Origin of the sequence: Alterotamlana spongicola (assembly GCF_035818475.1) — a bacterium.
GTDB lineage: Bacteria > Bacteroidota > Bacteroidia > Flavobacteriales > Flavobacteriaceae > Cognatitamlana.
Window position 1 is genome coordinate 133826 of record NZ_JAYMGV010000001.1, and the last position, 57671, is coordinate 191496.

Genomic DNA, 57671 nt, shown 5'->3' on the forward strand with positions numbered 1-57671 from the left:
TCTTAGTCTTAGTCTTAGTCTTAGTCTTAGTCTTAGTCTTAGTCTTAGTCTTAGTCTTATTTATTTAGCTATTCTTTTTTTCTAGGCATCATTGCCTTTTCTGAACGATTAAGCGGATTATTTTCGTGTGCGCACACACAAATGTAACAAAAAAAATGTGCACGAACACATAATCGGATTTTTTTTTACTAAATTGCTAAAATAAAGCACCTGTTTTAACACAAAAATGATATATTAATACTTACACATTTTTTACTTTTCATAATGGCAACGATAAAAGATATTGCTAAAATAGCTGGAGTTTCAGAAGGAACAATTGACAGAGTAATACACAACAGAGGCGGTGTTTCTGCTAAAACCGAAATCAAAATAAAGAAAATTTTAGAAGAGCATAATTTTACGCTTAACCCCATTGCCAGTGCTTTAGCTTCAAATAAAAAATACAAGGTTTCATGCCTTATTCCTCAGTATGACGAGCAAAATACGTTTTGGAAATCCCCTCTCTTGGGAATTTTAAAAGCCTACGATGAGTTTAAAACCTTTGGAGTTCAAATTAAAAACTATACATTCAATCAATTTGATAGTTCTTCTTATCTCAAGCAATTTGCTGATCTTTTAAATGAAAAACCGCATGCTGTGGTTTTGGCTCCTATATTTGAGCTCGAAACCAAGCAAATTGTTGAGCAGCTGGATACTCTAAATATACCTTATCTGTTCTTAAATATTGATATAGATGGATTAAATAATATCACATTTATAGGGCAAGATTCTTATAAAGGTGGCTATGTGTCCGGAAAACTAATGCATCTTAGTCTGGAAGAACATGACGCTTGTGCTATTGTACAAACCCGGCTAAATATTACCAACTATCTGGCCATTTCAAAAAGAATTAAAGGATTTAAAGGTTACTTGAAGGACCATAATATAAAACTTAATGTTTTAAATCTGAGCATTGATCTTTTAAATCCAATATTAGCAAAAGAAGCCTTAAATACATTTTTAGAAAATCATAGCCATATTAAAGGCCTCTTTGTTCCTACCAGTCGGTCATCTGTAATTACTGACTTTATAAATGAAGACAAGCTTAAACCTTTACACATTATAGGATTTGACACGACCAAGAACAACCTAAAATCCCTACAAGAGGGTAAGCTCAAATTCTTAATTTCTCAAAGGGCATTCAATCAGGGGTATGATGCTATAAAGACTATGTCTGATTTTTTAATCTATAAAAAGGTACCTTCTAAAAAAATATACTCGCCTATTCAAATCATTATTAAAGAAAATATCGAGTTTGCCATAGAAGAGAGTAACAAGGATTTAGAAAGCGCTCATTCATATTAACTCTTATTAGCTCTTAAATTTTTAATATTCCTCCTGTTCTTTAAGATTGGTTGCACCTGTTAAATAACTGAAGCATTTAAAAGCTAACCTATCTTAACACCTTTTAACTTTGTTTACTTCTAAAATCAATTAGAAAACTTAACTAACTAATAAGGGGATATTATATAATACCCCCTCTTTAACTTAAACTAAATAATTATATGAACTTTAATATCCTGGATTTTGCTCTAAAATCCCTGGTATTAACTGAGCTCCTGGCTTGGGTAGTAATCTATTATTTTCAGTTACTCCAGAATGCACATCTTCATTTACTTCTACCACCATTTTCTTTCTCACCAGATCAAACCAACGGTTCATTTCAAAAGCAAGTTCCCAATTACGCTCAGCAATAACAGCATCATCAAAATCCGATTGTGATAAACCTGCGGTCAAATCTGCCAAACCTGCTCGTTGCCTCACCGCATTTATAGCATTATAAGCATCTGATGACGGACCACCTTCTGCCATGTTTGCTGCCTCAGCATACATAAGTAATACGTCAGCATAACGTAACAAAACATTAAAGCCTTCACCTGCCAGGCCACCTCTTACAGTTCCACCGGCATCTCTATACTTGGCAATATAAGGTTCTACACCAGCCTCTTCAAAAGTCATTCCATCAGCAAAAACCGATGTAAATGAGGCATCTTTTCTGAGTCCATCAGGAAAAACATCAAAGAAACGGGTTTCGCTATGGAAATCTCCCCAACCATTTTCGCCATTGCCCCAATGCCTTGAAGCGGTATGCATATGACTTGAAACCGCTCCATCATTCTCAATAGAACCATAGAACCCAAATATAAACTCAGTATTTGTTAACCTGTTAACTTGCTTCCATAAATCTTCAAAGTTAGCTTCTAAACTATACATACCTGCATCTATAAGCTCTTTCGCCTTGTCCCTAGCCAAGTCATAATTGGATGTATCTTCTATAGGCCAACCAGCCATAGTCAAATATACTTTTGCCAGTAATGCTTTAGCAGCACCTTGTGTAGGACGCCCTCTTTCCGGGAAACTTACCGGAAGCTTAGCCTCTGCATCTTTTAAGTTTTCAATAATAGACGCATAAACATCTGCTACCGGAGACTGCCTTAGGTTTTCAATATCCCCCTGATTTTCAAAAGTGGTCAGTTGTATCTCTCCAAACCAACGTACCATATAAAAATAACAAAAGGCTCTTATAAATTTTGCCTGCCCTTCAATAGCATTTAATTTATCTTCAGGAATGCCCTGTGCATTCTTTAAATTCCCTATAATTACATTAGCATTACCAATAGTTTGATACATTCTTTGCCAAACAGCTACAATAGATTGATCATTGTCATTTGCACTTAAACTGTTCAAATTCCTGAATATTCCGGCATCAGACCTCACGTCTTCTGCTCCCGAAGTCATAATTAAAGGGTATGCATAATCAAACCCGCCCCAGCTTGAATACAACGGTAAAAATGTACCGGCCAAAGCTGCTTGAAATTCACTTTCTGTGGTAAAGAAAGATTCCGGGCTTAATAAAGACGGTGGTGTTTCATCCAGCTCAACATCTGCACAACTACCCAACGCAAACAAGGCTATAAATAATAATATGGTATTATATTTTAAGTTTTTCATAGTTATATTTTTAAAATTGAATATCTATTCCTAAAGTATATTGTTTTTGCGATGGATACGATGCTAAATCAATCCCGGCAAATGTATCTGACCCTTCAGAATTATTAGACTCAGGATCAAACCCAGAATAATTTGTAAACGTAAAGAGGTTAGTTCCCGTAGCATAAATTCTGCATGAATTTATGCCCAGCCTTTCCGTTAAATTGTTAGTCAATGAATACCCAAATGTTATGTTCTTTATTCTGATATAAGATCCGTCTTCTATCCATCGGCTTGAATTTCTAAAACCACCTAATGCATCATGCCCCGGTATGTTGGTATCCTGATTGTCCGGTGTCCATACATTTAAATTAGCTACGCTTAATCCGTCACCCCCTTCAATTAAAGAACGCCCTACATTATATATTTGGTTACCTTCTACTCCTGTTATAAAAACATTTAGGCTTAAATTCTTGTATGTAAAGGTGTTGTTCCAGCTATATGTAAAATCGGGTAAGGCATTACCTATGTTGGTAGCATCAGCAATGCTATATACGCCATCATTATTTTGGTCTATATACTTTTCAGATCCGGGAGCTACTCCATAGGCCTCAGCTAAAATAGCTTCATCTGTACTCCAAATGCCATCAAACTGTAAGCCTCGAATCAGTCCTATAGGCTGTCCTACTTCTAACCAAACGGCATCTGAATGCCCGGGTAAGCCTGCCCCCCCTAAACGTAATTCAGTTTCTCCGCTATTAAGGGCTATGACTTTATTAGTATTTTTTGTAAAGACCATATCTGAAGCCCATCTAAAATTATCAGTTCTTACCGGATTTAGTGACAATGCTAACTCAATCCCTTTATTTTCTACTTCACCCGCATTAACCAACTGTGTTTGAAAAGCCGAGGCTTGTGGCAGGGCTCGTTCCAGTAGAAGATCTGAGGTTGTCTTGTTATAATAATCGGCTGTTAAACTTAAATCTCCATTAAACATAGACAAATCAATTCCTATGTTATAACTTTCAGTAGTTTCCCATTTAAGATTAGGATTTGGTGCCTGGGTAGATAATGCAATTCCTGTATTTAGGTTTGTTCCACTAAATGAAAAATCATATCCAGTATCTAATCTGGCCAAAGACTGGTACGGACGTATGGCCGCATTACCAACTTCTCCGTAACTTCCTCTGAGTTTTAAGTTATTGATAATGTTTGAATCTTTTAGAAAGTTTTCATTGGATATAGTCCATGCTAAACCAGCAGAACCAAAAAAGGCTCGCTTGTTATTTTCTGAGAAAACCGACGCCTCATCTGATCTCCCGGTAAGGGTTATGGAGTACTTTTCATCAAAGGCATAATTTACTCTTCCCATGAACGATTGTAAAGACGATTTGTCCTTCCATGACGTAGGTTTAGAAGGAAACTCGCCCAAGCCCAAATTGTTATAAGTAACAGCATTAGTCAAAAACCCTCTGGCACCGGTCCAGTTTTCGTTAAACTTTTGGGTTTGTTGTTCAAAAACACCTGTTATTTGTAGATTGTGCTTTTCATTAAATTCTTTTTCATAAGTCAATCTATTGGTATTTTGGTAGCTTACCCATTTACTGTCATATATTGACGCACGTCTGTCGTCTTCGGTTCCGTTAACTATCCGCTCATTAAGATAAAGATTATTTTCCCTGTCTATCAATTGATAAGATCCCATAACATTTAGTTTTAGCCCGTTAACAATTTCATATTCAATACTTGGATTGATAATCATACCGTTAGAATAATTATCCCGAATAGGTTCATTAGCCAACGCCACAGGATTATATTCAGTTACCGGGCCATGTCCGCCTCCAGGCTGAGAGTAGGTTCCGTCTTCTTCAAACACTGGTCTGGTAGGTGCAAATAATAACGACGCATAAACAGGACTACCTTCAGCGTCACGTGCATTTAATACCGTAGGATTATCTTTGGAGAAATTTATAAATGCATTCAAGCCCACTTTCATTTTATCACTAAGATTTGCAGATATGTTGGAACGCATTGCAAACTTTTTAAACAGTGAGTTTATTACAATCCCCTTATTTTCAAAATAATCACCTGATACACTGTAATTCATATTTTCTGTACCTCCACTAACATTTACACGATGATTCTGAGACACTCCTGTTCTATAAATCTCATCTTGCCAATCTGTACCTCCATTAAGTGCAAAATCCTGTAATTCTTGCTGAGTAAACACTGGCGGTAGTTCTCTTGCCTCACGATTGAGGTTGACCTGTGTTGCATACTGAAATGCATCCAAAAAATCATATTTCTTATCAATTTGATGTATGGTGGTATAGCTATTAAACGTTATGGTTGGTTTTTGGAGTCTTCCTTTTTTAGTTGTAATTAAAATCACCCCCGAGGCTCCACGAGACCCATAAATAGCTGTAGCCGAAGCATCTTTTAATACTTCCATACTTTTAATATCATTGGGGTGTACATCTCCTAAAGTTGCCCCCTGGGCTCCATCTATAATAATCAAAGGGTCACTACCTCCATTTATGGAACTAACCCCTCTAATACGAATAGAAACACTTCCATTTGCTGATGCGTCATTATTATTAATTTGAACCCCGGCAACACGTCCTTGTAACACCTGGTCTGCCCTAGCCACAGGAACATCTTGGAGTTCTCTTACTTTTACCGAAGTTACTGCCCCGGTTATATCACTTTTCTTCTGTGTTCCATACCCCACTACAACAACTTCATCTAATTGCGATACATCTTCTTGTAAAATAATGTTAATTGTGGTTTGATTATCAATAACCGCTTCTTGAGTTATAAAACCTATATAGCTAAAAAGCAAAGTTCCGTCGGAAGGGACTTCAATGGTATACTTACCGTCAAAATCAGTTGATGTTCCGGTAGTGGTCCCTTTTAAAAGGACTGTTACTCCAGGCAAAGGCTGACTATCTTCTGAAGTTACTACACCTGTAATTGTTTGTTGTGCAAACGATACCGATACTATTAGTAATAATAGATATAATATCTTTGATCTATATTTCATGTTCTATGTGGTTTTATTTATTGAATATTTACCTTAAAATCTTTAGTGGTTTGATTGGCAACTTCTCCGCAAAGCCCATGACCACCCCATGCGTCTAACGTTAATATACGCATCCTTACGGTTTCAACAGCAGCATCAGCAGGAACATTTACTGTTTGCGAAAATGGCCCGTCATTTAGTTGATTATCCGCTCCAAATTCTATAACTAGTTCTCCTGTATCTTCAAAATCGCCATTGGCATTCCAATCAATAAATACTTTAGATTTTGACCAATTATTTGATTGTATAAGAGATAAATCAAAGCTAGCTCCTCTTGTAACCGTTAAGGTTTCACTAGCATAATACTTATAATTACCTGATGGCTGCCCGTCTGCATGGTCTAAATTCATATCTGCACCTGTTGTGGTTATAGTTTCTGCATTATAAGAGCCTGTTCCTGAAATAGTACAATATGCTATTCCTCCTATTGTAACCGGAAAATCTTTTACAGTCTGATTAGGAACTACACCGCAAAGTCCTGGTGTCACCCATGCATCAGAGGTAATAATCCTCATTATTGTATTGCCTACCTTTGCTTCAGCTGGTATATTAACATCCTGCGAGAATGGCCCATTATTTAACTGATCGTCCAAACCAAACTCAATGACCAGCTCTCCTGCATCTTCAAAATCTTTATCACCATTCCAATCGATATATACCTTTGATTTAGACCAGTTATTTGATTGTGTCAATGCTAAAGTAAATGATCCTTCGGCAGCTATTTCCAATATTTCATTCTCATAAAAACCATAATTATTGGCTGGCTGACTGGCGGCATGGTCTATATTTAAATTAGCTCCGGAAGTTGTTACAGTGTCTGTATTATATGATCCCGTACCTTCTACCGAACAATACTGTAAGCCCAATATTGGAGGATTACCACTGGCAACCAATTCTACCGATGCTATTTTCCCGCCTTGCATAGATGTTACCGTTATTATAGCAACACCGGGAGATACCGCCGTAACATTTCCGTTTTGATCCACTGAAATTATACCCGGATCACTGGATGCCCATGTAACCTCTGTTATGGTAGCATCTTCTGGTGTAAACAATACATTGTATTTTGTTGTTGACGGATCTACATTAGGCTCTTCTTCTAATTCAATGGTTTCAATTTTAATAATAACGTTAACCTCAATGGTTTCTGTTATGGAGCCATTCTGGTTCTTAACTGTTAAAATAGCACTACCAAGACTAATTCCTTTTACCCCAGCAACCAAGCCATTTTCAGTAAACTGAATTTTGGCAACCTGCTCATCACTTGATGTCCACATAAGGTTTTCAGAAGCATTGTCAGGCGAGGGGCTTACAACAATTTTTTGAACCTCGTCTACATTTAATTGAATAACGCTATCAGTTAGTTCTATTTCATCCAGATCCACCAATATCCTATCATCATCTTCACAGGATGAAAAAATCATCATTCCCAAAAAAAGTAATGATATAAAAGTTTTTAGTTTGTTTTTTTTCATAATCTAGTTTTTAGTTCATTGAGTTATGCAGTATGGTAGTTGTCATAACACATAAATTTTGTTTTAGATTTTAAAATTATATATGATGTGAAAAAAAGACGTGCTAGGAATTCATAAATTGAGGTTGGTGTTTTCGTAAATTACACCAACTTATGCCGTAAATCATATAATATATAGGGTTTTAAGAAAAAAGACGGGTGTTTTTAAAACCGTAACGTATAATCTTTGAACCTTTTACTATGCCAGATTTTCTTTGGCATATGCCGAAGGAGTAATGCCAAATTTTTTTTTGAATTCCTGACTAAAATGACGTCTATCAGTATAGCCTACTTTAAAACAAACATCAATTATTGCAATCTTGTCTTTCTTTAAAAACTGGGCTGCCCTGTTTAGGCGAAAATCTCTAATAAAAGCTACTGTAGTCATTCCTGTTAAAGCTTTTATTTTTTTATATAGATTAGAATGGCTCATGGCCATTTCAACAGATAGGTCTTCCACATTAAATTCAGAAACATCGATGTGCTGTTCAATAATTTCATTGAGTTTAACCAGAAACTCCTGATCCGGTGAAGCAAATGCTATTTCTTTTGGGCTTAATAACGCTTCATTTATATATTTTGCTCTTAATTGTTTTCTTATATGCAGAAGATTATTAATCCTAACTTTTAACACTTCTTCATTGAACGGTTTAACCAAATAATCATCCGCTCCCATTTCAAAGCCTTCCATAATATCTTCAACCATAGTTCTGGCTGTTAAAAGTATCACCGGTATATGACTTGTTAAAAGATTGGATTTAATGTTAGAGCATAAGGTTATCCCGTCCATAACTGGCATCATAACATCACTAATAATAATATCCGGTACTTTTTCTTTGGCTAACTCTAAACCAATTTCTCCATTTAACGCCTTTATTACATTAAAATCTTCTGATAATAAATCTGATAAATATTCTAACAAATGGACATTATCTTCTACAATTAAAACATTGGCATTAACAAATTCATCATCTATAGCATTTTTCTCTAAAGCTGATGATGCATTATAATTAGATATTTGATCTTCCTGACTGGTATTTAAAATGATTTGTTCTTCTTTAAAATGTGATTTCCCTAATGGTAAAGTAATGATAAATTCACTACCTAATCCTTCAGTGCTTTTTACAGAAATTGTTCCGGAATGTAGTTCAATGATATTTTTAACAATAGATAAGCCTATACCAAAGCCTAAACTTTCTGATATAGTATCTTCATTTTGATAAAACCTTTCAAAAATTTGATCCTGTTTATTCTCCGGTATACCCTGTCCTGAATCTCTAACTAATATGTGTATATCGTCTTCTTTTTGAAAAACGCTTACCTCTATTTTATCTCCACTTGATGTAAACTTAAAAGCATTGGTTAACAAATTATAAATAGTCTTTTCTAATTGTATCTTATCAAACCATACATGTATAGCATATTCCGGTTTAACAAACTTATAATGTATATTATTAGCAATGGCGTGTTGCGAAAAAGCCAGGAAAATTTCATGGATAAAAAGTGTTATGTCATTTTCACTTACATCTAGTTTTATATTACCTGTTTCTAACTTTCTAATATTTAACAGTTCACTCACTAAATTCATTAAGCGTCCTGTACTTCGTTTCAGGTTAGTTAGCTGCTTTTGATCTTTTGTATTAAAATTGCTTTTCATCAAGCTGTTAATCGTACCAATAATAAGTGTTAAAGGTGTTCGTATTTCATGTGAAATATTTGTAAAAAAGCGTTGTTTTAATTCATGAATCTTATCCTCCTGCTCTCTTTTAAGTTTTTCAAGTTTGAGGTTATTATTTATTTCTGCCCAAACTAAGGTATAATGTCTAATGATCCATAAAAGCACCATAAATAAAAACGAATAGATTACATAGGCCCACCATGTTCTCCATAAAGGGGGCAAAATTTCTATTTGCACTTTAGCTATATTTTCATTATCCCAGGATCCGTCTCTATTTTGTGCCTTGACATTGAATCTATAATCTCCAGGTGACAAATTGGTATAGGTTGCAGTTTTTTGAGTTCCTATATTTCTCCACTGGTCTTCAAAGCCATCCATTTTTACAGCGTACATTTTTTTGTTAAAAGGGTATTCTAAAGCTCCAAACTCAAATGAAATAACCGATTCATTGTATTTTAAAACAACTAGCTTTTCAAATGAAATATGAGTTTTTAATACTTGATCTTCGCCAACAGCAACGCTTTTTCCAAACAACTTAAAATCTGTAAAAAACACCCTTGGATTTGTGGTATTACCAACCATTTTATCAGGATTGAAAGCTGTTACTCCATCTGCACCTCCAAAAAACAAAATACCCTGATTATCCTTATAAACAGAGTTAACATGAAATTCACTTGAACTTCCCTCGAGCTCTTCAATTTTATTTGATTTTATGTTATACTTAAAAATGCCTTCTTTGGTTCCCATCCATATATTCCTATGCTCATCATCTATCAAGGACACTATGGTATTGGCGCCCGTTGTATTTCCTACTTCAAATTTTTCAAAAGTCTGGTGCTCCTTATCAAACTTATTTAAGCCTTCTTTTGTAGCAATCCAAAGGTTTTCCTGATTATCTTTTAACAGATCAAAAATATAATCACTTCCTATTGATTTTGTGTGCTCTTCTGAAGCTTTATAGTGGATGAACTTGTTGGTATTTGTATCAAAAAGGTTTAATCCACCTCCAAACGTACCAACCCAAATAAGACCTTTGTCATATACCAGTGAAGTGATATTATCACTACTTAAAGCATCTAAATCACCTTTATAAAACCTATAATTATTAAAAGTTTGCGTTTTAGAATCTAAAAAACTCAGTCCACCTCCCCAGGTAGCTATCCACAAATCTCCGGAAGGTTGTTCAATAATATCTCTAACATCATTATAAGGAAGCGAAGTATTATTATTTAAATTATTTCTTTTAAACTGTTTTACTTTTCCTTTTATGGGATCAAACAAAACCAGACCGTTTGCAAAAGTACCAATCCAATACTGTCCGTTGTCACGTTTTTTTATAAACTGGATATAGTCTCCTCCGGGTGAAAGCCCATCTTCTGAGTTATACTTTATGAGATTACCGGTTTCTAAATCATAATTATTTAATCCGTTACCATCTGTTCCAATCCAAAGTTTGCTTCCCTCTTTGAATACAGATAACACCGGAGCGGCATTATAACCAAATCCATCGCTAAAAAAGAATGAAATATTATCACCCCATCTTTTAATAACATTTATACCCTTCCAGGCTGTACCAATCCATATATTGGATTGCGTATCTTCAAAAATATCATTTACGGTATTGTTTGACAGTGAAGTTCTTAAACGATTATCGTAGGTATACTGATCTAATTTTATACCGGAAAGGTTTTCCCTGGTTATTTTGTAGATACCATCACCGTCTGTTCCAACCCAAATATTAGCATTACTATCTTCTTTTAGTGTCAATACAATTGGAGCTTCAATTTTTATATTGGCATCTATTACATTAGAAGTCTCATTTGTAACCAGATTGTATTTAAGAAGTCCATTCCCGTTGGTTCCAATCAATAACTCCTTAGCGTTTAAATATAGCAAAGTGTTTATAAAATCAAAATTAGGATTTTGAGCTCCTGTTTTCTTTGGAACTATAGAAATAAACACCTCTGTTTCGGTATCAAACCTTAACAAACCATTTCCATAAGTTCCTAAAAAAAGGCTACCATCTGTAGCTTCAAGTATAGCCCAAACACTTATATAATTTTGTGAATTCTCATTTCCCTGATACTGATACGTTTTAAAGCGATCTGATCCTTCTTCATAAAAATCTATTCCCTTATCCGTACCAAGCCAAATTCTACCTTTTTTATCCTCAATTATAGTATGAATATCGTTTGATGAAATGACTTTAGCCCGGGCTTGTGTATTCTTATACACTTTAAACTCATCCTTTAAAGGGTTATAAATATTTATACCTCCTCCAACTGTTCCTATCCAAATTCTACCTTTTTTATCTTTATGAAGAACAGAAATATCATTTGAACTTATTTTGCTATTCCTTTGATTATATTCTTTAAAGTTGGCTCCATCATATTTATTAAGACCATTCTTGGTTCCAATCCATATGAACCCTAAACTATCCTGAACGACACCTGTTATCCTGTTATTTGATAAACCTTGTTCTATTGAAATTTGCCTGAATATGGCCTGACTTTGCCCAAAAAAAAATTGCAAACAACAAAAGAGACCAACACCAAAGGCTATATATGTTTTTTTTAGTTTCATTATTTTAAATAAGATTAGAACAAATAATGCAATACTAAATATACTAAGAAGCTTTTAATTAACCAGTCCTCAAATAAGTCACGTGTTACAATCCGGCAATTTCTTTTATTTCCAACAAGATACGTTTGGCCAAATCATCTGCTTTTCCCTGTGTGGTACTTTCTGTATAAATTCTGACAATAGGCTCTGTATTTGATTTTCTTAAATGCACCCACTCAGATTTAAAATCAACCTTAACACCATCCACCCTATTTAATTCTTCATGTTGATATTTATGTGCCATTTTTTTCAAAATAGCATCGACATCAATTTCAGGAGTCAATTGAATTTTATTTTTACTCATAAAATAACTAGGATATGATGCCCTTAGCTCTTTACAGGATATTTTCTTATGCGCCAAATGGGATAAAAACAAAGCTATTCCTACCAAGGAATCTCTGCCATAGTGTGATGCGGGATAAATGACCCCACCATTTCCTTCTCCTCCAATAGAGGCATTAGCCCTTTTCATTTCTATAACTACATTTACCTCACCAACAGCGCTGGCAGAATAGGTGCCACCATGAGACTCTGCTACATCTTTTAATGCCCTCGAAGATGATAGGTTTGATACGGTATGCCCACCTTTCATCTTACCCAGTACATAATCAGCACAAGCCACTAAAGTATAATCTTCTCCAAATAATGTTCCATCCTCGCATACAAAGGCCAACCTGTCAACATCCGGATCTACAACTATTCCTAAATCTGCTTTCGTCTTTACAACAAGCTCAGACAGGTCTGATAAGTGTTCTTTTAAAGGTTCCGGATTGTGTGGAAAGTGACCATTAGGTTCGCAATATAATTTTACGCACTCAACACCCAATTTTTCCAATAATGCCGGAACAGCTATACCCCCGGTTGAATTCACAGCATCAACCACTATTTTAAACCCAGCATTTTGTATCGCTTCCACATCTACTAATTCCAGCTTTAAAACTTCATCTATATGTTGATCTATATAGCCTTCAACTTCCTTATAATGCCCTAAAAAATCTACTCCTGAAAAATCATAATTATTGGATTCTGCTATACTTAAAACCTCAAGACCGTCATTGCCATCTATAAACTCTCCCTTATTGTTTAAAAGCTTTAAAGCATTCCACTGTTTAGGATTATGACTCGCTGTAATAATGATACCACCATCAGCCGATTCCATTGGCACCGATACTTCAACTGTTGGTGTAGTGGACAGTCCAATATTTTTTACATGTATTCCCAGCCCTATAAGTGTATTGCATACCAAACCACTTACCATATCACCGGAAATTCTGGCATCCCTTCCTACTATTACGGTCAATGGTTTATTTAAATTCTGACGCTTTAGCCAGGCGCCATAGGCTGCTGTAAATTTCACAACATCAACAGGTGTCAGGTTATCATTTATGCTCCCCCCAATTGTGCCTCTTATTCCCGATATCGATTTTATTAATGTCATCAGCTTTTTTTTAAAGTGATATACATTGCCTTGTTTCACTTTGAAGAAAATAACTCACGTGGGCATAAATTTTCTCTAATTGATTCATAACTTGCCAACACGCTTTCCTAGATTTACCACTTATATTTATTTCAATTTTAGTAGTACCCTGATCATCTAAAGTTAGTATGGTGAACCTTCCACCCGGGAAGTAAACTTTTAGTTCTTTTGACTCATCATTTTTAAGATATAGATCAAACTCTCCAATAACCCAGTTCTTAAACTTGTCATAAACATCAACATTGTTAACGTGTTCAAATTTTCTGAAATGATGTATTTGCTCTAACGTTTTAAAATCCAGGTTGTCCATAAGTCATATTTATTTAAAGAAAATTACCATACTTTAACTTCTTAATATTTCCATCTTACAAAAGCTTCCATTGCTGCATAATGCGACAGGCCTAGTTCATCATAAAGATTTGCTGTTTCACTATTTCTATCTTCAGCACGTTGCCAAAACTCCCTACTATCTGTACCCTGGAATACTACACCATCTTTTTGTGACTGGTGCTTAAAAATACCTTTTCGTTTTTCCAACACCTGGTCAGGACCCATTGGTACTGCCATTTCTATTTCATCAATACCCCATTCCTGCCATGCTCCTCTATACAACCATACCCAGCAGTCTTTCATGAATTTTTTTGGCTTTAGCTCTTTAACGGCTGCAAAAACAGAATCCAGACATACTTTATGTGTTCCATGTGGGTCTGCTAAATCTCCCGCGGCATAGATTTGATGTGGTTTTATTTTCTCTATTAAGTCGGCAGTAATTTTAATATCTTCATCACCAATAGGATTTTTTTCTACCGTTCCTGTTTCATAAAACGGTAATTCCATAAAATGGATCTGTTCATCCGGAATACCCACAAAATGACATGTAGCTCTGGCTTCTCCTTTTCTTATTAATCCTTTTATATACCTGACCTCCTTAGTATCTATCTCACTGGACTTTTTGTTCTTTAAAAATTTTATTGCCCGCTTATAAATATCTCCTGCTTCAATACTTTCAATGCCAAACTTTTCATTGTAATCACATACAAAACTTGCAAAGCGTAGAGCTTCATCATCTGCTACGGCTATATTCCCTGAAGTTTGGTATCCTACATGCACTTCGTGACCTTGCTCTACTAATCTTTTGAAAGTGCCTCCCATTGAGATAATGTCATCATCCGGATGGGGGCTGAAAATAAGCACACGCTTTTTGTGAGGCTCTGCACGTTCCGGTCTCTTGCTATCATCAGCATTTGGTTTTCCTCCAGGCCAACCTGTAATAGTGTTTTGTAGTGAATTGAATATTTTGATGTTAATATCATAAGCTGGTCCTGCGTCTGCTAATAAATCACTCATCCCGTTTTCAATGTAATCGGCATCAGTAAGCATTAAAACGGGTTTCTTTAAATGAATGGCTAAGCTTAATACCGCTTTTCTGATCAGCCTATCTGTCCACTCAATTTTTTCAACCAGCCAGGGTGTATTAATCCGGGTTAATTTTGAGGCCGCAGCGTTATCCAGCACAAAAGTAGCATTGTTGTGTTCCTGTAAATATGAGGCCGGCACACGACTGGTTACCTCATCTTCAACTGAGGCTTTAATAATATTAGACTTACCCTCGCCCCAGGCTAATAATATTACTCTTTTAGCTTCCATTATCTTTTTAACCCCTAAAGTAATAGCTGTTCTTGGAGTGTTTTCTAAACCTGAAAAATCACCGCTGGCAGCTACTCGGGTTATATGATCCAGTGCTACTAATCGGGTTTTTGAATTTTGAAGTGCCCCTGATTCGTTAAATCCGATATGTCCGTTACCTCCTATACCTAAAATCTGCAAATCCATACCTCCCATCGCTTCAATTCTTGCTTCGTATTGATCGCAATAATCGGAGATCTCTTCTTTAGACAACATCCCATCTGGTATATGATAGTTTTCTGGTAATATATCTACATGATTGAATAGTTGTTCTTCCATAAATCGAACATAACTATGTATAGAATCGGGCTCCATAGGATAGTACTCATCCAGATTAAAGGACACTACATTTTTAAAGCTTAGCCCCTCTTCCTTGTGTAAACGCACCAGTTCTGCATATAGACCTTTTGGAGAAGATCCTGTTGCCAGACCTAATACACAAGGTTGTTTTTGAGACTGTTTCACCCTAATAAGATTTGCTATTTCCTCAGCTACGGCCTTGGAAGCTTCAGTTGAATTGTCAAAAACTACTGTGCCTACATTTTCAAATCGCTTTTCAAATCCTGTGGCTTTGTCTATACTACTCTTTATCATTTTATTCTAATTTGTCTTATGTTCTCAATACTTATTTTTTCCCAATTTTATAGCCCCATAAAGCAAAAAACAGGATGAAGGCATAACAGGGTATTAATATCCAATAACTTCCGTTTGCCGCACTTACTGTAGCTTGTACCTGATCCATACCACCAAGAACAAGCTCTTCTTTCTTAAAATCTACCAGCCTTCCATAGAGTGGCGGAATAATGGCTCCTCCGGAGATGGCCATAATCAATAAGGCTGAAGCCGTTTTTGTGAATTTACCCAAACCTTCTAAGGTCAACGGCCAAATTGCAGGCCATACTAAAGCATTTGCTATCCCTAAAGCTGCTACAAATAGAACGGATGTAAACCCAGTAGTGTATAGAATGCAGAAACTAAAAAGAATCCCCAGAAGCGCACTTACTTTTAGGGCGGTACTTTGTTTAATATATTTTGGGATTAAAAACACACCCAAAGCATAAGTAGCTACCATGGCCATCAAGGTGTATGTGGTAAAGAATTTTGCTTCTTCTCCTGTAAAACCTAATGAAATACCATAAGCTATAATAGTATCTCCGGCTATCACTTCTGCCCCAACATATACAAATAAAGCTATGACACCTAACCATAAATGTGGAAATTGAAAGATATTAGATTTTGTACTTGTTCCTTCAATCGTATCTTCTGTTTCTTCTGCTTCAACATGAGGCAAAGGTGCTTTTCTAATCAGGATACCCAAAGCAAAAAGTACAATGGCCATGACCACATAAGGCACAAAAACACTATCAGCCATAGTATCTAAAAGCACTTGCTTTTCTTCTAGGGTTGCACTACCCAATTTTGCTTTTACTTCATCAATTCCAGAAAGTAATATAGCCCCAAAAATCAAAGAGCCTAAGGCCCCGGCAGTTTTATTAGCTATACCCATAATGGCTATACGCTTAGCTCCGCTTTCAATTGGCCCCAATATGGTAATATATGGATTAGCAGCTGTTTGTAACAAGGTCATACCTATACCCTGAATAAATATCCCCGTTAAAAACACCCAATAGGTTCTGGCTTCAGCCGCTGGGATAAATACTAAAGCACCTACCGCCATAATCATTAAACCCAAAGACATGCCTTTTCGGTATCCTATCCGAGTTAAAATCTTAGATGCCGGTAAGGCCATAACCACAAAGGAAATGTAAGATGCTGAAGCTACCAGGTAAGACTGGGCATCTGTTAATTCGTTTATGGTTTTCATAAACGGAATCAAGGCTCCGTTGATCCAGGTGACAAATCCGAAAATGAAAAATAAGCCTGCTATTATGGCAATGGGTACTAGATTGTTTTTGTTAGATGATTGCATATTTTACTTTTTAAATTTATAACTTATTAATTTGTTTGTTCAAACTTTCCAAAAGCTTAAACTGGTTTTTTGCCCTATCTAAATTATGCTCCGGGTATTTTATTTTATAATACACATCTCCATTTAAATAATCTGTCAGAAATCTAAGTGCCATTATAAATATCATAGTCTTTGCTCCTAGTGGCAAGTACTTTAATTCCAATGGCGTTATTGAGGATTTCATATGTTTTAAAAAACCTTTTTTATAAGCCTTGTAATAACTAACATTAAACTCCACCAAATCTAAATTGGTCTCGTCTTCGGCGGCTGTATTGCATATGGTCCTAATGGCATCTCCAAAATCATAATGAATAATCCCCGGCATTACGGTATCGGTATCTATTACACATATCCCTTTGTCCTTTTTATTAAAAAGCACATTGGAAATCTTGGTATCATTATGTGTAACCCTTAGTTTAATCTCTCCTGCCTCTTTTAATCTTTGAAGAATGTGCATTTCTTTCCTGGAATCTTCAATAAATTTTATATGATCTTTGGCGATTATCAACCTTTCATTTAAAGCTACATTTAGAGCCTCTTCAAATTGTGCATACCGAAAAGACATATCATGAAAGTTTGGAATAACCTCTATGAGTTTTGAGCTGTCAAAATCATCTGTAAGGGTTAAAAACTTCCCCATTAGCTTTCCTCCTTCATAGGCTATCTCCTCGCTACTAACCGTTTCATGAGTAACGCTTTTGTCTATAAAATACATTAAATTCCAGTAATTACCTTCATCTCCCCGAAAATAAGACGTTCCATCTTTAGTTTTAGCAAAGGCCAACACACCACGCTCTTGCTTTTTTCTGGATTTGTTCTCCAGTTTTTTTTGAATATGATGGCTCACGGCTACTTTATTTTCAATAAGCCCTGGTACGTCCTTAAAAACACCGTGATTGATACGCTGTAATACAAAATAGGGCTTTTCGGCAGTCTTTATTAAATATGTATCATTGATGTGTCCTGAAGCCAATTCTTTATAGGATTCATATGTAGCTTGATGATTAAATTGACTAAAAACATATTTTAATTGTGCTTCCAACATATTACCAAAGGTTTTTAGGGTATATTTTACGTTCTTTAAGTTGCCCGATGGCGCTCTGAACAATACTTTTGTCTTCTTTATAGGTCACTCCAAACCATTTGGCATCTGATTTTAAAACTTCTACAGTTGCCTTACCTGACCTTAAAATTTCATTGACTATAGAAGGTAAATAAAACTCTGCCTTTATATTGGCTTTATTCGCTTCCAAAAATTGGAGAAATAATTCCCCACCAAACTCAAAACATTTAGGTGTAAAGCCCCAAAAGTTCATAGAAACTACAGTATTTTCGTGTATCGGAACAAATGCGCCGTCCTCATTTTTCCGCATTAGCTTCCCCGCTATCTTTTCTATATGTGTTCTCTCTGTAACATCAACCAAATACCCCTTTTCATCTACCTGACATTCTCCTCGAGACACAAAACCATGATCTGAAACCGTATTTTTCAACAAATAGGCCATGGTACTAAACTGATAAGCATTCTTATCCGTCTTCATTAACCATTTTGCCATAACATGAAACGCTTCTTTTCCATAAAAATCATCGGCATTAATAATAGCAAAGTTCTCCTTTACCACATCTTTAGCCATTAAAAGCGCATGACCTGTTCCCCATGGTTTTGTTCTTTCCGGATTAAAATAGGCTTCCGGCACATTTTCCAGTTCCTGGTATACATAATCCACCTCTGCTTTACCTTCCAGTTTTTTATTAAAAATAGCTTTAAACTCCTTTTCAAAACTTTTGCGAATGATAAAAACAAATTTTCCAAATCCTGCCTGTAAGGCATCATAAATGGAAAAATCAATTATCGTATCGCCTTCCGGAGTGAAGGCATCTATCTGTTTTAAACCGCCATAACGGCTCCCCATACCTGCTGCTAATACTACTAATGTTGGTTTCAGATTACTCATTTCATGTCAATTATGGTACAAATATAAGCTTTTTTTTTAAAATGTGCTCGAACACACAATAAAATGTTATCGAGCACACGAAATAATGTGCTCGATAACATTTATATGGTATTCTATTTGTATTTAGTTATATTTGCCTTTATGATAAAAAAGTATACCATTAAGGATATTGCTGAAATGGCCGGGGTATCAAAAGGCACTGTTGACAGGGTTCTGCATAAAAGGGGAAAGGTCTCGGATACGGCATTAAAAAAAGTAACTGAAATACTTAAGGATATTGATTATAAGCCTAACCCCATTGCCAAAAATTTAAAGACTAATAAAATTTATCGTTTATGTATTCTTTTTCCGGTCTCTCATAAAGATTCGTATTGGGCTCCTTGTTTGGATGCCGTAAAGGAGTTTGAAGACCATTATCAGGCTTTAGGTATTAAAACTGAAGAATACAGGTATGACCCGTCTTCACCTAAATCTTTTACTGAAAAAGCTTTAGAGTTAATTGAAACCGGCCCGGATGCTATTTTAATGGCCCCCCTGTTTTTTAACGAAGCACAGGAAATTTCTAAAATGTGCCATGAACAGAATATTATAATTTCTACTTTTAATAACATTATAAAAAAAGAAGGGTTTTCCAATTATATAGGACAGGATCTTTTTAAAAGCGGACGAACAGCTGCAAAACTTCTGGACACATTACTCGGAAAAGGCCATATTGCCATTGTGCATATTGATGAAATGGTGCATAATGCCACACATATGCAACAAAAAGAAAGAGGGTTTAAAAGCTATTTCAGTGATCGTAGTACTACTAATTATAAAATATCTACCATTAGTATTGACAAATACTTAAAGTTTGATGGTAACGAATCTTTAGAGACTTATTTTAATAAGCACCCTGATATTAAAGGCGTCTTTGTAACTACATCTAAAACCTATGCTATTGCTGAATTTAAAAAGGCCCACAACAAACATTTAAAGATTGTAGGATATGATTTAGTTGATAAAAATATTGGTTTTTTAAAAGCAGGACACATTGATTTTCTGATCAACCAAAACCCTAAAAAACAAGCCTTTACTGGCCTAAGTACTTTGGCCGAACATTTATTGTTTGATAAGGAAATCTCCAAACGGATTTTACTTCCTATTGATATTATAAACTCCGAAAATTACGAACAGTATTTAGAATAAATTTTTCAATTAAACAGGCTTGTTTTCTGATATCATTGGTATTACTATCGTAATTTTTATTTGTGCTTTCCCTAATTTATTTAACTGAATGACTTTTTAACTACTTATACCTTATCAGCATTAATTATAACTCTTCTTAAAATTAGCTTATAATAAGTTTATGAATATAGCTTCTATTTCTTGTACATAGCTTTAGAAAGTACAATCCATTTTTTAATCCATTGGGTAAAATGATTTCTTCAGGTGATTGAAATAAGCTTAAATTCTTTTGATAGATTATTTGTCCTGTAGTATTTGTTATGGAGCTTTTTACATTAAGGTTATTCAACTGCCCTGCATTAAGATATAACCTAGTCTTTACCGGATTAGGATATACAAGTATATCTTCATCTTCAATGGTTTCTAAGCCTAAACTGGGTAATATTTCAATGCTAAAGTCTTTTATTGATGCATTTTCAAATGTACCGTGAGGGGTTAGAATACCACATGGAGTATCCGGAATTGCTAAATCTTCGTAGGTCCAGGCATCTCCTGTTACAATTCTCATCTTATGGATTCCTAGAGTTGCATCATCTGGAACTGTAACGCTTAATGTATATGTTGGTGTTGTACCTTCAACAACTTTTTCAGGACTGAGTGGTGTTAAGCGTTCTCCAAGGTCATCAAAATCATCATCTCCATTCCAATCTATCCAAACTATAGATCGTGACCAGCCATTTGAATTGGTTACCGACAAGTCAAATGTACCTGACTGTGATATAGCAATTTTTTCCTCGCTTAAAGAATAATTATCAACACCGTTTACACCTGAATAATGGATATTTATATGCCCGTTTGTTGTTATCACCGTATTTGCATTATAATCTCCACTGCCTGTTATGCTGCAATACGAGTCTAAGATTTCAATGTCAAAATCTATCGTACTGGTTTTATTATTTGTACCACAGGTCACAGGTTCAGGTTCTAAAGCATCCCTTACCTGGATTCTCATCCTCTTAACGTCTTGGGAAATATTTGAAGGAACGGTAACCGGGATACTATATGATATGGCATTGTTACATGATCCCGCAACACCTCCACTAAATACCATTTCGCCGGTATCCTGAAAATCTTCGTCATTATTCCAATCTATCCATACTTTAACCCGAGCACAATTTGATAAGGCTGAATTCTCCAGATTCAGAGTAAAAGTTTCACCAGGAAGTATACTTACCTTAGAGCTAGTATGGTAGTCATATCCGGTATCAGGATATTGACCTGCATTAAAATTAATGTTTTGCACACCACCGGCAGAGGTCAAAGATTTTATATAACAACCCTTATCTACCCCTCCGTTCACTTTGCAGTATCCAAACGTTCCCAAAGCTATATTCTTCAAGGCCTGTTGCCCTCTTATTACCAGCTGTTCAGCTCTTAAACCACTTGTTTTGCCAAAATCACCAATAATGGCATTTAGTTTGTTTAATTGATCCCTCTCATATGGATGAGATGCTCCCTCCAGTGAAGCCCTGACAATTTTAAGCTTTTCATAATCTTGAATCCCGTTCCTTAGCATTTCAAAACGAATACTTGAAAGTATTTCTGAGGGATTAAGATTTGAAGCTCTGTATATCATTGAAAAATCACCAGCCGTGTGGGGCCCATCTCTGGCATCAAACGGATCGGTCAAACTCCAATAATCAAAAGCCCATCTTAAATAACCATCATAATCTTCTTTAAAAGCATGCCAGCCCATCCAGGTCATTTCCGCCGGACTATTTTCCGGCGTCACATAATTATTAGGGTTTGTCTGCGTACAACTGGTATAAAATGTTGAAATCTTATCGGTGCTAATACCAGTATTGGAAGCATCTTCTAATATCCCGGACAAATCATAAAAATTAGCTTTGGAAGCATTGGATAAGCTATGAGAATAAGCTATTCCCAATTTCCAATTTGAATTATGTCCATGAACAGCTGAAACCACATTGAGTAGTTTTGATTCTTCAACCTCATCTAAATACAAAACGGTTTTATCAAACCAGTCTTTAGCATCCAAAAAGGCTTTAAAGGCGGTTAAAAAATGATCCCACCTTGTTTGATATTCTAAGGATCCTAATGAAGCGCTTAAGTTCTTCATTGCCCCCGAGACTTCATCAAAATATGGAATTATAGTTTCATTCCAACCAACGGGAGAAAAACAATCTATTTGTTTAGTAATACCCCATGACATTAGGGTACTCACATACTTATCAAAGGCCGTAAAATCATATACCCAGGTACCATCAGTCTTCTTAGTCCATTTTATCATGGATTCTCCTCCAAGAGCACCATCTTTTATGTAAGCCGTTATGGCCTTTTGCCCGGTATTGGCAAGAAGTTTATATCCTGGTTCCAAAAGAGCTAAATGCTCATCGGACCACATAGCAACCGGATTGTCTGAATGTGCAGCATTATAAATGTTCAGAATGTTGACCGGAAATTGCCATATGTCCAAATGAAAGCTCCAATCCTCAACATCTGGTAAGGTGTAATTTACAACCTGTAAACTTATATTAAACACTAAAGGGCTGGAAGCACCGGTTACAGTGATTGTCCCTGTATATGTTCCAGGCACAGTAACTTTGGGGACATCAATGGTTAGCCAAATTTTTAATGGGTCTGTTGAGTCTATTGATCTTACAACATCTTCAGAAAGCGCATCGGCAATTTCAACAAATGATGGATGTGTAGGATATTCAGAACAGCTTTTGGCCTTAGGGTCACCCTTTATATAGGTACCAAACCTCAATGATATATTTGACTGGTCAACCTGATATCCTCCATTAACTAAGTTACTAATATTATACCCCAACCCATTAATGGTTTCATTTGTCCATAGCACCATCTGCTTATGAATACGCTCTCCTTTCCATGCCACAACATCCCAGGTTTGATTTATATTCCCTGTAAAAGTTTCACTTTTTTGGTAGCGTTTAAATTTAGATTCAAATGATCCTTGTAATGTTTGAGAAAAAGAAATAAATTTTAGTAATAAGAAAGCCAGTAAAAATAAATATTTCATTTCTTTAAGTTTTATATTCATAGCACATATGATTTATACTAAGAGTCTATTATTTATGTGTAAAACCAATTGATCTGAATAAAACCATAGTTATTTCAATCTCTGATCTAAAGGAGGTATTTTCGTAATGAAAAGTACCATCTAAAACTTAGGAAGATTAATAATCTACTATCAACATATCACGAGACAATAATAAATCTTCAGCGTTTTTAAATCTACCATCCTGATACCTGGTAGCAAGCTCAATAGCTTTTTGGAGAGAATCTTTAGGCACACTCCCTTTTTCTTTCATACTCCTAAACAATTCATAATCTTCAATCCCTTCTTTTAATAATTCCCATCTAATACTTGAAACGGGGCCATTTTTACCCGGATAAATTTGATAATCATCTCCTTGTGTATGTATAAATACCGGTGTTTTAAAAGGAGCTTTGGTCCAGTTATTAAATGCCCACCGTAAATAACCATCGGTATGGTATTTTAATGCCAACCATGGAATCATTTGCCCTTCTATTGCCGGAGAGTATGTTAAGGTATTAGGGTGGGCCGGTTCGGCGCATAAATAAAAGGTTGTTGTTTTGCCTTGCTCCTTTCTTTTTTGAATGGTTGGTAAAACATCCACTACAGCTCTTTTTTCTAAAGGTTGCCCCGGAAAAAACATATAAGATATTGAAAAGTTGTTTGAATGTTCTCCAACTTCAGGGTGCCCGGATATCACTGTTTTACTCAAAAACTCCGGAGTTGCATTTGCTATAATATCATGTATGATTTTCATTTGCTCTTCCGGCTTCTCATCAAAAGCCAGGTATGTTCTTTCAAAAATGCCTTTTCCCTTAAGGTGTTTAGAAAAAGACTTAAGAAATGCAGACCATACTTTTCTATAAGCCTTGTCTTCAATATTTAAAGTTAAAACTTTGTTTTGCTGATCTGTCTCATCAAAATAATGTATTTTTTGCCCCGTATGAAATGGCGTCATTGAAAAAGCATTGATCTGTCCGCCAATTCCAGTTTTTGAGGCCAAATCAACATACTTGTCAAAAATTTGATAATCAAACTTCCATGTGCCATTTTCTTCTTTAAACCAACTCACCATGCTTTTATAACCATAAGCTATTTGTGACCTGGTCTTACCTCCTATCCATGGCTTATGCCAGGGTTCGTGCGTAATTGTGGTGGTTATATTTTTACCTCCTCTTGAGGCATATTCCTTTAAATAAACTTCTATGAATTTCCAATGTTTATCAGACCAATGGTTTACCTTATAAAATTCGGCAATAGCACTTGGATTAACCCACATATCCAAATGAAACTTATAATTTAAAGGATCCGGGATTTCTTTATTCAAAACAGTTAATTTCAAAGGATATGAGACCTGACCAAATTCATTTGTAGATAAAAGTATTTTACCTATATAGGTGCCTGGTTTGGTTTTTTTAGGAACTTTTATAGTCAGCCATATGGGTTGAGCTCTGTAAGCCGGAACATCTACCTCTGAAAGTTCCACTAAAGGGTCTCCAACAATGTTTGGGGCCATATTTCCTGATGTGCCCTCACCAACAATCTCTTCCAGTTTGGGAGACCAAACATATTCACTTCTGGATTTTTCAACCGGCAGATACTTGACATACCTAACCCTGATATTTTCTTTAGATATAGTTTTTCCCTCCAGACCTTTTAAGTCCTCTATTTGCAATTTTACACCGTGTATATCCCTTTCTGCTCCCAAAGCAATTTGAGCAGAAATCTGCTCGTTTATTACCGCTGTTAGTGCCATGGTTTGGCCTTTGGCTACCGGAACAATCATAAAATCTTTTAAGGCTTGGTTTTCCTCTAATTCCTCATCCGTATATTTCCTTGGAAACCTAGGGACCCTTATCAATGAAGATGTTTTAAAATTGTTGGTCGGGATCCAAACGTTAAGTCCCTCTATTGGAAAAGCCTCATCTACATTCATTTTGAGCCATTCGGGCACTTCTGCAATATCATCAAGGATGTTTTGAGCATATTCATAGTCTTCTGTCTTTCTGCCAAAGCAACTTATAAAAAGTAATACCAGTCCAAACAAAAATATTTTTTTTAAATCCATCATCTTTCTATATAGCGTGTAAAAATTTGTCACCCCAAATTAAGTCCATAAGATTGATATTGAAGGCTCGGGTTTTCGTATAAGAAGTGTGGTATTTTTATTTGAAGCCTATTATTTCATTGCTATTAAACTAAACGAAGGATTTACAAAAAATAAATACGAATAGCACATATCCTTTTAAATTTCAAATCTTTACAACAGAACACAAACCTGATATGTGCATTAATATGTATGAATTTAAGTCTTAAAGAAATTATGGAATTGATATAACCGTTCTTTTCTTTTGGTAAGTGATGTATTACCCATAAAGCACAATTTTTGCCTTGATCTCAAAATATTCTATACTTAATAATCATAAAAAAAGAGTTTCAATTTCTCGAAAGCTTTGTCTTTACTAGTAGAGCGTGCAGAAAAAATATAGAACCAAACGCTAATTGAAGAATTGGAAAAATTTGATTCAATATTTGAAACTTTGACCACTTAATTTAGAATTAACCACCACACAAGAGGATTCTTTTTAATGTTGACTTAAGAACAATTGCTACAAGTTAAAAACGAAAGGCTTTCAGTACTGAAAGCCTTTTGTTACATATGATTAATCTATAAATACTAAATTATTGCCTTAGTTCTTAATAAATTGTTTTATTCCAGTTTTATTATGGGCATATATTTTTAACACATAGGTTCCGCTAGAAAGCTGCGACACATCAATAGTATTTTGATAACTTTCCATTAGTTTTTGTCCTAAAACTGTATAAACCTCTACTTTGCTTAAACTTTCAATTGTTTGAATAATTAATATGTTTTTTACAGGGTTGGGATACAAAATCACTTTTTCCAAAATTTCTTCTTCAATGGTCAAGACTCCTTCACAATCTGTACTAAAACGTGTATGGGCATCAACATCACTTCTCCATTCGGTTTCTGCCCAAAGAGCATCATCTACCTGGATACAGCTCAAATTTGTATTTCCACTGGTATATATTTCCGTTTCGGTAATATTCCCATTCTTTACATTTAAACTTTGTAAATTATTATTTCGACACTCCAAATATTCAAACATTAAATGGTTACTAAGATCTAATTCTGTTAACTGGTTATCATTTAAATACAACTCAATTAACTGGACATTACTGTTTATATTTAAACTTGTTAATCCGGTATTATTACATTCTAAAACCTTTAAGTTTGGATTATTACTCAAATCTATCGAATTGATAGATGTATTATTAAAACTTAGTGATATTAAATCAGGATGAAGACTAACATCCAATGCCGTTAATGAGTTTTCAGCACAATCTAACGCTGTTAGTTTTGTGTTATTTTGAATATCTAAACTTGTAAGATTATTTTCATTACAATATAATGACTTAAGATCTGTATTAACACTTACATCAATATTTGTCAAGGTATTATTAGTAAAACGTAACTCCTGTAAAAGTATATTGGAGCTCACATCCAAATTGCTTAAGTTATTGTGCGTACAGTTCAAGGTTGTTAATGCTGTATTTGAAGATACATCAATAGTTGTTAAACTATTACCCCCTACACGTAACTTGGTTAACGCTACAAGCCCGCCTACATTTATACTCGTTAATCCAGCGCCTGAGCATTCAATAACTTCTAGATTAGTATTTGCCGTGAGATCCAAATCCCCTAAAATATTCTTAAAACAACGCAATTCCTTTAATGCATGAAAACCTTCAAGCCCTGTAAGATCTGTAATGCCTTCATCTGAAACATTTAAATACGCTATATTTTCTATGGCGGATGTATACACGTAATTATCGTTAGCAATACCATTACCCATACTTGTAGGGTCTCCAAAAGGCACCTCGGCATCTCTATGATGTGTTTCCAGATAGGCTTCAAAATTATCATCTGGCACATAGGTAAGACATAGCCTGTCTTTATATATTGAGGTATCGTCTTCCAGCCAATTCGTATAAGCTCCACTACCAGCCACTGCTTCAATAACATTGTCAACTGCTACACATTGTAAGTTAGTACAGTTAGTTATATTAACAGCTGATGGCGCTACCCCCATTGCTTCAATGGTTGTGAGTGCACTTGATCCTGACGCATTTAAATTATTCATGTTAGGGTGTTCTGTCAAATCAAAACTGGTTAACTGCGACTCTCTAATATCTAAATAGGTAATTACTGTTGGGGCCGAAAATATTAATTCTGATAAGCCTCTACTTTGTATATCTAAAAATTGCAGCTTCGTATTAGTTGACACATCTACACTTGATATTCTATCATTAAAGCTTAACCATAAATTTGTTAATTCAGTATTTCGTGACACATCTATAGTTTGTAAATTTTGTCCTAAAACATCTAAACTGGTAAGTGCTTTAAAGTCCTCTATTCCTGTAAGATCTGTAATTTGCGGGGAATGCCACCTCAGATTTAACGTTGTTACATTTTCTATACTGGCAGTGGTTACATAATCATCATTAGCGATGCCATTACCCCATCCTTGGCTTTCAAGAAAAGCTTCAAAATTGTCATCAGGCACATAGGTTTCTTGTGCAAATCCCAAATAATTAAGTACCATAAACAATGCTAAAAGTAATTTGTGCTTCATATAAGTAGTTTAAGTTGACCCATAAAACATATATTATTACAATAGTAAAAATTGCAGGTACATTAAAGACAAAAAGATAGGTGGCAAAAAGTGGCAAGCTCCTATTTTTCGACAATTGACATGAATAGCTCGTTATTTATTTTTAAAACAAATGCATATGCTATGATATACTTTGAATAAACTTTTCGAGTTCTTGCCCAGAAGATAATCCTATTTTTTTTCTGATACGATAACGGGTAGACTTCACTGAATCTAAAGACGTATTACGAACCGTCATGATCTCTTTTATAGTCATATTTAAACGCAGTAGCGCACATATTTCGCGCTCGGTTTTGGTCAGGGAAGGATATAATTTCCTCAACTTAGCATCAAAGCCTTTATTTACTTCTTCTATTTTAGTTTGGGCTATGGATAACTTACTTTCAGTAGTTATTTGCAACTGTAATTCTGAAATCAAAGAGTTAATATCTTGCTTTATATTTCCTGCTGCTTTTGGCTTAATCTCGTTTTTCAAACGATCAAGCAAGCTTTGTTTAAACTCCAATCGCATGCTATTATCGGCAATCAAACGTTTTGCTTCTTCTTCATTGGCTCTTACCTTTTCATCTAACAATTTTTTTTTTGCTTTCTCTTTTTCTACCCTTTCCGTTAATATCTGTGCCTTGTTCTTATAATTGCGCTTTTCCAGTAATATTATTACAACCGTTCCTATTATTGTGATTATAAACAAGATAAAGTAGAACCATTTTTTGGAACGTTCAACTTCAGCTATCAATACTACTTCTCTTCTTTCTTGTGCAAACGCTAAACTATCTGCCAATTTTTCTCTAGCATACTCATAGTTAAGTTCTAGAGCTTGAATCTGCTTTATGTTTTCTATATTGAAAATGGAATCGGAATGCCTGTTAAAAATACGGTAATGCTCATAAGCCTTCTTATAATCATTTAATTTGCTGTAAATAAAACTCTTTCTAAGATAGGCTTTTGCAATATTTTCTTTAAAACCTTCTCTTTTTGCTATTGCTAATGAACTATCGGCCGCTTTCATTGCATCTTTGTAGTCCCCCAATTTTCTATACACACTTGCTAAATTGTAATATGCTGTACAGAGAGAATATTGCCGATTTTGCCTGATAGCCTGTTCTATATTTTCCTGATGTAATTTTAACGCTTTATCATATTTTTTTTGGGTACTATATAAGGTAGCCATATTATTATTGACACGTTGTACATCCTCTATACTATTTATAGATTGAAAAAGAACCTTCGCCTTATCATAACATATTACCGCCGAATCTAACTTCTTAAGTTTTCTATAAGATACGCCCATCATATTATATCCGGCAGCTATACCATGTGTATCTTTTAAAGGCGTCTTTATGTCGATGGATCTTTTATAGAACTGTACAGCCTTTTCATGTACCTTTTGCGACCGGTATACCATCCCCATATTATGATACACGTCAGAGACCTGCCATAAATTATCTTGTGCTTCATAAATCTCTTTAGCCTTAAGATAATATTCCAAAGCTTTTGGAAACTTGCCTTTTCTTCTACTTATGACACCTTTTATTATGTGAAATTTTGCAAGTTGTTGCTGGCTAATACTATCTTTTTTTGCTTCAATAAGCAAGGACACTTCATTAGCCATTTGTTCGGCAATACTAAAATTGTGCTCATATTGAAACTCTGCCAATGCTAACATGGCAGTTACCTTATCAGAGGTGTTTTTTGAAAGCTCAACTCGCGTTTGCAAACGGACTAAGGTAGTATCGATTTCCTGTGAAAGTATTACACTAGAGAATAGGAAAGTTAAAAGGTAGATAAAATATCTCATGCGAGGGCAAACATACTATAAATTTGAAAGATTGTCTTCGATAATTAGTAATAAAAAAAGCCTCTTGATTTCTCAAGAGGCTTTCTAGTAGCGGGAACTGGACTAGACCCTTTGTGTTTTAATGATTCTCAATAAATTCAATATTCATAATTAAGTCAATAAAAATAACACATGACAAGATTTTGTCCAAATCTAAAATTCATTAAGATTCATAATAATTCATATATATTCGGGAATATTTCGGGAATTTTGTAATTTTGCCAAACAAATATATCCCATGGCTAACGTCTTATTCTTAATTAAAACAAAATCTAACCCATCTCAAATATATGTTAGGTTTTACCATAGCAAAGATTTTGATTTAAATGCTAAAACTAAATTCATTGTTGACCCAAAATTATGGAGTAAAAAACAACAAAGAGTTAAAATAACTTCTGATAATGCTTTTGACAGAATTATAAACCCCAAACTATTAAAGCTTAAAGAAGATATCATATTAAATTATAATTTAGATTTCAATTCTGGAAAAAGAATAGATAAAGATTGGCTTAATAAAATAATTGCAAATTTTCACAAACAACCTTTAAAAGAGTCAGATAATTACAAACTCTTTTTTGTTCCTTTCTTTGAGAAATACATTGAAGATTCAAAAACGAGAATAAATATAGATACTGGTAAAGTTATTGGGGATCGCACCACTAGCAAATATGGCACAACACTAAAAAGAATTTGTGAATTTGAAACTAACAGCCAAACTAAACTTCGTTTTTCAGATATAGATTTAAATTTCCACAAAGCTTTTGTTAGTTATTTAGCTAATGAATTATTTTACAATGGCACCAATATTCAAAAACATTTAAACATAATCAAAGGTGCATGTAGAGAAGCCAGAACGCAAGGAATAGAAGTAAACAATGAATTCGAGCACAGAAACTTCTCGTTTAAGAGAGAAAAAACACATGACACTTATTTAAACATAGACGAAATCTCCAAAATCTACAATTTAGATTTTAGTAATAACGAAAGACTAGATAACGCTAGAGATTGGTTAATCATAGGTGTTTGGACAGGGCTACGAATATCTGACATGAAGAGACTATCTAACGTCAATCTCAAAAGCAATACTATTGAGATAGAAACCACCAAAACATCAGCAAAAGCAATTATCCCTATACACAAAGATGTCAAGTCAATTTTATCTAAACGAAATGGGAATTTTCCAAGACCTATTAGTGATGCAAAATTTAACAAGTATATAAAAGAAGTAGTGACTGAAGCTAAAATCACTAAAAAGATATTTGGGGGAAAAATGATTGAAGTAAAATTACCAAATGGGGAAAAAACCTATAGAAAGATAAATGATTACTACTCTAAAAGTGAATTAATCACTTCTCACACTTGTAGAAGGAGTTTTGCCTCCAATCATTATGGACATCTACCCAATAAAACAATAATGGCTATTACAACACATAAAAGCGAAGCACAGTTTGAACGATATTTAAAACAGTCTCAAATGGAACATGTGGAAAAAATGAGAGAATACTGGGAATCAGAAAATAAGAAGAATGAAGATGATAACTGACATATTAGATAATTCTAAAAAAGAATTTATAAATAAAGTATCGACAATTCCTCTTAATAGGATTGAAATCGAAAACTACCTTTATACAAAATACTACAAAGATTTTAACTTAAAAAAAATAAATATCGATGATTCCGAATACTCTAAAACGATTGACCTATTTTTTGAAATAACTAATAAAGAAAATATCATTGAGAAAGATAGATGGAAACAAACTCTAAACTTTAATGAAATTGATATTGATAAGTTAGATTTTCACATAAAACTCAAAGGCCTTATAGATATAATAACTTTTTCAAAAGAACTTAATGATTTTTATACATACGGAAGAGAGTTCCCTATCTTTTTGATTGATGGGCTAAAAGAAATTCTTTGGGAAATAAATTTAAAACTATCACAAAAAGACTGTGCATTAGAGTCAGACCATAACAATATTACTCCAATAAAAACAATAAAATTCCATCATGAAGAAATACTCAAAGCACAAAAAAGTAAAGTGGAGAAGTATATTGATGAAATGCCTATTAAAATAATAGAGATTGTTAAATCAAACTCTGTTTTTGGCAGAAATTTCAATTATGTTCATGAACTGTACCAAGAATTAATTTCAGAATTTATAGAAGAAAGTATAGTTGAAGAAATTTTTATTAAAAACTTTATCTACCCTGATATAAACTGCGAGAAAATAGATTTAACAAATGGAAGTCTCATAGATTTTGCCTACCTCATTAATAAACTAAGACCTTTTTTCATTGAAGAAATAAGAACAAACCCTACAACCTATAATCAATGGTGGAGTAATAATTTTCTTTTTAAAGGAAAAGAGAAGACCAGTAGGGATATTAGTAAAATAATTTCCAAATTAATTAATGAAGAACAATCCCCCAAGCGTATAGAAGTAACTAATTCTATAGTGGAAATTTTCAAAAATTTAGTTCCATAAGACTCCATCCGACTCTTTTACTTATGCCATTCCCCTATAATTCACTTTAAAACTCTAAAACATAAACAAACATAGGGGTTCATATATGTAATACTATGAATCGTTCTCCAAGTATTCCCCATATAATAGGATTTATTGCGACAGTTAAATTTAAAACTGAAAAAATGCAATTAATTAGAGAATCATTAAACTTCGTTTTACAAGAAGAACCTATTGAATCAAAAATAAGAAGACTTGAAAGCGAATTACAAAACCTTAATTTAAAGATAGATAAAAATCAATCTACAAAAGAGTACCTCACAAGAGAAGAAACAGCAAAATTATGTGGAGTTAAGTCATTAACTACTTTACACAACTGGAAAGTTAAAGGAATATTAGTTCCAACTGGTAAAGCAGGTAGAAAACCTTTATACAAAAGGCTAGATGTTATAGATTACATAGAACAGAAAGAGGGGAAAAATTAACCGTTTACAAATGGATAAAAACACAAGCACCTCTAAATCAATATTTTATGTTTTTAGCAAAAATGGATCAAAAAATTTGTCTTACTATATATAGTATGTATAAATGTCCGCTTTTTAAATCAAGCCCAATAACCTAAGTAAAGGCAACTCCTTAATTTTTGGTAATGGTTTTAACCAGTGCGACCTATTCAGAAATAAAAGTTATGAAATCCTAATTCTATTTAGTACGTCCCTCTTCGCACAGATTGGTCAGTAACTTGTTAGAGTTGGTTGTCATTATCTTTTAATTACAGTGAATTAAGTCTATTTAGTACATGCGGCTTTTTCATTTTGAACTGAATTAAGCCAAACTATTATTGTTATTCAGACAATTAAGCCGCAACTCTTTTTCAAGCATTCTAACATTAAAAGATATTGCCTTATTCACGCATAAGTTATGGGCCATGTATTATTGGTTAGGACTATTGCCAACAAAATGTCCTCTTAAAATAAAAATTATGATACACAAAAAAAGAACATCACAAAAAAAAGGAATGTTCATGAGAAATGAAGATTTTAAAAGATTAAACAATTACAAGTATCCAGAAAACAGTCAAGAAAATGTAAACCCAAAATTCGAGAAAAAAAATAAGAGGGATTTTGCAAATGAGCTGAGTATTTCCACAAACAATATGCATCTTTTACAAAAAAGATATAAAAATGAGTTTAAAGGACAAAAGGCTATATACAAAGAGAACGTAGATTACATAGATTTCTCACATTATCTTTTTAAAAAGGTTAACTATGGCTATTATAAGTCTTACCTTAAATTGATGGGAGGGTTTATTATTAAATGTAATCTTGATATTACTGTGGATGACTTAAAATTAGTTCTGTGCAAGATTTTTCAAAGAAATGTGTACATACCATATCGTGTAAAACAAGACTACTATAAGCTAGGAAATGAAATTGATATAATAATTGAGAAATGTATAGACATTCCTTTAAAGAGGAAAACAAAGAAAGTCAACAAGGTTATCTATAATCCTAAGTATAAACTATCTAAATCTGAGAGAGTAATACTGCGATCAAAATTAACAGGGAATAATACATATCAAAAAACCGAAGATAAAATTCAAGAACTTATAGCTTCAGGAATAACTAAACGAAAAGATATAGCTGAAAAATTAGGTATAAGCACCAGAACTATAAGAAGACACCTAAATGAAAAAAGAGTTGCTTAACTTTTAATAAGACCTTTTAATTCTGGATGTGTATATCCTAATTTAAAATTTATTGGTTTGCTGAATCTCTGGTTAGACCTAACCTTCCCTATTTCAAAATGCACAATTAAAGAAAGTGTATTATTAAGAATTGATAGTGACTCTCCCTTTATAGTTTTAAGTGAAGTATTTCTAAAATTAGTAATAATTAGATTTAATCTATCAGTTTTGAAATTGTTTATGTCTGTGTTTAAAAAATAAACAAACCTCGGACCATCAAGTGTATATATTATACAATAGTCTCCATCATATTCTTTTATTAAAAACAATCTCCACCCATAAAGATTACTTTTAACTGGCATAATATTATTTCCTTCATTTCTTATAACGTTTGATTGAAATTCTGCAAATAATATTTCTAAAACATCATATTTGTTTTGATTAACAAAAGAATTAATTTGATTGACAAGGCTGTTATTCATGTTTAAATTTTTTATTTAGCCAAAATAACATAAACATATAATTAACCCAAATTTGGGTTAAGGTTTTTGATTCGATTCTCGCACATTTATAATGTGCTAACAAAAGAACAAGAAAATAAGATTTTATTAAAACTTGGAAAAAGAGTTCGAGAAATTCGAGAGGAAAAAGGTATTACTCAATATAACCTAGCTACTGATTCTGAAATTTCTAAAAATCAGGTTGGGAGAATCGAGAGAGGGGAATATAAAGTCTCCGTTATTTCTTTAATTAAAATAGCAAAAGCATTAGACTATGACTTTAGGGATTTCTTCAAATATTTATAGAACCTAAACTTTATTGCTAGAAAAATAACATGTTAACTCAAACAACTAAGAAATCAACTCTTTTAATGAACTATAGTTAATTAGATTAGAATCAATGTAGCTGTAAGTTTGAGGAGGCATAAAACCTGGTATTAAGTTCTTTAAATTGTCAAGCTTTATAGAATGTTTAAACAAATTTTTAACTTCCTGTAGTTGAATTCCAAAAGCATTTTTATTTTCTTTAAAGTAATTATTAAATTCTTGTTTGGTAATCCCTGTTTTTTCTCCAAAATTTTCCCATAATGTAATAGGTTTTTCTTTAATGATATTCTCAATTTTATAAATCCCCCATAATTCTTTCACAGGAGCTGTGACATAGATTAAAATGTAATCATCTTTTCCTGCTTTTTTTGGAGCACATTTGCGTAACTCAATAGTTTTTTCTCCTTTGAGTATTTTCCTAGCGTATTCTGGTTTTACAGAAATGATTAATAAATCTTTACTTTGAATCATAAATCCATTCCTAATTTATATAATGCAAGATACGTTTCAGTTTTTACTTTTCTTGGTGCAAGTACCATAAATTTTTTATTTTCTAAAACATCAAATTGAGTACATATCTTTTTTAAAGATATAGGGCTTTTAAATAATTCTGTATCCGAAAACACAAAAGCCATTATCTTTTCCTTTGCACCTGCTGTTTCAACAACATGTTTCCATTTATAGATACCTAATTTTTCAAATTGTTTAAATAGTTTTTTAGGTTTATCTATAAAAACTTCATCAATATATGCCGTTCCTATAATACTACCTTTTTCTCCAGTAGATTTATTTTCGCTTAAATACCATAAAACTCTTGCAGGAGAATTTAGTATTCTTGGAGTTGCTGATCTGTAATAAACATTTTCTCTATTAAGTAGCAACTCATATTTTGGTTCAAACAAGGCTAATTTTTCTTTTGATTTATCATTAAATAATTCTTCTGCCCATTGTGGTTTAATCGGAACTATGTAATTCGGAACATCTAATTCTTTAATTTTTATAGGGGAAAAATATCTTTCGTATTGATATAACTTTTTAAAGGAGCTTTCATCATTATTTTCATCGAGATTAGAAATTATTTTACTAAATATTTCTTTTGTGCTTGGCTCATCTATAAGTCGTTTTTTTATTTCATTTACTTCTAAAACCCCATTGATATTAATCTTAACCCAAGTGTTTTCAACTCCAACGAATCTTGCTTCTTGAATATTAATTATAATATCGCTGTCTAGGTATTTTTCAGTTATTTCTATAATGACTCGTTCTTCATTAATTGAAGTTAGTATAGATTTAAAAAGTAAGTGTTTAGAAAGTGTAGTTTTTAAGCTATTATTTGTAAACCTAAAAACAGGAATCTTTAATTTTTTATCTGATGTTCTATCAAAAATTAAAAAAGCCAACAATATTTCTTTTTTGGAAATTGTTATTAGCTCAAATTTGTTTGGAAAAGAGAGAGAATTTCGTATGATTCTTTGAAAATGACTTTTTCTTTCTGTAGATTTTAAAAAGGTAGTAGTAAAAAGGTTTATGTTATCACTTGTTACTCTCGTTGTACTTATATCAGTACCTATTAATGTTTCTGGTTTATATTTAGAAACTTGTATGTTTTCATCAAGATGTGTTATGAATTCGCTAGGTCTATATATTGTTAAGTCATACTTTTTAAAATATTCTTTATTTTCTAAAATCTCAGAATCTCTTGTTATAAAAAATTGTGCTCCACCTGAAATAGAGTATGCTATATGGTTTAAATCAGATTTGTCATTTTTATTCCTTAAAGGAAATTTTTCTTTTAGTTCTGTTTGAATTTTAAAAAATTCATCTTCATCTTTAAACGGTAATTCCTTGAAATAATTTAAAAGTTTTCTACTCGATTTTTTTAACTCAGGAGTTTTTGCTTTATTTATTTCATTGTAAATTTCTCTTGTATAGTAAAGAATTGCTTCCGACAATAGCCAGTCACTCTTTAAAGCTAAACTTTCTTCTTCTCTATCATCTTTAATATCGAGAAAAATATTCATATCAATAACCGCAACTATTTTATTGTTTAACTCATACTCTGATATTTGAGTAAGTAAATTGTTTTGATAATGTGGGTACCACCAAATAGTTAAAGGCAATTTTTTTTTGCTTCTTCCAATTTTCTCTTGAATTGGAACAAAATTGCATTTTTCCCAAACATGATCGACTCCGTAATCATTCCTACAACTCAGTTTTATTGCTTCATATTGTTTTGTGTTCTTCTTTAAATAAGTTACTAATTTAAATGCGGTATTATTATTTCTGTATTTTTCATCTATACAACAGTGAACAATAGTAACTCGATTATATGAAACTCTATATAAAATATAGCCTAGCAGTTCATTTGTGTGTGATTCAAAAGCCCCAATAAGTTGGTTTTGTTTTGCATATTTTTCAAAAGCAACGACTGGTAAAAAACCAAGAGTTTTAGAATTTTTATCTCCTAATTCAACAGCATTTCTGAATTTAATAGATTTTATATTATTTATTTTTTCAATTATCAAGTCCAGAGTATTGAAAGATTCAGCTAATTATTGCAAATCCAAATATAAGGAAACAGCTTACAAAACTTATGTATTTAATTTAGAACTTTAAATACAGACATTTTTTTTGTTACTCAACCACCCTTTATTATATTTATAATTCAATATAACTTTATATGTCCGAAACGAACGGTATTATTACAGTATCTACACTACAAACATTATACGCTAATAGTCTTTCGTCAATTTTAGACGGTCAAATAATAGTTTTAGAGAGTTTCTATTTTGATAAACAAGGTAAACTTTATGGTAAGTATTATTATGATGAATTAGTCAGCAAGGATAAAAGAAATAGAATTACTGTACAATTCTCTGAAGATATTAAAAAACAGCTCGTATCAGGACAATATTACAAGCTACAAGGTTTTATAACTAAAGCTCAATCATTAGATAATGACTCACGCTTAAAAGTATTTTTTAGGGCTACAAAGGTTTTAAAACTCGAAAAAGAAGTCCAATTAGTTTCAAAGGTGGAATACGATATCATAAGAGCTAGATTTGATAGAGAATTTCCAATCATTCAAGATATTCTTTTAGAAAAGATAGAGAAAGAAGACAAACCTATTATTGATATTATTACTGGAGTTCAATCTACTTCTAAAGATGATTACAGTAATCAGCTACTTGATAAAGAATATTATATTATTCGACATCATAAATGTAATCTATCTTCAAAAGATGATATTCTTAAATTTTTAAACAGCTACAATTTTTCTGATTCTGACTTATTAATTATTCTTCGTGGTGGCGGAAGTGGATTAGAAGTTTTTAATGAAATAGAACTGTGTAAGAAAGCTATAGAACTACCAATACCATTTATTACTGGAATTGGTCATGATTCTGACAAAACGCTCTTACAACGTGTTTCTGACAAAGGTTTATCTACACCCACATCTGTTGGTGTGTTTTTACAGAAAATAGTTAATATTCATAAGCAACGATTGAAGCTGCTTAGTAGCAAAAACATGGAAATATCGAAATATAAAAAGGAAGTGGAGAATGAAAAATTACTTATTACCAATCAACTTTCTTCAAAGAAAAAAACATTATTATTTGTATCCATATTGGCTGCCTTTTTATTATTAATTGTAGGATATTTAATTTACCTTTTAGTAGCTTTTTAATAAAGTTTGCAACATTAATTATGCTTACTTCTAATATATAAATTTAATTAGTACTCAAACCACCATAAATAATTAGTTGCCAGTAATCATACAATTACTTCGTGCAACGGTTAAAATAAAAATTCTATATATGAGAATTTAGCAGAATTTATATTATTAATATCTACGTTTAATGAACTTTAATCAATATCTATTCTTATCTGTTCTACATTACCAACAGGAGGAGTTGTTAATGTTATTGTTAAAAACCCTGCTAACTTGTCAGTGGTTCTATTTGAATTATCAAAAGTAATTTCAATTGGATCATCTGGTTTTTTCGATAAAAACGTTGGATAAATCTTAATTTCCCAAGTAGCATTTACTTTTGTTAATAATTCTGATTTATATGTTCCAGTACCTAGAAATTCATTGTCAGTATCGAACTTTACTTCTTTTGTTACTAATGTGTCTTTAGATTTATGATATTCAAAACTTATATCGATTTTACGTCTTCCAACTGTTCCAATATGGGTTGTACCAAACGCTAAGCCAATCCTTTCTGACATATTATCTAATTCCGCTTTAAGATTATTACTCCATAATTGATTTCGATTATATTCCTTTAAATTATTAAACATATTATTTGCAACCCCTCTTCCTCCACCACTAACTCGAAAATCTCTGATTTTAATTCTAATACTTCCGTCATCTTGTATGACTGGGTCTTTTGCCAGAACATAGTAATCTTCGTACTTTGACCAAACTTTATAATCAGGTTTCTTCGCAATTACATTATTGGCACCATCCCAAATATTGATTTTGGTAAGTCCAATGAATTTCTTATCCTTTCCAATAGAAAAATCAATGTTTGTCTCAATTGATGTAATGTTTGTTTCTTTTGATGGAAGATTTTCTATACAAGTGGGATTGCAAGGGACGAAGGTTTGCTTATTAAATTTTTCTGTTATTTCATACTTAAATAATTCTTGTGGTAATAATATTAACGCTGCGTCTAACTTTATTTCTTTTCGTTTTTTACGTTTTTTCTTAATTGGAATCTTAGTTGAAATTCTAAATTTCAATCTGTCATATTTTTTCTTTTTGAAGTATTTATTAATAGAATCTGTTGGAATCTCAAACACCACCTCATAAGGTGTTGCAGTTCCTGGACTAAATGAAGGGAACGCTTCATAGGGCACTGTATCTCCCTCTAACAATAAATAGGCTTTATTATTGTAAGCCAAAGCAGTTCCTCCAACAATTACTCTATAAAATTCAGATTTAGAATCATACTTTAATATAGAATTTCTAATGTATGAAAACTTAGGCTCATAGGATTTTTCCTTGTAAAGTACTGTTTTAGATAAAATAGCATGAAGGTCAACAGCTAATACTGTTTCCAATTTGTATAGTTCTCTATATAGCTTATCTCCTTGTTGATTTAAAATGTTATTGATTTGATCTAACTTATTTTGAATACCTGCATCTACTTTATCTAAAGATTTATTCAAATCCTTGGCAAATTGTATCCTTATGTTTTGCAAATCAATAGAAAGTTGCCATAATCTTGCCTCAATCATTATATCTAATCTCTCAACAAGAGTTGCAAGTATTCTATCAATTCTTCCTTGAATTTCATCAAGATACTTGCCTAAATCAATTATATCATAATTATTAAAACTTTCTAGGCTATAATTTTCATTTATGCAAATTAAATCCTCTTTATAATTCTCTGTAATTATACTATTGGCCTTAACGTCATTTATAAAATAAACTAAAAATACTAGAACAAAAATGATTCTTTTAAATTGTAAATTCATGATAAATTAATTTAGTGTGTACTATAAAACCACAAAATATATTCCTCTATCAACAGATTCATAAAATGATTTTTTATTGACTAAGCAAAGACTATTAAAAATTAATTATTTAGTTTTAGGGAGACTAACAATTTACAAAAAAAAACTAGACAAATGACGATTCATTTTAACCTTATGTAATAAACCTTTGTGAAACCAATAACAGAATTAAAAAAGAAGCAATTATAGACTAGTGACCTTATATGAGTTCAACATACTATCATTTGAAGAAAAGCAAGCTATTGTACATGATATTGGTATCTTTTTGGATAATTATGTAACAACAGATATTCGTATTAACTGTTATGCGATAGATAAGTTTTTTGTTGAACTTGTTTATAATTCAGAATTCAATACAATCACAGAAGTAAGAAGTTTTAAATGTGGTCATGAAATGGAGAAATATTCTCCTGATATATTCAAATATTTTAAAACAAACTTATAAATTAAATAATAACTCTTTACATTAACTTATTATAAGAATTTTCTTTATTTTTATAACCAAATCTAAACCAACATTTTCAGATAAAGTTCGTTAAAAAACAATCTTAATATGAGATAAAAATCTTGGTTCTAAAGGTTACTAAGTCTATAGACTTTACTATACTCTTAGTCAGAGTTTGGCTGTTTATTAAACCACAATATTTAATAACACCATTAAAAGCAATGATTATGAATTTTATTAAAAGTATAGCATTAGGAGTCGCATTCGTGGAGAAGACGGTCTAACTTCTGACTATAAGGTATAGAAATAAATAGTTCTTAGTAGCTGAATTCAAGACTGAATGCGTGGGAGGTTCGATTCCTCCCTTCTCCACCAATTATAGTATTAATTTTTTATTCTCAGCAAAACCTCACTATTCTTATAAAAGTAATTTATAAATAAAGCCTTAAATCAAAAATGAAAGAATTAAATTTATTGTCATTAGTCCAATCTTCTGAAAGTATTCCTGAACCTGTTTTAACGAGGTATTATGATTATTTTAAAATATCTCCTAAAAAGGATGAACTAGCTGACTTGTCTTCATTTAATAAAATGCTTCAAACAAAAACCCAAGAGATAAATTCTTTTGACAAATTCTTTTTTGGGTATACAATACCACAAATAGGCAAAGAGTTTGACCTTCTTAGATTTGGAGATAATTATGTTGTTAATATTGAGCTTAAAAGAACGAGTACATCTGAAAAAATAAAAAAACAACTAAAGAGAAATAAATATTATTTAAGTTTTCTAAATGTTAATATCCTTAGTTTCACATTCATTGCTTCTGATAAAAAACTATTTAAACTGGACAATAATGAAGATTTAATTGAAGAGAGCTTTGATGAATTAGCAAGAATTTTACAAAATCAAGAAGTAAAACAAATAACAAATGTTGACACTCTTTTTAATCCATCAAATTATTTAGTATCTCCATTTAATTCTACGGATAAGTTTATTGATGGCAAGTATTTTTTAACTCAACAACAAGAAGAAATTAAAAATGAATGTTTAGAAAAGATAAACAATAATGAAGTCTCTTTTGTTTCAATTTCTGGTAGGGCTGGTACAGGTAAAACACTTTTAACATATGATATTGTTAAAGAGTGTATATCTAAAAACTTAAATGTATTAGTTGTTCATTGTGGTCTTTTAAATGAAGGGCATTACAAACTAAGAGATGAGTATAAATGGGATATTATCGCAATCAAGGAGCTTCACAATAAAAACATAGCAAACTATTCATTAGTTGTGCTAGATGAAACCCAAAGGATTTACACTCGTCAATTAGACCATATTATAAAGGAAATTAAAAATCATAAAAAGAATTGTTTGTTTTCGTATGACCAACTTCAATGTTTAAGAAAGAAGGAAATCAGTAATAACATAGAAGAATATATTAAGAACAAAACGCAAGCCGAAAAATATAACCTAACAAAAAAAATAAGAACAAATAAAGAAATAGCCTCGTTCATTAGATGCCTCCTAGACAGAAATAAAAATATTGACGGATTAAACAAATCTAACATAGAGTTAAATTACTTTAAGTCCTATTCAGAAGCTAAAGCATATATAAAATATTTAAAAGAATATGAATGGAAAGTAATTAATTACACTCCATCAAGAGGGCAGAGTCTTCCTTATGATAATTTTAAAATTATAGAAGAAAACGAAAATGCTCATAGTGTAATTGGTCAAGAGTTTGATAAAGTTGTTGCTATTGTTGACAAGCACTTTTACTATAACGAAGAAAATAAACTGTCAACTAAGAATTATAAAAACTCCCCTTATTATCATCCAACTAAAATGCTATTACAAATAATGACAAGAACTAGAATAAAACTTAGTTTTATTGTAATTGACAATGACGAAATTTTAGAAAGGTGCTTAAATATTCTTAATCCAGTTCAATAAAAATTCAGCTAATATTAGTTGTCATACTAAATAAAGCTAAGTAATACTTTTATAATTGCAAAGAAATGTGAAGACCTTGGAAGAACCACTGGTAAAAGGTCAATATCTATAAATAGCCTAGAGTGTCGTTTACAACTTATACACGCCTATATGTATTTTGTTCGTGGTAGACAGTTTTTACAAGACTAAGCCAATTTTGATAAATAGTCGATTTTCTCTATAGTTTTCAATAATACTTGAAATGTAGATGATTATAGATAGTTCAAAATTACTTACCATTATTATATGTAGTTTGTTTGTGATGCAGCATTTATATATACTTGGTAATTTGGAGTTATTAATATTACTTTTTACTTAGTTTTTTAACCTCTACTCTTTTTATTCTTCTCTTTCTAGGTTACGTATAATGTCCTCAACATCGAAAATAAAAAAATTAGTTTTATAATATTCCATTGTTATTCCTTCATCATATTTGATTAATTCATAATTTTTAAGCATTCTTTTCGTCATAAACTGAATATCTTCTTCAATAGATTCTCTATCCTTTTTTCGTGTAGCTCTCTTTTTTTCAAAAGTTTTTATCTTTAAAGCATCTAAATCATTCTTTAACTTCTCTAATATTTCTGTTGTCATATTTTATATTTATAATAGCGAACTAATCAAATCATAAAGTAATTTTCCAGATGTTGAACTAATTGTCTTCTGTGCAAATTCTTGAATGAATTTCAATATCGCTGGATTTTTCTTTTGAATGTCCTGTAATGCTTTTAGCATTTCTTCTTTATTCTTTTCGTTATCTTTTATTATTAGAAACTTTTCGATTAAATCAAGTGATTTCAATAAAGCTTTATCGTTTGATGGAAAATGTTCTTTTACACTGTCTCCCAAATAATTATTAGATCCAATTGTAATTTTCCTAATATCTGATAGAGAATTGCCAATTTGCCCTCGAAGCCAGTCTACCTCATTTTCAATACTTGTTATTCTACCCTCATGATTTTTTCTTTCATATTCCAATTGTTTATGAGCAAAACGTAATTCAAGTTTAGATATTTCCAGTTTGTTCTCTAATTCCAATATTTGCATATTATCATTTAAAAAATCTGTCATCTTCATTTTTCCTGAAATTACAAGGCCATATTCCTCCAATGTTTTTTCTATTACCTGAATCTCAGTTCCTTTTTCTGGAATTATTAGAAGCCTCACATTTAACCCTTCTTGCTCAATTCTTACGACTGATTTTGAATCTGGATTTTTTTGCCTTAAAACTGTAGAAAAGTAATTTAAAATAGTAATTCCAGACTGTAAATATTCTGATTTAAATTCAATGTTTCTTTCAATTCTATATTTTGTCGCCAATTCCCATTTAATTAAACCTAAATCCATTGCAGTTACAACTGCTGATACAGAATTATTAACACCAAGTTTCTTGTAAAGTAAAGTTTTATGTCTCCTTAATGTTACATGAGCTATATTTAGCTTATTTGCAATATCTTCTTCCTTATAACCTTCAGCCATAAGTTCAAGAATTTCAATTTGTCTTTTACTAACTAGTTTTTTCATTTGTTAATTGATTTCATCTCCTTTCTTCTTCTTTAAATGAAGTCGGTTCCATTTTCATAAAGACTATAAGGATGAATTTTGAGGCATAATTCAACGCATCCTCTGCTTGTTTCTTAGTCGCTTTATTTCCACCATGAACAATTGTATTTCTTAGCTTATTAATCCCCTTTAATTTTTCTAATAACTCATTATGGACTGACAATAAGCCTTTTTCTATTTCTCCGAAAATAAGCTCGTATTTTAAATTCATAGGAATTTCAATCAATACTCTTTCAGCGTTCTTATTACTTTTGTTATGAAACTTATCTCCTAGCCAATCAATTAGTTTTGGAAAAATCAATGACTCTATTGCAGTACAAGAATTAATTATTGACTCATTATATCTTCCTTCAAATATTGCATAAAATGAATCTGATAAAAGATTTATGAAGAGTAAATGTCCTTTTTTATCTTTAATCAAATCTTCAAAAACATCAAAAGCACCTGGCTCATTTAAATAGTCAAAATATTCTTGAAAATATTTAGGTTTTTCTTGTGTTAATTCAACTATTTCTTTAAGTACTAAATTATCATTCTTATCTTTAATTTCTAAAACAATATTTTTTGTATTTCTTGGAGATATTTGAACAATATCAGTAGAATGATGTTCAAAAGTTTTTGCATGGTATATATAATGATTAATCAATTCAATCGCTCTTAGGGCTAATTTCTTTTTTAAATCATTGTTAAATTCAGCTTCTTCATTTTGATATTCAAATGATATTAAAGCTGAAGTCGTAGTTTTATTTAGTTGACTATTATATGTAAAATCTGTTCCCTTAAATTTTACTTTTTCAGGTACTCCAAAATCAGAACTATCTAGTGTTCTAGTTACAAAAGGAAGCTCCAACTGAATCTCAATTTTCATAAATTTATTCCTAGTAATATATACGTTACACAGTATTGCATATAATTCATAAATAAGCTAAGTATATTGTATTCAAATATACTCATATTCTTACAAAAATAAATAGTATTAAAAAATTATAGAGGGAATATGTTAAAATCCTCCATGGTGGTATCAATATAACTGGTTCGGTTTTTTCCCTACCCCCCTATGCATTAGATAAGGATAAAAAGCAATTCATATTCTAAAAGAAGTTATAAATCTGTTTTCGGGAATAATTCGGGAATAAAAAAAGCCAACTATCTGATTTACAAATAATTGACTTTTAATTTAGTAGCGGGAACTGGACTCGAACCAGTGACCTTCGGGTTATGAGCCCGACGAGCTACCTACTGCTCTATCCCGCGATATTGGACTGCAAATATACAACCCTTTTTAATTCCTGCAAGAATAAAATCAGAAAAAATTATTGCTCTATGCTATCTACCTGAAAATCTATTAATTCCGCATTTTTAAAGGCTACAATCATCTGAATGGGATTACAACATACTTCACAATCTTCCACATAAGTTTGCTTAGAAATTGAGCTATCCAACAACATAGAAATAGGTTCCCAACAATACGGGCAGGTGAAAAAATGTTCAATCATAAAATTAAAATTATAAAAAAAGCCATCAAAATGATGGCTTAACTAACTAATTTTATGAAAATTTACTTTTAACTACTCTTTTTCAATGTCCATAGTAGCTGTTGAATTTTGTAATTCTAAATTCAACAACACCGGTTTTATACCGGAAATACTTTTATAATCCTGGTTCAGATTATTATCACTAACCATTATGGTATTTAGTTTTCTTAAATTAATAAACTCAAGTGGTAAATCTCCCGTAAGTTGGTTTGTTGATAATATCAACTCTTCCAAATTTGATAGTTGTGCGATTTCCATAGGAATCTCGCCTTCCAACTTGTTATCCATCAAGCTTAACTTTTCCAATTTTGATAAGGCATTAATTTCGGTTGGAATATTACCTGTTAAAAAATTACTTCCTAACAGCAATTCTTTTAGGTTTATCAACTCCATTAAAGATTTAGGTATTTCTCCTTCAAATCTGTTACTATACAATTTCAATGACTCTAATTGTTTTAATGCTCCTAATTCATCCGGTATACGTCCTTCAAAATTATTCATAAACAATTCTAAAGATCTAAGTTCTGTTAAATTTTTAATAGTTTCAGGAAGGGTTCCGTTTAACTTATTAAAACCTAAATTCATTTGTCTTAAGTGCGTTAGGTCTCCAATCTCTTTTGGTAAAGTCCCCTGAAGGTTATTAAATTGAAGGCTAATCTCTGTTACTTTATTATCTTCTACCTTTATTCCATACCAGGTATCTACAGAAGCATTGATATCCCATGAGGAATTCCAGTTATCACCATCGGTGGCATTATATAAAGCTACTAAGGCTTCTTTCTCTTTTGGAGAAATGTTAGCAAATGAATATGTTGTTACCAGTAAGCAGGTTACTAAAAGTTTTAAAGTCTTCATTTTTAGTCAAATTTGGGATTAACTTTCTTACGAAACTAGACCAAAATCAGACGAAAAACTATTTTATTCGACAAAATGCATTAAATTTTAACATTTAATATTCGATGAATAACCTAATCTCCAAGGTTATCTGCATATTAAAATTGAACATTTAAGAGTTCTCCACATATTTGAAGCATTTCCAATTCTGCAATTTTAGCCAAATATTTGGCCTTATTCCTGTTTAATTCTGCATTAAGAAGATTTACCTGTGCCAATCTAAACTCTATGGAATTAACCTGGCCCAGCTTAAATTTCTCTTCTGTTCTGTTGAAGTTATTTTGAGAGGTTTTAATATTATCCTCTTCTAATCTGAATATTTTCAACCTGTTATGGTAATTGTCCCAGGCATTGTTGAAATCCCGCTGCAAGGTTACCAAAAGTTGCTCTTTTAATATATTTTGTGCTTCTAGATTTACCCTGGCATTTTTTACTCTTGTAACCGTGTTACCCCCATCAAATAAATTCCACCTGAGGTTTACGCCGGCAGAAATACCTGTACTTACAGACACTCTGGTGAAATTGGCAGGATTATTATTTCTGTTCCAGCCATAGCTTCCTACTAAGCCTACAGTAGGCAAATATGCCGATCTTTCAGATTGTATTCCCAACTTGTTAATTGTAATATTCTTATCGACTTGCAATACACTTACATTATTTGCTATGGCCTTTTCCAAAAGCGCTTCTTTATTATACAACCTATTGAACATAATATTTGTGTCAACATCAAAATCATCAATAAGTGTGTTTCCTAAAACCAGGTTTAAATCACGTTTAAAGTTCTTTAATTCCTGTCTGGAGTTCATAACATTGATACTGTCATTATTAATATCAACTTCGGCATTAAGTACTGCCAGTTTTGTGCTTTGTCCAAATTCAAACTGGTACTCTGATCTTGTCAGCCTGTCTTTTGAAATTGCAAATGTTTGAGAAATAGCATTAAAATTCTCAGCCAGTTCTGCAACATTATAATACACTGTAAATAGTTGCAATACCGTGTTTTCAATAGTTTCTCTGGCTTGTAACTCTGTTAGCTGCTGAGTTTCTTTAAGCTGTTTATAATTATATGCTCTTCCCAAACCATCAAACAGAGTATAGTTTAGATCTACGGAAGCATTATATCTTGAGCTTTCTATCCCGTCAAAATCTGCAGGCCCGTTTACTGTTTCAGATTCAATATTGTTCTTATTGTAAGTAGCTCCTGCATTTCCTGTAACCGTTGGTAAATAGCCTGAATTCAAAATATTAGCATTATTCTTGGCTATTTCTACATCTGTATTCACTAACTTAATACCGTAGTTATTTTCTAATGCTAACCTGACCGCCTCTTCCTGGCTAAGCATTTTTTGCGCAAAAACTGATATTTGCGACACCAAGGTTAAACCTAAAAAGACAAATTTAATGTTCATGCGTTTCTTTTTGCTCTTTAATTGCCCGTTCTACTTCTTCTTTTGTGATCTTCTTTCCTGTAGCCAGCCATTTTGAGTTCTTTTTAATATCATTACTAAATGACAAAAACAATGGCAATACTAATAATGTTAATACCGTAGCATATGCAATACCAAAGGATATGGAGATGGCCATAGGTATCAAAAACTGGGCTTGCCTGCTTTTTTCTAATAATAGTGGCGCTAACCCTGCAATGGTGGTTAATGAGGTTAAGAAAATAGCTCTAAACCTTGCTTTACCTGCTTCTGTAAGCGCTAAATCAAAGTTCATCCCTTCCCTAAGGTTGGTATTGAATTTTCCTATTAATACCAAACCGTCATTAACCATAATCCCTATTAGCGCAATGATTCCCAATAAGGATAAAATATTCACAGAAAAGCCTAATAACCAATGCCCCCATGCTACTGCTGTTAAACTAAACGGTACCAGCAACAGTAATAATACAGGTTGGCTGTAACTTCTGAACGTAAAGGCTATAGATATATATATCAATAACAAAATTGGAATTCCGGCACTTGCCAGAGAATTCGAAAGTTTTGAAGCTTCCCTGTTTTGCCCCTCAAAAGACGCTGAAATAGTAGGGTACTTTGATCGAATTTCCGGAATAATATTCACTCTTATATTATCCAGAATATCAGTTGCACTGGTACTTGGGTCTTTTAAATCAGCTGAAACCCTTATTTCTCTTTGACCGACTAAATGGTTTATAGCTACATCTCCCCTTTCAATGGTATAATTAGCAATGTCTTTAAGGGTTACACGTGTTCCGGCCGGAGTCATAATACGCATATCATCCAAGTTATTAATAGACTCTCTATTGGCTCTGTCATAGCGCACCCAAACCCTGATCTCATCCTGTCCTCTTTGAAAACGTTGTGCCTGTACTCCAAAAAAACCAGCTCTAACCTGATTCATTACAGCTCTTAGGTCTAACCCTAACAAATAAGCACTTTCTTTTAGCTCTAAACGTATTTCCTTTATACCTGCCGGATCATTATCTTCAACATCTTTTAGTAGAGGATTAGACTCCAAAACCTTTTTTAATTCCAGTTTTGCAGCTTTTAATTCTTCAATATTGTTACTTAATAAAGACACGGATACCGGGCTACCTCCAAAATTACCACCGGATCCAAAAACCAAACGTTCTGTTCCTATTACCGGGCCTACTACTTCCCTCAATCTATTTGCAACCAACCGCGAGTTTATAGCATCCGGGCGCTCTTCTCCCGGTAACATATTAATTTGTAGTTGAGCACTGGATGAACTGGTTAACCTTAATATGGTGTTCTCAAATAACTCCTTACCCGTTCCTTGCAAATATTCTTCTGTAAGTTCCTGGTTAACTATGTATGATTTTTGCTCTATCATTGAAATAATAGAATCTGTTATTTTAACATTGGTACCATTAGGCATATCCAATTCAACAGAAACCCTGTCACTTGCTATAGACGGAAATAAAGTTATTCCTATAATACCTCCTCCAATAGCTCCAAAAGTGAGCACTAAAAGTGCTATAAAAATACCCAGTGAAAGTAGTTTAAAGTTCAGAACAAAGCTTAAAGCCGGTGCATAAACCTTATCTCTTAAAAAGACCATTAACCGATCTCCCATCTTATTAATAACCCGCATCTTGGCAAAAAACTGCTTGATCTTAGAGGGGTTTTCTTCTTTCACAGGCTTTCGGAGTGCCTTGGAATGTGCTAAATGCGCCGGTAAAATAATTAAAGCTTCAATTAATGATACAGCCAGGGTCAATATAACAATGACTGAAACCTCACTAAAAAACTCACCTATTCTACTATCTAAAAATAGAAATAAAGAAAAGGCCAGTAAGGTGGTTACAATGGCTGAAACTACCGGAGGAATTACCTCCATGGTTCCATCTATAGCTGCTTGAATTGGTGTTTTTCCTTTTTCATAATGCTGGTAAATATTTTCAGCTATTACAATACCATCATCTACCAAAATACCTATAACGATAATCATTCCAAAAAGTGACAATACATTGATAGTCACATCAAACTGTCCCGCAAAAATAAACATCCCTAAAAACGAAATAGGCAACCCAAATGCCACCCAAAATGCCAATCGCGTATTCAAAAACAATGATAAAAAGGCAAGTACCAATAGCATCCCAATAATAGCATTTTCGGCTAATAATTGGGTACGTTGGTTCAACGTTATAGATAAGTCTCTAACCACATTTAACTCAACATTGTTATGGCTTTGATTATAACCTTCTATATAGGCTTTTACTTTATCTGCCGAAGATATCAGGTCTTCATTATTAGTACTTGTAACCGAAATATTAACTGATAACTCTTCATTAAAAAACGTGGCGTTAGGGGTTTCAGAAAAGCGGTCTCTAATAATAGAGACATCTTTTAATCTAACTGTTTTCCCATCATTGGTTGCCTTTATTATAATATTTGACAGCTCATCGCCATAGTATGCCCGGTTATTAGCCCTTATCAAATATTCTTCTACATCAGTTTTGATATTTCCTCCGGTAACTAAAATATTGGAAGCACTAACTGCTTGAGATACATCATTAAATGTTAAATTATAGGCTAATAAACTGGTTTCATTAACAGCTATTTCAATTTCCTCTTCCGGATATCCGGTAACTTCAACCTGGGATATCCCCGGAATGGCTCTTAAATCATTTTCAATTTGCCGCCCTATTTGCTTTAAAGTAGTAAGCGGAATATGGTTTCCGCTTAATGCAAAGGAAATGGTTTCTCTTATGGCCTCCCGTTTGGCTACAACTAAAGGCTCCATCCCTGTTGGAAAAGAAGGTACGCGGTCTACTGCATTTTTAACTTCCAACAACATAAAATCAATATTCTCGTCTTTTTCAATTTCCACAGTTATTGATCCACTGTTTTCTCTGGATACTGATGTTACCCGATCTACACCTTTTAATCCTTTAAGATTATCTTCAATCTTTAGCACCACCCCTTCTTCTATCTCCTGAGGGGAAGCTCCCGGGTAAGTGACATTAATATTGATTATTTTAGAATCTACTAAAGGGAAAAATGAAGATTTTAAAGATATAACCCCTATAATACCAAAAACAAAAAATGCAAGAATGAAAATATTTACTGCAACATGGTATTTAATAAAATATGCAATTATTTTTCTCATTTTTCGCCAGCTCTTTTCTTTTGTTCTGTATATGGTTTTATTAGCATCCCAACATAGGCTCCGGGAACGGCTTTCTTGAGAATTACAGCTCCATCAGGAATTCCTTTTAAAACAACTTTAGTGTCTGAAAAATGTACAGGTTTAGCCGGTATCACACCCAATATACTATCCCGTACAACAAAAACCTGTTGTGTTTCCAATAGTAGGTTCCGATCAATCTCAATGGCATCATGCTCTTCTTTAGCATCTAAATTAGCTTCTAAATACATCCCCTCTTTCAGCACCTCATCTTTGACTTCTATATATGCTGTTATAGTTTGTGTGGCTGTATCTATACTACCATTTACACGAGATACCACACCGCTATAGGTTTCGGTATGATCTAAATTATTAAGTGTAACGGGTTCTCCTACCTTTAATAAACTGGCATATCCTTCACTCAGTGCCACTTCCATTTCATATACTGACGGATCAATGAATTCTCCTAGTTTTTGTCCCGATCGTATTAACGAGCCTTCTGTAACCAATGCTTGTGTTAAAATTCCGGAGAATGGTGCAGAAATAATATATTTAGATAAATGTTGTTCTAAGTTTTTAACGTTATAATAACTTGATACTATACCTCTACCGGTTATAAAATAGTTTTCTTTATCAGAGGCCATTTTTGGTAGTTGGGGTGTTGTTTTGCTCAAATCAAAACTATTAAGATAGTCTTGCCACTTTGGGTATACATCAGGGAAATCCAATCGTAAATCCGGCATAATTGCCGCTAAAGTATTATATAAATTACTTTTTGCAGATTGTACACCGGCATAGTATTCTGAGGCATCCATGCTTATTAAAGCCTGTCCTTTACCATATTTTTGTCCGGGCCTGAAGAGTTTATTTGAAGGCTTAAATACGCCCTGAACTTCAGCAAATAGTTCTATACGCCTCTTGGCTACCAAACTCCCATTTGCAGGGATTACAATTTTTACAGTACCATTAGTAACCGTATCTGTAAAAACAGTTTTTACAACTTTCTCTTTAATGGGCTTGGGCTTGTTCTTGTTTGCTATAAGTTTCTGGGCAAATAAAACAGAAAATACTATTAGTAAAATTCCGATAACGGAAAGTATAATTTTACGCATACAAATAATTTTGATAGTCTAGCCCACAAAATTACCCAATAACTAATGCTTAAGAGTTAAAAAAAACATAAAAAGCTACACATTATAGGCTTCAATTTCCAGTTGAATAGCTTCCCATTTTTCCATAAAATTTTCTAAATCTGCCTTCTTTTTTTGGTAGTCGTCAAAGAAGTTTGGTTTTGAAGCGGTTGCTTCATAATTTATTTCCAACTCTAAATCAATAGCTTTTATCTCTCGTTCTAACTGATTGATCTTAGACTCTACATTGCTAAGCTTATTGTTTAAGGATTTTAGTTTCTTTTGGTCTTCATAAGACGTTTGCTTTTTAACCTTAGGAGTATCTTTTACAACGGTCCGTTTTTCAACCTCTCTTAAATTTTCAACTTTTCGTTGTTCTAAATAAAAATCAATATCACCCAAATATTCTTTTAGTTTATGATCTTTAAATTCATAAACTATATTGGTCAACCCTTGTAAAAAATCACGATCATGAGACACTAAAATTAAGGTGCCTTCATAACGTTTTAAAGCTTCCTTCAGGACATTTTTAGATTTAATATCCAGGTGATTGGTTGGCTCATCCATTATAAGTACGTTAAAGGGCTGCAGCATTAATTTAGCAAGCGCCAGACGGTTACGCTCCCCTCCGGAAAGTACTCGCACATATTTTTCAACCTCCTCACCTCTAAACAAAAATGAGCCTAAGATATCTCTTACTTTACTTCGGTTAGTTTCATTAGCCGCATCAATCATAGTATCTAGAACGGTTTTATTTCCGTCAAGATATTCAGCCTGGTTTTGAGCAAAATACCCTATTTGTACATTATGCCCCAGCTTTAAATGCCCGTCATGCTTTATGTCTCCCACTATAATTTTTGCCAGTGTAGATTTCCCTTGTCCGTTCTGACCGACAAAAGCAGTTTTACTATCACGTTCAATAAGTAAATTAATATGTTTTAAAACCTGTTTGTCTCCATAGTTTTTAGAAACCTTTTCTGCCTCAACAACTACCTTTCCAGGCGTAATGGAAACGGGGAAATTAAGCGTCATTACACTATTATCATCTTCATCAACCTCAATGCGATCTATTTTATCAAGCTTTTTAATAAGTGACTGCGCCATAGTAGCCTTAGAAGCTTTGGCGCGAAACTTTTCAATCAGTTTCTCGGTTTGCTCTATTTGTTTTTGCTGATTTTTTTGAGAGGCCAATTGCTGTGTTCTCAGTTCTTCTCTCAATACCAAATATTTAGAGTATGATTTAGGATAATCATAAATGCGCCCTAATGAAATCTCTATAGTTCTGTTAGTCACATTATCTAAAAACATTTTATCATGAGATACAATAACCACAGCTCCTGTATAATTCTTCAAAAACCCTTCCAACCAAATAATAGATTCAATATCTAAATGGTTAGTGGGCTCATCTAGAAGTAATATATCATTATTTTGAAGTAATAACTTAGCCAATTCAATACGCATACGCCACCCACCTGAAAATGTATCGGTAAGTTTATTGAAATCCTGTCTCTGAAAGCCTAAACCTTGAAGTATCTTTTCTGTGTCTCCCTGATAATTATAACCGCCCAGAATTTCATACTGATGCTGAAGCTCATTAATATCTACCATTAATTGATGATAGCCTTCACTTTCATAATCCGTACGTTCAGCCATTTGGGTATTTACAGCTTCCATTTTAGCTTCCAATTCCTTAATTTCAGTAAAGGCTTCGTAAGACTCTTCAAGTACTGTTCTTCCAAACACAAAATCAATATCCTGTTTTAAAAAACCTATTTTAAGTTCTTTATCGGCTGCAATTTGACCTGTATCAGGTTCCATTTCTTTTGATAAAATTTTGAGCATCGTAGATTTACCAGCTCCGTTTTTTCCAATAAGCCCAATCCTGTCTCCATTTCCCAATTTGAAAGTAATGTCTTCAAAAAGGTATTCTCCCTGAAACGAAATCGATAAATTATGAATGTTCATCATAGAAATATAACTTTTACCTCTGCTCTTTTAGTATTAAAATGGTACTTTTACACTGTAATTGCGCTCGCAAAAATACATTAAATTATATGTTTAAAAAAGGCTCAAAGTTATATAGTATTTTTACAGGCACCTGTCCTAAATGCCATGAAGAATCTATGTTTAAAAACAAGAACCCTTACATACTTTCTGAAGCACTAAGTATGCACGAAAAATGTTCTAACTGTGGCACAAAATATAAGATCGAGCCTTCATTTTTCTATGGTTCTATGTATGTAAGTTATCCTGTAGGCATAGCCTTTGCCTCAGCTGCATTTATAATAGCTTTTTTTGTGTTTAAGGCCAGTTTAATTACTGTCTTTATATCTATTGTAGCAACCTTAATAATCTGTTTGCCAATAATTTTAAGACTTTCAAGAAATATTTGGATCAATTTTTTTATGAGTTACGATAAATCTCTGGCTAAAAAATAGAAACCACTTTAGGTTTTAAACCTGCTAATATCAATAGCTTTTTCTAAAGAAATACCGTTCTCAATAAAGTTGTATAATTGTTCAGCTACATAAGGGCCAATCATCACGCCGCGTGTTCCTAAACCATTTAGTATAAACATATTTTTATGGATATGATGCGCCCCTACCAAAGGCCTTCTATCTTTTACTGTTGGTCTTACGCCAGCAACCTGATCAACCACTTCAAAATCACAATGAATCAGTTTTTTTAGTTTAAATAATAGCTCTGATCTGGCCGATTCTGTCACTTTATGACTTAAATCTTTCCATTCGTAAGTTGCTCCAACAATATATTTATCTCCTTCCAATGGGATTAAAAAGGCTCCCGCCTTTAAAACATAGTCAATCTTTAAATCCGGTGCATGAATAATAAGCAACTCCCCCTTTGCAGGGTTTAATGGTACATTTTTAAAATATGGGTTTTGTGTTACCCCAAACCCTTCCGAAAACACAATATTTGTAGCATAAAGATCTTTATAACTTACTTTGTTATTTGCCATATACAATGTTTCATAATCAAATGGCTCTTCAAACAGCACGTCCTTATTTCTTAAATCTGCTTTATAGGCCTCAATCATGGTTTTAACATCAATTCTACCTGTTTTTAAAACTTCGCCAAAACCAAAAGGTGCATCAATATGATCATTGTTATTTTTAATAATCTTTTCGGAAAGGAATTCTGAAAGCAAAGGTTTATCAGAAGCCGTAAACCAATCATTTTGCTCTTCTAGAGAAGCAAATTTCCTATATACCGGAATCTTATAATCCAGTTTTACATGAAGCTCATTTTCAATTTTAGCATACAGAGGTAATGCTATATCAAGTTGTTCTTTACTTTTCCAAACTGATGTAAAACGTTTTAACACCACGGGATTGTACAAGCCTCCAGCAACGACAGAAGACTGCTGAGAAGCATTATCAAACACAATAAAAGTCTTATTGTTTGCTTTTAAATACTCACAAAAGCTAACTCCTGCAAGTCCTATTCCAACAACTATATAATCTATGGTCATAATGTGCGAAGATAGTTAGAAATTAAATCTCCTTTTTACAAAAAATCCATAAAAAAACGCCCATTTTTAATGGGCGTTTTTTTAACTATTTAATTATTCTTATGGCTAATATGTCCACATGTCTAGTTCAAAGTCTCTAATTTTATTTTTGATACGTTCAGATTCCAATAATTGCATTAAAGCATTTTGTGAAACATATTCTGATACGGCTCTATCACCCTGAACATTTTCTTCTCTAAATATATAACCTTGAAAACGTCTTGCGTTTAACAAATGATCAAAGGAAAATGGCATAGAACTATTTGAATTATTGAACGATTTTGCTTCATGAAGCACCTCTCTGGCATCAGGGAAGAACACCCAAAATAATGGTACTAAATCCGGCTCATCTGTATCAATAAAATTAACATCAGGAGCTACAGGTGCAATAGCTAATAATCTATATTTCATTTCAGCCTGGCGTTTGTCAAAATACCAAAGCCCCTTAATGTGATATTCTTTAATATCAGCAGCCGTAATCTCTCTTTTATTGATATACTCTGCTGATAATTCTTCTCCGGCATTTATTTGCTCAATACCCAATTCTGTAGTATCAACCATAGTTAAAGCAGATTCAATATCTTTTAGAGTTCTTTTTGTTGTAAAATAAGAATCATCATAAATGTTTTTTATTTTTTCGTTCTTAACATTCTTCATAAGAACATCATATAACGAACGTCTGTCATTACCTATATTATTTGTGTCTATTGGGTAATATAACGGGAAGTTAGCACGTTCATCAAGGACTATTTTCTCCCAAACCATTTTTGAAAACAGAATATCTCTATCATCAACATATCCATATTCTAATGGTTTATCATTATCTACCGCCTTTTGATTTTCAGTTCTTATCCCAATTTCTTCAGGGCTTTTAGCATTCAATACATTGGCTTGCGCAAATATGTTTGATGCTGTAAAAACAGTTACAACGGTTAGTAAAAAACTTTTCATATTCATCTTAATCAACATTTTACTTATTAATTCTATGAGCTAAGCAAACTATGCAATTAGTTTGTTAGTTCAACAAAAACAGGGGATACTTTTTTAAGTATAACACTTACTCCACTTGCTTTTGCTTCTATGTCAAATATTTGAACACCAGAACCTCGTTTAGCTTTAGTTAAAGCCTTTTGAGCTCTGCTATCTAATTTGTTACCTTTTACATTAATGGTAGGTTGTCCCGGTACTTTAAATTTAAATCCGGTAACTCGTAATGGTAATTCAAAATCAAAATCGTCAAACTTTGCACCAATTGTAGAAATCTTAAGGCTGTTACGTTGCATTTTTAAGGCACCGTCTTCACCTCTTACTGTTCCTGTTGGCTTTGGTAAATCTTTAATTCTGAATTTTGCATTGTCACTAACTTTTCCTCCATCGGGTAATGTCCCTGTAACATTTATAGTTACTTCTCTACCTTGAATTCTTGTAGCGTCCATAACATATCTACTACCTCCGGCTCTTGATAAACCTTGAGCATTGGCAATAACTTTGTTATCTGGGATACCGGCAAATGAAATAGTCATTGGGTTTTTAACACCACGGTAAACCACATTCATTTTATCCGCAGAGATAGTCGCTGCATTTGGTTTAGCAACTGTAGCAAATGAAGAACTTACAGGTACTTCTATTTCTTCACCATCTTGTGCAAAAATAAGTTTCCCTTCAATTTTATGTTCTCCAACACCACCTGTTCCTATTTTTAACTTGACTTTACCATCTTCAATAGAATATT

The 57671-nt window shown here is 32.9% G+C and carries 41 protein-coding genes and 2 tRNA genes (1 of these 43 cut by a window edge); 12 read left to right on the forward strand and 31 right to left on the reverse strand.

What is annotated here, in order from left to right; all coding sequences use genetic code 11:
* Positions 1–264 precede the first annotated feature (264 nt).
* Positions 265–1344, forward strand: a complete 1080-nt coding sequence (locus VOI54_RS00655) for a substrate-binding domain-containing protein (RefSeq protein WP_326280773.1) — start codon at positions 265–267, stop codon at positions 1342–1344.
* A 207-nt stretch (positions 1345–1551) separates the two neighbouring features.
* Here the strand turns inward: VOI54_RS00655 and VOI54_RS00660 are convergent, their stop codons facing one another.
* From VOI54_RS00660 to VOI54_RS00705, 10 genes are all read right to left on the reverse strand, one after another.
* The gene (locus tag VOI54_RS00660) at positions 1552–2991 is read right to left on the reverse strand and encodes a RagB/SusD family nutrient uptake outer membrane protein (protein ID WP_326280774.1); all 1440 of its coding nucleotides are present in this window, start codon (positions 2989–2991) and stop codon (positions 1552–1554) included.
* Positions 2992–3001: 10 nt separating this feature from the next.
* Positions 3002–6013 (reverse strand): SusC/RagA family TonB-linked outer membrane protein, encoded by a 3012-nt coding sequence (locus VOI54_RS00665; protein ID WP_326280775.1) that lies wholly within the window; start codon positions 6011–6013, stop codon positions 3002–3004.
* Positions 6014–6030: 17 nt separating this feature from the next.
* Positions 6031–7527, reverse strand: a complete 1497-nt coding sequence (locus VOI54_RS00670) for a GEVED domain-containing protein (protein ID WP_326280776.1) — start codon at positions 7525–7527, stop codon at positions 6031–6033.
* A gap of 237 nt (positions 7528–7764) precedes the next feature.
* The gene (locus tag VOI54_RS00675; protein WP_326280777.1) at positions 7765–11826 is read right to left on the reverse strand and encodes a hybrid sensor histidine kinase/response regulator transcription factor; all 4062 of its coding nucleotides are present in this window, start codon (positions 11824–11826) and stop codon (positions 7765–7767) included.
* Positions 11827–11911: 85 nt separating this feature from the next.
* Positions 11912–13303, reverse strand: a complete 1392-nt coding sequence (gene glmM / locus VOI54_RS00680) for a phosphoglucosamine mutase (protein ID WP_326280778.1) — start codon at positions 13301–13303, stop codon at positions 11912–11914.
* 10 nt (positions 13304–13313) lie between these two features.
* Entirely contained in the window at positions 13314–13652 is a 339-nt protein-coding gene (locus VOI54_RS00685; RefSeq protein ID WP_326280779.1) for a hypothetical protein, read from the reverse strand.
* 41 nt (positions 13653–13693) lie between these two features.
* Entirely contained in the window at positions 13694–15622 is a 1929-nt protein-coding gene (gene nagB / locus VOI54_RS00690) for a glucosamine-6-phosphate deaminase (protein ID WP_326280780.1), read from the reverse strand.
* A 31-nt stretch (positions 15623–15653) separates the two neighbouring features.
* Positions 15654–16958, reverse strand: a complete 1305-nt coding sequence (locus VOI54_RS00695; RefSeq protein WP_326280781.1) for a sugar MFS transporter — start codon at positions 16956–16958, stop codon at positions 15654–15656.
* A 16-nt stretch (positions 16959–16974) separates the two neighbouring features.
* Entirely contained in the window at positions 16975–18042 is a 1068-nt protein-coding gene (locus VOI54_RS00700; RefSeq protein WP_326280783.1) for a phosphotransferase enzyme family protein, read from the reverse strand.
* Between the two features lies 1 nt (position 18043).
* On the reverse strand, positions 18044–18952 hold the full coding sequence (locus VOI54_RS00705; protein WP_326280784.1) for a nucleotidyltransferase family protein: 909 nt from the start codon (positions 18950–18952) through the stop codon (positions 18044–18046).
* A 141-nt stretch (positions 18953–19093) separates the two neighbouring features.
* On the opposite strand from VOI54_RS00705, the gene VOI54_RS00710 reads away from it, so the two are divergent.
* Complete coding sequence (locus tag VOI54_RS00710; RefSeq protein WP_326280785.1) at positions 19094–20140, forward strand: substrate-binding domain-containing protein; 1047 nt, start codon at positions 19094–19096, stop codon at positions 20138–20140.
* Between the two features lie 142 nt (positions 20141–20282).
* Here VOI54_RS00710 and VOI54_RS00715 read toward each other — a convergent pair whose 3' ends face one another.
* From VOI54_RS00715 to VOI54_RS00730, 4 genes are all read right to left on the reverse strand, one after another.
* Positions 20283–23183: a glycoside hydrolase domain-containing protein gene (locus tag VOI54_RS00715; protein WP_326280786.1), complete on the reverse strand. Its 2901-nt coding sequence runs from the start codon at positions 23181–23183 to the stop codon at positions 20283–20285.
* Positions 23184–23340: 157 nt separating this feature from the next.
* Positions 23341–25272, reverse strand: a complete 1932-nt coding sequence (locus tag VOI54_RS00720) for a DUF4091 domain-containing protein (protein ID WP_326280787.1) — start codon at positions 25270–25272, stop codon at positions 23341–23343.
* Positions 25273–25891: 619 nt separating this feature from the next.
* Complete coding sequence (locus VOI54_RS00725) at positions 25892–27859, reverse strand: T9SS type A sorting domain-containing protein (RefSeq protein WP_326280788.1); 1968 nt, start codon at positions 27857–27859, stop codon at positions 25892–25894.
* 160 nt (positions 27860–28019) lie between these two features.
* The gene (locus VOI54_RS00730; protein WP_326280789.1) at positions 28020–29615 is read right to left on the reverse strand and encodes a tetratricopeptide repeat protein; all 1596 of its coding nucleotides are present in this window, start codon (positions 29613–29615) and stop codon (positions 28020–28022) included.
* Positions 29616–29973: 358 nt separating this feature from the next.
* Between VOI54_RS00730 and VOI54_RS00735 the strand changes: the two genes are divergently transcribed.
* The 4 genes from VOI54_RS00735 (at position 29974) to VOI54_RS00750 (ending at position 33908) form a co-directional block, all read left to right on the forward strand.
* Positions 29974–31278 (forward strand): tyrosine-type recombinase/integrase, encoded by a 1305-nt coding sequence (locus VOI54_RS00735; RefSeq protein WP_326280790.1) that lies wholly within the window; start codon positions 29974–29976, stop codon positions 31276–31278.
* Complete coding sequence (locus VOI54_RS00740) at positions 31268–32221, forward strand: hypothetical protein (RefSeq protein WP_326280791.1); 954 nt, start codon at positions 31268–31270, stop codon at positions 32219–32221. The genes VOI54_RS00735 and VOI54_RS00740 overlap by 11 nt, the downstream gene beginning before the upstream one ends.
* A gap of 95 nt (positions 32222–32316) precedes the next feature.
* Entirely contained in the window at positions 32317–32685 is a 369-nt protein-coding gene (locus VOI54_RS00745; protein WP_326280792.1) for a helix-turn-helix domain-containing protein, read from the forward strand.
* Between the two features lie 497 nt (positions 32686–33182).
* Positions 33183–33908 carry a helix-turn-helix transcriptional regulator gene (locus VOI54_RS00750; RefSeq protein WP_326280793.1) on the forward strand — a complete coding sequence of 242 codons (726 nt, stop codon included), beginning with the start codon at positions 33183–33185 and terminating at the stop codon, positions 33906–33908.
* Here VOI54_RS00750 and VOI54_RS00755 read toward each other — a convergent pair.
* Entirely contained in the window at positions 33905–34369 is a 465-nt protein-coding gene (locus tag VOI54_RS00755; RefSeq protein ID WP_326280794.1) for a hypothetical protein, read from the reverse strand. The two genes, VOI54_RS00750 and VOI54_RS00755, sit on opposite strands and share 4 nt — an antisense overlap.
* Before the next feature lie 93 nt (positions 34370–34462).
* On the opposite strand from VOI54_RS00755, the gene VOI54_RS00760 reads away from it, so the two are divergent.
* On the forward strand, positions 34463–34693 hold the full coding sequence (locus tag VOI54_RS00760; RefSeq protein WP_326280795.1) for a helix-turn-helix domain-containing protein: 231 nt from the start codon (positions 34463–34465) through the stop codon (positions 34691–34693).
* Between the two features lie 45 nt (positions 34694–34738).
* Here the strand turns inward: VOI54_RS00760 and VOI54_RS00765 are convergent, their stop codons facing one another.
* On the reverse strand, positions 34739–35185 hold the full coding sequence (locus tag VOI54_RS00765) for an ASCH domain-containing protein (RefSeq protein ID WP_326280796.1): 447 nt from the start codon (positions 35183–35185) through the stop codon (positions 34739–34741).
* Positions 35182–37239: a hypothetical protein gene (locus VOI54_RS00770; protein WP_326280798.1), complete on the reverse strand. Its 2058-nt coding sequence runs from the start codon at positions 37237–37239 to the stop codon at positions 35182–35184. Before VOI54_RS00770 ends, VOI54_RS00765 begins: the two co-directional genes overlap by 4 nt.
* A 155-nt stretch (positions 37240–37394) precedes the next feature.
* On the opposite strand from VOI54_RS00770, the gene VOI54_RS00775 reads away from it, so the two are divergent.
* A complete protein-coding gene (locus VOI54_RS00775) occupies positions 37395–38402 on the forward strand; it encodes an exodeoxyribonuclease VII large subunit (protein ID WP_326280799.1) in 1008 nt (335 codons plus the stop codon).
* Between the two features lie 179 nt (positions 38403–38581).
* On the opposite strand, the gene VOI54_RS00780 is transcribed toward VOI54_RS00775, so the two are convergent.
* Entirely contained in the window at positions 38582–40201 is a 1620-nt protein-coding gene (locus VOI54_RS00780; RefSeq protein WP_326280800.1) for a hypothetical protein, read from the reverse strand.
* A gap of 232 nt (positions 40202–40433) precedes the next feature.
* On the opposite strand from VOI54_RS00780, the gene VOI54_RS00785 reads away from it, so the two are divergent.
* The 3 genes from VOI54_RS00785 to VOI54_RS00795 all read left to right on the forward strand — a co-directional run bounded on the left by VOI54_RS00785 (position 40434) and on the right by VOI54_RS00795 (position 42635).
* A complete protein-coding gene (locus VOI54_RS00785) occupies positions 40434–40685 on the forward strand; it encodes a hypothetical protein (RefSeq protein WP_326280801.1) in 252 nt (83 codons plus the stop codon).
* Positions 40686–40953: 268 nt separating this feature from the next.
* Positions 40954–41060: transfer RNA gene (locus VOI54_RS00790), tRNA-OTHER, on the forward strand.
* Positions 41061–41141: 81 nt separating this feature from the next.
* Entirely contained in the window at positions 41142–42635 is a 1494-nt protein-coding gene (locus VOI54_RS00795; RefSeq protein WP_326280803.1) for an ATP-binding protein, read from the forward strand.
* Positions 42636–43013: 378 nt separating this feature from the next.
* On the opposite strand, the gene VOI54_RS00800 is transcribed toward VOI54_RS00795, so the two are convergent.
* From VOI54_RS00800 to VOI54_RS00845, 10 genes are all read right to left on the reverse strand, one after another.
* Positions 43014–43268 carry a hypothetical protein gene (locus VOI54_RS00800; RefSeq protein ID WP_326280804.1) on the reverse strand — a complete coding sequence of 85 codons (255 nt, stop codon included), beginning with the start codon at positions 43266–43268 and terminating at the stop codon, positions 43014–43016.
* 9 nt (positions 43269–43277) lie between these two features.
* Positions 43278–44198, reverse strand: coding sequence for a response regulator transcription factor (locus tag VOI54_RS00805; RefSeq protein ID WP_326280805.1), 921 nt, complete (start codon positions 44196–44198; stop codon positions 43278–43280).
* Between the two features lie 13 nt (positions 44199–44211).
* The gene (locus tag VOI54_RS00810) at positions 44212–45105 is read right to left on the reverse strand and encodes a hypothetical protein (RefSeq protein WP_326280806.1); all 894 of its coding nucleotides are present in this window, start codon (positions 45103–45105) and stop codon (positions 44212–44214) included.
* A gap of 313 nt (positions 45106–45418) precedes the next feature.
* Positions 45419–45491: transfer RNA gene (locus tag VOI54_RS00815), tRNA-Met, on the reverse strand.
* A 59-nt stretch (positions 45492–45550) separates the two neighbouring features.
* Positions 45551–45733, reverse strand: coding sequence for a CPXCG motif-containing cysteine-rich protein (locus VOI54_RS00820; protein ID WP_326280807.1), 183 nt, complete (start codon positions 45731–45733; stop codon positions 45551–45553).
* Positions 45734–45805: 72 nt separating this feature from the next.
* Positions 45806–46627: a leucine-rich repeat domain-containing protein gene (locus tag VOI54_RS00825; RefSeq protein ID WP_326280808.1), complete on the reverse strand. Its 822-nt coding sequence runs from the start codon at positions 46625–46627 to the stop codon at positions 45806–45808.
* 137 nt (positions 46628–46764) lie between these two features.
* Positions 46765–48075 carry a TolC family protein gene (locus tag VOI54_RS00830; RefSeq protein WP_326280809.1) on the reverse strand — a complete coding sequence of 437 codons (1311 nt, stop codon included), beginning with the start codon at positions 48073–48075 and terminating at the stop codon, positions 46765–46767.
* The gene (locus tag VOI54_RS00835) at positions 48065–51262 is read right to left on the reverse strand and encodes an efflux RND transporter permease subunit (protein WP_326280810.1); all 3198 of its coding nucleotides are present in this window, start codon (positions 51260–51262) and stop codon (positions 48065–48067) included. The genes VOI54_RS00830 and VOI54_RS00835 overlap by 11 nt, the downstream gene beginning before the upstream one ends.
* Positions 51259–52392: an efflux RND transporter periplasmic adaptor subunit gene (locus tag VOI54_RS00840; RefSeq protein ID WP_326280811.1), complete on the reverse strand. Its 1134-nt coding sequence runs from the start codon at positions 52390–52392 to the stop codon at positions 51259–51261. Before VOI54_RS00840 ends, VOI54_RS00835 begins: the two co-directional genes overlap by 4 nt.
* A gap of 75 nt (positions 52393–52467) precedes the next feature.
* Positions 52468–54378, reverse strand: a complete 1911-nt coding sequence (locus tag VOI54_RS00845; protein WP_326280812.1) for an ABC-F family ATP-binding cassette domain-containing protein — start codon at positions 54376–54378, stop codon at positions 52468–52470.
* An 86-nt stretch (positions 54379–54464) separates the two neighbouring features.
* On the opposite strand from VOI54_RS00845, the gene VOI54_RS00850 reads away from it, so the two are divergent.
* Positions 54465–54848: a DUF983 domain-containing protein gene (locus VOI54_RS00850; protein WP_326280813.1), complete on the forward strand. Its 384-nt coding sequence runs from the start codon at positions 54465–54467 to the stop codon at positions 54846–54848.
* 8 nt (positions 54849–54856) lie between these two features.
* On the opposite strand, the gene VOI54_RS00855 is transcribed toward VOI54_RS00850, so the two are convergent.
* The 3 genes from VOI54_RS00855 to porM all read right to left on the reverse strand — a co-directional run.
* A complete protein-coding gene (locus tag VOI54_RS00855; protein ID WP_326280814.1) occupies positions 54857–55900 on the reverse strand; it encodes an NAD(P)/FAD-dependent oxidoreductase in 1044 nt (347 codons plus the stop codon).
* Between the two features lie 105 nt (positions 55901–56005).
* Positions 56006–56896, reverse strand: coding sequence for a type IX secretion system ring subunit PorN/GldN (gene porN, locus VOI54_RS00860; RefSeq protein ID WP_326280815.1), 891 nt, complete (start codon positions 56894–56896; stop codon positions 56006–56008).
* Positions 56897–56946: 50 nt separating this feature from the next.
* On the reverse strand, positions 56947–57671 hold the 3' portion of the coding sequence (porM, locus tag VOI54_RS00865; protein ID WP_326280816.1) for a type IX secretion system motor protein PorM/GldM. It continues 832 nt past the right edge of the window; the window shows 725 of its 1557 coding nt (coding positions 833–1557); its start codon lies beyond the right edge, outside the window; its stop codon occupies positions 56947–56949.

Excerpts from the sequence above, each read along its gene's own strand:
- VOI54_RS00825 (WP_326280808.1), bottom strand. The coding sequence starts at position 46,627 with ATGAAGACTTTAAAACTTTTAGTAACCTGCTTACTGGTAACAACATAT.
- VOI54_RS00810 (WP_326280806.1), bottom strand. The coding sequence starts at position 45,105 with ATGAAAATTGAGATTCAGTTGGAGCTTCCTTTTGTAACTAGAACACTA.
- VOI54_RS00695 (WP_326280781.1), bottom strand. The coding sequence starts at position 16,958 with ATGCAATCATCTAACAAAAACAATCTAGTACCCATTGCCATAATAGCA.
- VOI54_RS00725 (WP_326280788.1), bottom strand. The coding sequence starts at position 27,859 with ATGAAGCACAAATTACTTTTAGCATTGTTTATGGTACTTAATTATTTG.
- VOI54_RS00765 (WP_326280796.1), bottom strand. The coding sequence starts at position 35,185 with ATGATTCAAAGTAAAGATTTATTAATCATTTCTGTAAAACCAGAATAC.
- VOI54_RS00685 (WP_326280779.1), bottom strand. The coding sequence starts at position 13,652 with ATGGACAACCTGGATTTTAAAACGTTAGAGCAAATACATCATTTCAGA.
- VOI54_RS00655 (WP_326280773.1), top strand. The coding sequence starts at position 265 with ATGGCAACGATAAAAGATATTGCTAAAATAGCTGGAGTTTCAGAAGGA.
- VOI54_RS00660 (WP_326280774.1), bottom strand. The coding sequence starts at position 2,991 with ATGAAAAACTTAAAATATAATACCATATTATTATTTATAGCCTTGTTT.
- glmM (WP_326280778.1), bottom strand. The coding sequence starts at position 13,303 with ATGACATTAATAAAATCGATATCGGGAATAAGAGGCACAATTGGGGGG.
- VOI54_RS00755 (WP_326280794.1), bottom strand. The coding sequence starts at position 34,369 with ATGAATAACAGCCTTGTCAATCAAATTAATTCTTTTGTTAATCAAAAC.
- VOI54_RS00740 (WP_326280791.1), top strand. The coding sequence starts at position 31,268 with ATGATAACTGACATATTAGATAATTCTAAAAAAGAATTTATAAATAAA.
- nagB (WP_326280780.1), bottom strand. The coding sequence starts at position 15,622 with ATGATAAAGAGTAGTATAGACAAAGCCACAGGATTTGAAAAGCGATTT.
- VOI54_RS00675 (WP_326280777.1), bottom strand. The coding sequence starts at position 11,826 with ATGAAACTAAAAAAAACATATATAGCCTTTGGTGTTGGTCTCTTTTGT.
- VOI54_RS00805 (WP_326280805.1), bottom strand. The coding sequence starts at position 44,198 with ATGAAAAAACTAGTTAGTAAAAGACAAATTGAAATTCTTGAACTTATG.
- VOI54_RS00670 (WP_326280776.1), bottom strand. The coding sequence starts at position 7,527 with ATGAAAAAAAACAAACTAAAAACTTTTATATCATTACTTTTTTTGGGA.
- VOI54_RS00830 (WP_326280809.1), bottom strand. The coding sequence starts at position 48,075 with ATGAACATTAAATTTGTCTTTTTAGGTTTAACCTTGGTGTCGCAAATA.
- VOI54_RS00780 (WP_326280800.1), bottom strand. The coding sequence starts at position 40,201 with ATGAATTTACAATTTAAAAGAATCATTTTTGTTCTAGTATTTTTAGTT.
- VOI54_RS00795 (WP_326280803.1), top strand. The coding sequence starts at position 41,142 with ATGAAAGAATTAAATTTATTGTCATTAGTCCAATCTTCTGAAAGTATT.
- VOI54_RS00665 (WP_326280775.1), bottom strand. The coding sequence starts at position 6,013 with ATGAAATATAGATCAAAGATATTATATCTATTATTACTAATAGTATCG.
- VOI54_RS00705 (WP_326280784.1), bottom strand. The coding sequence starts at position 18,952 with ATGAGTAATCTGAAACCAACATTAGTAGTATTAGCAGCAGGTATGGGG.
- VOI54_RS00800 (WP_326280804.1), bottom strand. The coding sequence starts at position 43,268 with ATGACAACAGAAATATTAGAGAAGTTAAAGAATGATTTAGATGCTTTA.
- VOI54_RS00710 (WP_326280785.1), top strand. The coding sequence starts at position 19,094 with ATGATAAAAAAGTATACCATTAAGGATATTGCTGAAATGGCCGGGGTA.
- VOI54_RS00715 (WP_326280786.1), bottom strand. The coding sequence starts at position 23,183 with ATGAAATATTTATTTTTACTGGCTTTCTTATTACTAAAATTTATTTCT.
- VOI54_RS00855 (WP_326280814.1), bottom strand. The coding sequence starts at position 55,900 with ATGACCATAGATTATATAGTTGTTGGAATAGGACTTGCAGGAGTTAGC.
- VOI54_RS00775 (WP_326280799.1), top strand. The coding sequence starts at position 37,395 with ATGTCCGAAACGAACGGTATTATTACAGTATCTACACTACAAACATTA.
- VOI54_RS00700 (WP_326280783.1), bottom strand. The coding sequence starts at position 18,042 with ATGTTGGAAGCACAATTAAAATATGTTTTTAGTCAATTTAATCATCAA.
- porN (WP_326280815.1), bottom strand. The coding sequence starts at position 56,896 with ATGAATATGAAAAGTTTTTTACTAACCGTTGTAACTGTTTTTACAGCA.
- VOI54_RS00750 (WP_326280793.1), top strand. The coding sequence starts at position 33,183 with ATGATACACAAAAAAAGAACATCACAAAAAAAAGGAATGTTCATGAGA.
- VOI54_RS00840 (WP_326280811.1), bottom strand. The coding sequence starts at position 52,392 with ATGCGTAAAATTATACTTTCCGTTATCGGAATTTTACTAATAGTATTT.
- VOI54_RS00820 (WP_326280807.1), bottom strand. The coding sequence starts at position 45,733 with ATGATTGAACATTTTTTCACCTGCCCGTATTGTTGGGAACCTATTTCT.
- VOI54_RS00845 (WP_326280812.1), bottom strand. The coding sequence starts at position 54,378 with ATGATGAACATTCATAATTTATCGATTTCGTTTCAGGGAGAATACCTT.
- VOI54_RS00850 (WP_326280813.1), top strand. The coding sequence starts at position 54,465 with ATGTTTAAAAAAGGCTCAAAGTTATATAGTATTTTTACAGGCACCTGT.
- VOI54_RS00835 (WP_326280810.1), bottom strand. The coding sequence starts at position 51,262 with ATGAGAAAAATAATTGCATATTTTATTAAATACCATGTTGCAGTAAAT.
- VOI54_RS00720 (WP_326280787.1), bottom strand. The coding sequence starts at position 25,272 with ATGATGGATTTAAAAAAAATATTTTTGTTTGGACTGGTATTACTTTTT.
- VOI54_RS00735 (WP_326280790.1), top strand. The coding sequence starts at position 29,974 with ATGGCTAACGTCTTATTCTTAATTAAAACAAAATCTAACCCATCTCAA.
- VOI54_RS00745 (WP_326280792.1), top strand. The coding sequence starts at position 32,317 with ATGAATCGTTCTCCAAGTATTCCCCATATAATAGGATTTATTGCGACA.